This window comes from Pseudomonas sp. JL27(2026) (assembly GCF_056933555.1).
This window is the reverse complement of the sequence record NZ_CM167794.1, coordinates 4,297,501-4,355,171: the sequence shown is the minus strand read 5'-3', so window position 1 is coordinate 4,355,171 and position 57,671 is coordinate 4,297,501. Positions and strand designations below refer to the sequence as shown.

Below are 57,671 nucleotides of genomic sequence, written 5' to 3'. Positions count from 1 at the left end.
GCTTTGGCATGGTGGACAGCGCTGACGGAAGTTCGCCGAGGGCAACATGTCTGAGTTCCAGGCGGGTCAGGCCGCTGAAGTTCTGCAGGAAGCCCATGATGCCTTGTGGGGCGCCGCTGTCCGTCAGCGACAGCGTTGAAATGCGGCTGAAGTCCGCCGTCACGGTTGGCAGTGCGCCCTCGAGTGTCTTGGAAAAACTCAACAGGCACTCGCCGTCCTCACCACCTTCGGCGAGGGCGGCAGTGTTGGCGGTGATTTGCCGACGCCAGCCACGCAGCATCTCGGCCCTGAACGCGATGCGCGTTTCTCTGTTCTCCATCACCTGCGCGGCGCTGAGCCTGTGGCCGGTTTCAGGGTGGAAGTGGGGCACCTGGCTGGCCCAGGCATGCAGGTCATGACTCAGTTGCAGGTACTCGCCTTGCAGGCGGGTAATTTCTGCATGGGCGCCGGAGGGGTGGCTGCGCAGTTGGCGAATGACCTCCAGCACTTCTTGCGGGTCGAGTGCCGGGTAGAGCTGGCGAACCCGTTGATTGAGGTCCGGCCTTCCTGGCAGTAGGCGACGATAGCCATCGCCCCCACCGAGAAGGCGCAGGGTGCGCGGGTCATAGGCCGGTTTGAGTATCGGGTTTTGCTCCAGGACATTGCGCAGTTCACTGCGCTCCAGGGTGTGCTCGCGCAGTGTCTGCCTGAGCTTTGGCCCTTCATGGATATTGAACTTCAATGCATTGCGTTCAGTGCCGGGCAGGGCATGAAGCAGCGCGCTGTAGAGGTCGGTCGCGCCGCTCAGGTCCAGGCCTTTGTCGTCATAGGCCTCGTACCGGGCATCCTCGCGCTGTACCAGCACTTTACGGATGGGGGCGTCTTGTTTGCCGATGCGGGTGCGCGTGCGGCCGCCGAATGAATAGTCCTGGAGGTCGATGCGAACCTCGGACGACCAGCCCGGCAGGCGTTCAAGCGAATGGAACATCAACAGGTCGGTGTCTGGATTCTCCAGCGACAACACGTCAACGCCTTCGTAGGCCCGCGTCACGCGGACCTCTTGCAGGGCCCAGCGAGCAAGCTCCTTGAGACGCTGCGGTACGGCTGCGTCTTGCATCTGTTGCAACTCGGAGCCGCTGGCGTGCTCCAGCAGTTCCGTTGCCACGCTGAGTGGTAGATCCGGGGCGATGTCGATCAGTTTTTGAGCCAGGGCGTTATGGCTGTGCTCAAGCGCACGGTATCGACGCTCGAACAGCAAGGCTCTTTGGCGAACGGCGGTCAGGGCGAGTTTTTGCCTCAGTGTCGCGGCGCGAGCGTTCAGTGACCGGGGCGGCGTACCTGGGGCTTCTTCCAACAGGGTTTTCTGTTCGGTTTCACTCAGGTTGGCCAGCAGGGTTTTGAGCAGGTCGCCGTCGGTCAGCCGGCCTTCCTGGACCTCAATACCGGTGTTTGCAGGGCTCGTGGTTTCCCAGGCGATGTTGCCCTGTGCATCGAGCAGGCTGAGGCCTGTATCTTCGGGCCACAGGAAATGTTCGCTGAGTAACTGGAGCTGGGTCTGTGAGTCGGCCTTTGAATACGTTTCAAGATGCTCACTGCCGAGCTGTTCTATAAAGGTTTGCAGGTCTTTGTCGATGTTGATGCGTTTGAGGGTGTCGGCCAGTAGAGAGGGTAGCGGCTCGTGCTCGACATGCATTTTGCGCAAGGTGTTCTCGTGCAGGCCGCAGGCCCTGAGCGCGCGCTCGCGTTCGGCGGGGGAGAGCCTTTCGCTCAGTGGGCCCAGGCGCCGCAATACGGTGTGGTTGTCCCATTCCAGCGGTCGGTCGAGTTCGGTCTGCCAGGCGCCGCTGCCGTTGTGTTTGAGCGCGGGGCGGTAGGCGTCGGGGCGGGTGGGGTGTTCAATGCGGTAGTCGCCGGTCGGGTCTTGCCTGACGGCGAAGCGCTTGCTGTCGATGGGGGCGATGGTTTTACCGTTGTGCCGATACAGCCCTGACACCTCGGGAACCGATTTCAGTGGCAGGGGCGCGGTATGTTCGTAGGGGGCCAGGTCGGGCGCCCAGTAAAGGGTTTTGCCGTTGGCCGCTTGTACCGGTTTGAACCGGTCGATGAAGGCGATGACCTCTGCGGGCAGTGCCTTGCGAAACTCTGCCGCTGCAATGACGCTGCCCGCAGCGAAGGCGCCTAACTGGACCAGCGATTCAACCACGGTCATGAGGTGCTCGAATGCTTCGGCGGTCAGCCCTTGGGCCCAGTCGATGACCCCTTCGAAGGCATCGTTGACCAATTGATAGGCCATGTAGGCCAGCATCAGTTCCCCTAGAAATGGCACAAAGGGCAGGGCGACGAACGCGGCGACCTGCACAATGGCGGACACCACGCGGGTAAAGGAGTCCCAGAGTGCCCATCGGGCCTTTTGATCCGCCGCTGCGGTGGAAACCGCAATGACCCGGGCGTCGTTGAGAATCTTGTCAAGGTGTGCCTGGTAGAGATGGGGCCAGGGGCCGCGATGGATCGGCGTCATGGAAAACTGCAGTTCGGGTCGCTCTGTCGGCGCGTCACGCCATGATGGCAGCGGGTCACCGTAGGGGCGTTGATGCCAGGTCACCTGGCTCAGGCGATCGGCCAGGTTGCCAAAGAAATGCCCGCGGTCTTCGTGGGCCACAAATCGGCTGAAAAACTGTTGGTAATCCGGGGTGCGCAGTTGGCGACTGAGGGTGTGCATCAGCTCGGCGGTGGAGGTGTACTCCTTGATCGGGTGCTCCGGGTCATTGGGGATGTAAGCCACAATCCGTGCGGTAGTACGTGAGTGTTCCAGGTTCGGCGCAAACACCACGATGCCGGTCAGTTTGGCGGACATGATCGTCAAGTCGTGGCACAGCAAAGGTTCATTGCCGAGTTTGATGCCGTGCGCGCCGTCGGCCAGCCCCCGAATCAATTGAAAGAAGTCGTCCTGAATGTCGCCGTTCATTCGCGCCAGTTGCAGCGCCGCTTTCAACGCAGCTTTCTGGCTGGCCTCGATCCGGGGGCGCAGCACCGCCGCGACCACCGGGTTGGAGATGCCCAGGTTCTCGTCAAGGTAGGTGCGGTACTGGCCGCCGATATCCAGCTCCCGGCACAACCGGGTAAAGGCTTGTACCGTGATCTTCTGCTTGAGTGCGGGCAGGGTGTCGAACTGTCCGGTCGACGTCGGTGCGGTGATGAACGTCGAGTCGGGTTCGTAGGCGTCCTTGGCGGTTTCCTGTTCTTCAAAATTGTGCAGCGCCGCATTCAGCAGTGAAACCGTCCAGGTGCGGGCGGCACCTGACTTGATCGAAAACCAGGGAATGGTCGCGGGGATGTACAGGCGCAAGAACGTCTTATTGACGTCCAGGTCCACGCCGAATCGCGTTTTCAGGGCGTTCTTGAGCAGTGGCTCGGCGAAGGTGTAGGCGTCTTGCAGGTTTTCCAGGGTTCGGTCGACAACGTTCTGGGCCGTCCAGTGCGCAGCATTGAGTTGCCCGAGTTCGGCGTGTTGCGCGGCCGGTGCCGAGCGCAGCCGCTGCGTCAGGAAGGGCTGTGCTTTTCTCAGCGCCAGGCGCCTGTCGAGTGAGGCGTTGCCGAGCCAGTGCGCGATTGTGTGGGCAAGTGGGGGGAAGTGAGTGTCGGTGTGGGCAAAATAGGTTGCGTCAGCCAAGGCTGCACGCGCGGGTTCATCGGGTAATTGCATGGTGCTGATCCGTTAGCGCTAAAAGGACGACAAAGGAAACAGGATGAGCCGATGGTGGAGCGGTACATATTTAGGCGCGCGGGTATTCATCTCGCGCCAAGCCTGCCGCAAATCGGCGCCAGCAGTTTAAACTGCGCCTTTGCGACGCTATTTGTCGCATTGCCGTAAACCCGGAGAAATCAGGGTTTTGCGCTATAAGAAGTTGTCGCTTGGCGGCAAGGCCGGGCTGAAAACTGTCCTTACAATCCTCACCAAGCCCGCCAGTTTCCGGCGGGTGTTCCTCATCAGGAGACTCCGATGTCCGTTGAGCATGCTGCGGTACAACGCGCCGATTTCGACCAGGTTATGGTTCCCAACTATGCACCTGCCGCTTTTATTCCTGTACGTGGCGCCGGTTCCCGCGTTTGGGACCAGTCCGGTCGCGAGTTGATCGACTTCGCAGGCGGTATCGCGGTGAACGTATTGGGCCACGCGCACCCGGCGCTGGTCGGTGCCTTGACCGAGCAAGCGAACAAGCTGTGGCATGTTTCCAACGTGTTCACCAATGAGCCGGCCTTGCGCCTGGCCCATAAGCTGATCGACGCGACCTTCGCCGAGCGCGCATTCTTCTGCAACTCCGGCGCCGAAGCCAACGAGGCCGCCTTCAAGCTGGCCCGTCGCGTGGCTCACGATCGCTTTGGTCCGGAAAAATACGAAATCATCGCCGCACTCAACAGCTTCCACGGTCGCACCCTGTTCACCGTGAACGTCGGTGGCCAGTCGAAGTACTCCGACGGTTTTGGTCCGAAAATCACCGGCATCACCCACGTACCGTTCAACGATCTGGCGGCGCTTAAAGCGGCCATTTCCGACAAGACCTGCGCGGTGGTCCTGGAACCGATCCAGGGCGAGAGCGGCGTCATCCCGGCCGAACTTGAATACCTGCAAGGCGCCCGCGAACTCTGCACCGCGCACAACGCGCTGCTGATTTTCGACGAAGTGCAAACCGGCATGGGCCGCACCGGCGAACTGTTCGCCTACCAGCATTACGGCGTGACCCCGGACATCCTGACCAGCGCCAAGAGCCTGGGCGGCGGTTTCCCGATCGCGGCAATGCTGACCACCGAAGCGCTGGCCAAACACCTGGTCGTCGGCACCCACGGCACCACCTATGGCGGCAACCCGCTGGCGTGCGCCGTGGCTGAAGCGGTGATCGACGTGATCAACACGCCTGAAGTGCTGAGTGGCGTCAAAGCCAAACACGACAAGTTCAAGACCCGTCTGGAGCAGATCGGCAGCAAGTCCGGTCTGTTCACTGAGGTGCGTGGTCTGGGCCTGTTGCTCGGTTGCGTGCTGAGCGATGCCTGGAAAGGCCGCGCCAAGGAAATCTTCAACGCCGCCGAGAAAGAAGGCCTGATGATCCTGCAAGCCGGTCCGGACGTGATTCGTTTCGCGCCAAGCCTGGTGGTTGAAGACGCCGACATCGACCAGGGCCTGGAGCGTCTCGAGCGCGCCGTGGCCAAACTGACTCAAGCCTGATAGTGACTTCGGCGCCTGATCATTCAGGCGTCGAACAAAATTCTTATGCCGGGCCAGATTAAATGTGGGAGCGGGCTTGCTCGCGAAGGCGGGCTGACATTCAGCATCAATGGTGAATGTTATGGCCTCTTCGCGAGCAAGCCCGCTCCCACACTTGACTCTGAGTGGCTTGAAGGCCGGCCCGGCTTTTTTTCCTCTGTGTGTTTTTCGAGAAAGGAGTGACACCATGCTGGTGATGCGCCCCGCGCAAATGGCTGATCTGGGCGAGGTACAGCGTCTGGCTGCGGACAGCCCGATTGGTGTCACTTCCTTGCCGGATGATGTCGAGCGCCTGAGTGACAAGATCGCAGCAAGCGAAGCCTCGTTCGCTGCCGAAGTCAGCTTCAACGGTGAAGAAAGCTATTTCTTTGTCCTTGAAGACACCGCCACCGGAAAACTGGTGGGCTGTTCGGCCATCGTGGCCTCGGCCGGTTATTCCGAGCCGTTCTACAGCTTTCGTAATGAAACCTTCGTGCATGCGTCTCGCGAGCTGAAGATTCATAACAAGATTCACGTGCTTTCCCAGTGCCACGACCTGACCGGCAACAGCTTGCTGACCAGCTTCTACGTGCTGCCGGAGTTGGTGGGTTCGGCCTGGTCGGAACTCAACTCCCGTGGTCGCCTGCTGTTCGTTGCCAGCCACCCGGAGCGCTTCGCCGATTCCGTGGTCACCGAGATCGTCGGTTACAGCGACGAAAATGGCGACTCGCCGTTCTGGGATGCCATCGGTCGCAACTTCTTCGACCTCAACTATGCCGCTGCCGAACGTCTGTGCGGGCTCAAGAGCCGGACCTTCCTCGCTGAACTGATGCCGCATTACCCGATCTACGTGCCGCTGTTGCCGGACGCCGCCCAGGAAGCCATGGGCCAGGTACACCCGCGGGCGCAGATCACGTTCGATATCCTGATGCGCGAAGGCTTTGAAACCGATCACTACATCGACATTTTCGACGGTGGCCCAACCCTGCACGCCCGCGTCTCGGGGATCCGTTCGATTGCCCAGAGCCGTGTGGTGCCGGTGAAGATTGGCGAAGCGGTCAAGGGCACTGGTCGTCAGTACCTGGTGGCCAACGCCCAGTTGCAGGATTACCGCGCGGTGTTGCTTGAGCTGGACTATGCGCCAGGCAAACCGGTGACCCTGGACCTGGAAGCCGCCGAAGCCCTGGGTGTCGGTGAAGGTGCCAGCGTGCGCCTGGTCGCGGTTTAACGTCTGACTTAGTGTCTAGAAAGCAGCGAGTTTCACGGGTGGTCGTTACCGGCTGCCCGTTTGAGGAGATAGCATGATCGTTCGTCCCGTACGCAGCAGCGACTTACCTGCTCTGATCGACCTGGCCCGCAGCACCGGTACCGGCCTGACCACCTTGCCGGCCAACGAAGAGCGACTGGCGCATCGGGTTGGCTGGGCTGAAAAGACCTTTCGCGGCGAAGCAGGACGCGGCGACGCGGATTACCTGTTCGTGCTCGAAGACGACAACGGTCGCGTGGTGGGCATTTCCGCCATCGCCGGTGCCGTCGGCATGCGTGAGCCCTGGTACAACTTTCGCGTCGGCCTGACTGTCAGCGCTTCGCAAGAGCTGAACATCTACCGTGAAATCCCGACGCTGTTCCTGGCCAACGACCTGACCGGCAACTCCGAGCTGTGCTCGTTGTTCCTGCACGGCGATTACCGCACGGGCCTTAACGGCCGGATGTTGGCCAAGGCGCGGATGTTGTTCATCGCCGAGTTCCCACAGTTGTTCGGTAACAAGATCATCGCCGAGATGCGCGGTGTGTCCGACGCGGCCGGGCGCTCGCCGTTCTGGGAAAGCCTGGGTCGGCACTTCTTCAAAATGGAATTCAGCCAGGCCGATTACCTGACGGGCGTGGGCAACAAGGCGTTCATCGCCGAGTTGATGCCCAAGTTCCCGCTGTACACCTGCTTCCTCTCGGAAGACGCGCGCAATGTCATCGGTCAGGTCCACCCGGACACCGAACCGGCGCTGGCGATGCTCAAGAGCGAAGGCTTCAGCTACCAGGGTTACGTTGACATCTTCGACGCAGGCCCGGCCGTTGAATGCGAAACCGGCAAGATCCGTGCGGTGCGCGACAGCCAGGCGCTGGTGCTGGCCATCGGCACGCCGGGTGACGACGCCACACCATTTTTGATTCACAACCGCAAGCGCGAAGACTGCCGGATCACCGCCGCGCCGGCACGCTTTGCTGCCGGTACCCTGGTGGTCGACCCGCTGACCGCCAAACGCCTTCAACTCAACGCCGGCGATCAGGTTCGCGCCGTGCCGTTGTCCGCTGCCCGGGAGTCGAAATAATGAATTCGCTATACATCGCAGGTGAGTGGCTGGCAGGCCAGGGTGACGCGTTCGAATCGCTGAACCCGGTGACCCAGCAGGTGCTGTGGGCAGGGCAGGGCGCCAGCGCCGCTCAGGTCGAGAGCGCCGTGCAAGCTGCGCGTCAGGCATTCCCGGCGTGGGCCAAACGTTCCCTGGAAGAGCGCATCGGCGTGCTGGAAGCGTTTGCCGCCGCCCTGAAAAGCCACGCGGACGAACTGGCTCACTGCATCGGTGAAGAAACCGGTAAACCATTGTGGGAAGCGGCGACTGAAGTGACCAGCATGGTCAACAAGATCGCCATTTCGGTGCAGAGCTACCGCGAGCGTACCGGCGAGAAGAGCGGCCCACTGGGTGACGCCACCGCCGTGCTGCGCCACAAGCCCCACGGTGTGGTGGCGGTGTTTGGTCCTTACAACTTCCCGGGGCATTTGCCAAACGGACACATTGTTCCTGCGTTGCTGGCCGGTAACAGCGTGCTGTTCAAGCCGAGCGAGCTGACCCCGAAAGTCGCCGAGCTGACGGTCAAGTGCTGGATCGAAGCCGGCCTGCCGGTGGGCGTGCTGAACCTGTTGCAGGGGGCGCGTGAAACCGGGATCGCACTGGCGGCCAACCCGGGGATAGACGGTCTGTTCTTCACCGGTTCCAGCCGTACCGGTAACCACTTGCACGCGCAGTTCTCCGGGCGTCCGGACAAGATCCTCGCGCTGGAGATGGGCGGCAACAACCCGCTGGTGGTCGATCAGGTCGCAGACCTCGACGCCGCGGTGTACGCCATCATTCAGTCGGCGTTCATTTCTGCCGGTCAGCGTTGCACCTGTGCCCGTCGCCTGCTGGTCCCGCAAGGCGCCTGGGGCGACACGTTGCTGGCGCGCCTGGTCGCGGTCAGTGCGACTATCGACGTTGGCGCATTCGATCAACAACCAGCGCCGTTCATGGGGTCGGTGGTTTCTCTGGCGGCTGCCAAAGCGTTGATGGATGCCCAGGAACATTTGCTGGCCAACGGCGCTGTGTCGCTGTTGGAAATGACTCAGCCACAGGCCAATGCCGCGTTGCTGACCCCAGGTATTCTGGACGTGAGCGCTGTCGCTGATCGTCCTGACGAAGAGCTGTTCGGCCCGTTGCTGCAAGTGATTCGCTACGCTGATTTCGAGGCGGCCATCGCTGAAGCCAACAACACTCAATATGGTCTGGCGGCGGGTTTACTGTCGGATTCCGAGGCGCGCTATCAACAGTTCTGGCTGGAAAGCCGTGCCGGTATCGTCAACTGGAACAAGCAACTGACGGGGGCTGCGAGCAGCGCGCCATTCGGTGGTGTGGGTGCTTCGGGCAACCATCGCGCCAGCGCCTATTACGCCGCGGATTACTGCGCGTACCCGGTGGCCTCGCTGGAAACCCCAAGCCTGACACTGCCAGCCGCCCTGACCCCCGGCGTGCGGATGTCGTAAGACCGCTTTCGCGAGCAAGCCCGCTCCCACAAGGTTGATGCAAGACTGGAGGGAGGGGTAAGCCAGCCTCTAAAGGTCTGTACAGACCCTGTGGGGGCGGGCTTGCTCGCGAAGGCCGCAACTCGGTCGCATTGAACAGTTACTGATGCCTATAAAAACCAGATTCGTGGAGCCTCGCTGATGAAATCCTATGAAGTCAACTTTGACGGTCTAGTGGGGCCTACCCATAACTACGGCGGTCTGTCCTACGGCAACGTCGCGTCCCAGAGCAACAGCCAGCAGTCCTCAAACCCCAAGGAAGCGGCGCTGCAAGGCCTGGCGAAAATGAAAGCGTTGATGGAAATGGGTTTCCAGCAAGGCGTACTGGCCCCGCAAGAGCGCCCGGATGTGGCCGCCTTGCGTAACCTGGGTTTCAGTGGCACCGACGCACAAGTGATCGAGCAGGCCGCCAAACAGGCGATGCCGTTGCTGGTTGCCAGTTGCTCGGCGTCGAGCATGTGGGTGGCCAACGCCGCCACCGTCAGCCCAAGTGCCGACACGGCCGACGGTCGCGTGCATTTCACCGCCGCCAACCTCAACTGCAAATACCACCGCAGCATCGAGCACCCGACCACCAGCCGCGTACTGGGGGCGATGTTCGCCGACCAGAAGCACTTTGCTCATCACGCCGCGTTGCCGGCAGTGGCGCAGTTCGGTGACGAAGGCGCGGCCAACCACACCCGTTTCTGCCGTGAGTACGGCGAGGCCGGTGTTGAGTTCTTCGTGTTCGGTCGCAGCGCGTTCGACACCCGCTACCCGGCGCCGCAAAAGTACCCGGCGCGTCAAACCCTTGAAGCCTCGCAAGCGGTTGCCCGTCTGCACGGGCTGAGCGATGACGGCGTGGTGTATGCCCAGCAGAACCCTTCGGTGATCGATCAGGGCGTGTTCCACAACGACGTGATTGCGGTCGGTAACGGCGAAGCGCTGTTCTATCATGAGGATGCGTTCGAAGGCACCGAGCAGATGCTGGCAGAACTCACGACCAAACTGGCCAAGTTCGGCGGCAACTTCAAGGCGATCTGCGTGCCGCGCTCCAGGGTTTCGGTCGAGGACGCCGTGCGTTCGTACCTGTTCAACAGCCAATTGCTGTCGCGTGCCGACGGTTCGATGCTGTTGATCGTGCCGCAAGAGTGCCAGAACAACGAACGCGTCTGGCAGTACCTGCAAGAGCTGACCAGCTCGGGCGGCCTGATCCGTGAAGTGAAAGTCTTCGACCTCAAGCAGAGCATGCAGAACGGCGGTGGCCCGGCGTGCCTGCGGTTGCGCGTCGCACTGAATGAAACCGAGCTGGCGGCGGTCAACCCAGGGGTTATCATGACCCCGCCGTTGTATGGCACGCTGACCCAATGGGTCGACAAGCACTACCGTGACCGCATGACCGAAACCGATCTGGCGGACCCACAATTGTTGCTTGAGTGCCGGACGGCACTGGATGAACTGACGCAAATCCTTAAACTGGGCGCGGTTTATCCATTCCAGATCAATTGAAAGAGGGCGCGTCGTTGATGGCGCGCCGCTTTACCTCCAGATGAGAACGTAAAAATGACCGATACCCTGAAGCTGATTCTTGAAGACACCGACGGCACTCAACTGGAAACTTCCTGCACCCGCGTTGCGGTGATGTGGCAGGGCAAAGAGTTGTGGATCCAGCACGATGGCCGCGGTCAGCTGCTGATCGGTGTTGACGTTGAAGAAGGCGATGCTGAATACGCCAACCTGTTGCTGCGCCCATTGGCCACCAACCTGGTCAGCCTGCAACTGGAAATGGAACCGGCTGAAGTCGGCGACGAAGACCACGTGCATGGCCCAGATTGCGCCCACGATCACTAAGGAAGTCGCGCTATGCTCGCCCTCGGCAAACTGCTTGAACTGACCCTCGCCGGTCGTGAACCGGCGGAGAAGACTCAACTGACTGTCGACGGCGTGCGGATGCGCTGGCTGAGTGAAGGTGCGCTGGAAGTCCGGCCACCGGAGGCTCGCGACAATGGCCTGGACCTGCTGCTGTCAGCCGGCATCCACGGCAACGAAACAGCGCCGATCGAGTTGCTCGATCGCCTGTTGCATGACATCGCCCGCGGTGAGTTGAAGCCGCGCGCACGTATTCTGTTCCTGTTCGGTAACCCGGCGGCCATGCGTTGCGGGGAGCGTTTCATCGAGCAGGACGTCAATCGGCTGTTCAATGGTCGTCATGAGTTGAGCAGCGGTCCCGAGGCGTTACGGGCCTGTGAGCTGGAACGCCTGGCGGCGAGCTTCTTCAGCGTGCCGGACCGCGACCGTTTGCATTACGACCTGCACACGGCGATCCGTGGCTCGAAAATAGAGCAGTTTGCGTTGTACCCGTGGAAGGAAGGTCGCCAGCATTCGCGCCAGCAACTGGCTCGCCTGCGCGCTGCTGGCATGGAAGCGGTGCTGTTGCAGAACAAGCCGTCCATCGTTTTCAGTTCTTACACCTACGACAAGCTCGATGCGCAGGCCTTCACCCTGGAACTGGGCAAGGCCCGGCCATTCGGGCAGAACGAAGGTGTCGACGTTTCGCGTCTTGAAACCCGCCTCAAACAGATCATCGAAGGCAGCGAACCGTCATTGACCGATGCGGGCCTGGACGGTTTGCAGCTGTTTAGCGTGGCGCGGGAAATCATCAAGCACAGCGACAGCTTCCACCTGCATCTGCCGGCGGACGTCGAGAACTTCTCGGAGCTGAAAAAGGGTTATCTGCTGGCCGAAGACATCGCCCAGACCCGCTGGGTTGTCGAGGAAGAGGGGGCGCGAATCATCTTCCCGAACCCGAAGGTCAAGAACGGCTTGCGTGCCGGGATTCTGATTGTGCCAAGCGCTGGCGAAAACCTGGTCTGACCCGGACCTGGATCCCGACGCAGAGCTAATGTGGGAGCGGGCTTGCTCGCGAATGCGGTTTAACATTCAACAATGATTTTGGCTGTCAACCAGCTTTCGCGAGCAAGCCCGCTCCCACAGGTATTGCATCATCCCGGGGAGCGGGTGTGAGGTTTAAACCGCTACCGCACGAGGCTCGCTACGGCGAAAAACACGCACCTTGTGCAGCGTATCCGCGCAGGTCTTCGCCGCTTCCTCACCCTTGTGCACGAAATGCTCGAAGAAGAACTTCTGATGTTCTTCGCCGACGTGGAAGTGGTGCGGGGTCAGTACGACCGAGAACACCGGGACTTCGGTTTCCAGCTGAACCTGCATTAAGCCGCTGATTACAGACTGGGCGACAAACTCGTGGCGGTAGATCCCGCCGTCGACCACCAGGCCTGCTGCGACGATGCCGGCATAACGGCCGGACTTGGCCAGCAACTTGGCGTGCAGCGGGATTTCGAAAGCGCCGCCGACTTCAAAAAAATCGATATCCGATTCCTGATAGCCCTGAACGAGCATCTCGGCGACGAAGCCTTTACGGCTCTGGTCGACGATTTCCTTGTGCCAGCAGGCCTGAATGAACGCGACACGTTCGTTTGCGTGGGTTTTGCTTTTGCTGTCGATTGCGGTGGGTTGCATCAGTTCTGACTCCTGTTTGTGTGAAAAACAGGGCATATGAATCGAATGGGATTTAAGGGTACGCACGGGCCACGCGCGCAAGTCTGTGCACGAATGCCCACGGGCGGCCCTTTGGCGCCAATCCCGTTCTCTCTTCATCCGGACTATGACCGTCGGCCCCGGGATCACACCGGGTCTGCTGACCTTGGCGCTATCCACCGCAAAAGCCGTGAATATCGCCAAGCGCTCGCGGGCTATGCGCATTGCGCGCAATTACCGCCGGTGGGGAATTGCACCCCGCCCTGAGAACGTTTTGCCGTCAGATTTTCTGGCGGCGCAGCGTTTTTAACACATATTGTTAGGCGATGCATTGCGCCTTTCTGATGATTGCCATCAGTTTTTTCGTTGGCATTCATCGTCATTTACTGCATCGAGTCTTGATTAATCGGGCCGATGACCGCAGTAATCTCTTTGTGCAGCAATGTCCCCTTTGCCAGCGAGGCTGGCGTCCCCTTCCGAGGCCTGATTCATGAGTGTTATCGATCTTCGCAGCGACACCGTCACCCAACCGACCGCAGGGATGCTTAACGCGATGGCCACGGCGGCTACCGGGGACGATGTCTATGGCGAAGATCCAACAGTCAATCGTCTTGAGGCTGAACTGGCCGGGCGTCTGGGCTTTGCCGCCGCGTTGTTCGTGCCAACGGGCACCATGAGCAACCTGCTGGGCTTGATGGCCCATTGCGAGCGTGGCGACGAATACATCGTCGGGCAGCAGGCCCATACCTACAAATACGAAGGCGGTGGCGCGGCGGTACTGGGTTCGATCCAGCCGCAGCCGCTTGAAGTGCAGGCCGATGGTTCGCTGGACCTGGCGCAGGTTGCGTCGGCCATCAAGCCCGACGACTTTCACTTCGCCCGTACCCGGTTGCTGGCGCTGGAAAACACCATGCAGGGCAAGGTGCTGCCGCTGGAGTACCTGGCACAGGCCCGTTGGTTTACCCGTGAGCACGGCCTGGCGCTGCACCTGGACGGCGCTCGGTTGTACAACGCCGCAGTGAAACTGGGCGTTGATGCCCGGGACATCACTCAGCACTTCGATTCGGTGTCGGTGTGCCTGTCCAAAGGGCTTGGCGCGCCTGTTGGCTCGGTGCTGTGCGGTTCGGTCGAGTTGATCGGCAAGGCCCGGCGTTTGCGCAAAATGGTCGGCGGCGGCATGCGTCAGGCCGGCATCCTCGCGGCGGCGGGGCTGTATGCGCTCGAACACAACGTGCAACGCCTGGCGGATGACCATGCCAACGCGCAATTACTGGCTGAAGGGCTGCGTGCGGCGGGTTATGACGTCGAACCGGTGCAGACCAACATGGTCTACGTGCAAATGGGCGACAACGCCCACGCGATCAAGGCTTTTGCCGGTGAGCGCGGGATCAGGCTCAGCGCGGCCTCGCGCTTGCGCATGGTGACGCACATGGACGTCAGTCGGGCGCAGATCGAACAGGTGATCGCGACTTTCGTCGACTTTTCCCGTAAATGACAATGCTGGCCGTCCAATTGACCGTTTCTATCGTATAAACACGCTGTACCGCGCGCGCGGGGCCGATATAATGCGGCCCTTTGCCGTCGCTTCGTCCGTTGACGATTCGCACAGGCCTTTGGCCGCAGCCTCCGTGGAAGAACCTAATGAAAAGCGCAGAAATCCGTGAAGCCTTCCTTCGCTTCTTCGAAGAGCAAGGCCACACCCGTGTAGCCTCCAGCTCTTTGATTCCGGGCAACGACCCAACCCTGCTGTTCACTAACGCGGGGATGAACCAGTTCAAGGACTGCTTTCTGGGCCAGGAAAAGCGCGCGTATACCCGCGCCGTCAGCAGCCAGAAGTGCGTTCGCGCCGGTGGCAAGCACAACGACCTGGAAAACGTCGGTTATACCGCTCGTCACCACACCTTCTTTGAAATGCTGGGTAACTTCAGCTTCGGCGATTACTTCAAGCGTGATGCGATCACCTTCGCCTGGACTTTCCTGACCTCGGTCCTGAGCCTGCCCAAGGACAAACTCTGGGTCACGGTCTACGCCAGCGATGACGAAGCCTATGACATCTGGACCAAGGAAGTCGGGGTTCCGGCTGAGCGTATGGTCCGTATCGGCGACAACAAAGGCGCGCCATACGCGTCCGACAACTTCTGGACCATGGGCGATACCGGCCCGTGCGGTCCTTGCACCGAGATTTTCTATGATCACGGCGCTGACATCTGGGGTGGCCCACCGGGTTCGCCAGAGGAAGACGGCGACCGCTATATCGAAATCTGGAACAACGTGTTCATGCAGTTCAACCGCACCGCCGATGGCGTGTTGCATCCGTTGCCAGCGCCGTCGGTGGATACCGGCATGGGCCTTGAGCGGATCAGTGCGGTGATGCAGCATGTTCACTCGAACTATGAAATCGACCTGTTCCAGAGCCTGCTGAGCGCTTCGGCCAAGGCCATCGGTTGCACCAACGACAACCAGGCTTCGCTGAAAGTCGTGGCTGACCACATTCGGTCATGCGGTTTCCTGATCGCCGACGGCGTGCTGCCGTCCAACGAAGGTCGCGGCTACGTGCTGCGTCGGATCATTCGTCGCGCTTGCCGTCACGGTAACAAGCTGGGCGCCAAAGGCAGCTTCTTCTATCAGATCGTTGGTGCACTGGTTGCCGAGATGGGTGAAGCCTTCCCTGAGCTGAAGTCCCAGCAGGCGCACATCGAGCGTGTGCTGAAAGCTGAAGAAGAGCAGTTCGCCAAAACCCTGGAACAGGGCTTGAAGATCCTCGAGCAGGATCTGGCCGAGCTCAAAGGCGATGTAGTGCCTGGCGACGTGGTGTTCAAGTTGTACGACACCTACGGCTTCCCGATGGACCTGACCGGCGACATCGCTCGCGAGCGCAGCCTGACCATCGACGAAGCAGGCTTCGAGCGCGAAATGGAAGCCCAGCGCGTCCGTGCCCGTTCGGCCAGTTCCTTCGGTATGGACTACAACAGCCTGGTCAAGGTTGATGTGGCCACCGAGTTCACCGGCTACACCGCTCACAGCGGTTCGGCAAAAATCGTTGCTCTGTATAAAGACGGGCAATCGGTCGACGTATTGAGCGAAGGCGAAGAGGGCGTGGTCGTTCTCGATCAGACGCCGTTCTATGCGGAATCCGGCGGTCAGATCGGTGATTGCGGCTTCCTCAAGGCTGGCGCTGCGCGTTTCGACGTGCGCGACACCACCAAGACCGGCGGTGCGTTCCTGCACCACGGTGTGCTGGACTCGGGCAGCCTGACCGTTGGCTCGCCGGTTCAGGCTCAAGTGGACGCTGACGTACGTCACGCCACTTCGCTGAACCACTCCGCGACTCACTTGCTGCACGCCGCATTGCGTCAGGTGCTGGGCGAGCACGTTCAGCAGAAAGGCTCGCTGGTCGACAGCCAGCGCCTGCGTTTTGACTTCAGCCACTTTGAAGCCATCAAGCCTGAGCAGATCAAGGCGCTGGAAGAAATCGTCAACGCCGAGATTCGCAAGAACTCCGCCGTTGAAACCGAAGAAACCGACATCGAAACCGCCAAGCAAAAAGGCGCCATGGCGCTGTTTGGCGAGAAGTATGGCGACAATGTGCGCGTGCTGAGCATGGGGGGCGATTTCTCCGTCGAACTGTGTGGCGGTATCCACGCCAACCGTACCGGCGACATCGGCCTGCTGAAAATCATCAGCGAAGGCGGTGTGGCGTCTGGCGTGCGTCGTATCGAAGCGGTCACGGGCGCGCAAGCATTGGCGTACCTGAACGCTGCGGAAGAGCAACTCAAGGAAGCGGCCAACCTGGTCAAGGGCAGCCGCGACAACCTGATCGACAAGCTGTCGGCTGTGCTTGAGCGCAACCGTCTGCTGGAAAAGCAACTCGAGCAGTTGCAAGCCAAGGCTGCCAGCGCGGCAGGCGACGATCTGTCGGCTTCTGCGCTGGACGTCAAAGGCGTGAAAGTGCTGGCCGTGCGTCTCGACGGTCAGGATGGCAAGGCGCTGCTGGCGCTGGTCGATCAACTGAAGAACAAACTCGGCCGCGCAGTGATCCTGCTCGGCAGTGTCCATGAGGAAAAGGTCGTACTGGTTGCTGGTGTGACCAAAGACCTGACTGGCCAACTCAAAGCCGGTGATTTGATGAAGCAAGCCGCTGCGGCAGTGGGCGGGAAGGGCGGTGGTCGTCCAGACATGGCGCAGGGCGGTGGTACCGACGCTGGCGCACTGGATGCGGCACTGGCGCTGACCGTTCCATTTGTAGAGCAGGGTTTATAAGGCAGTTTGCCCGGCCCGCAGTCTAGTGGCGGGCCCGGCGGCTGTTTGAGTGATTATTGGGCGCCCTTCATGGGCAGAGGCGGCTTTGAAATGGCTTTGATCGTACAGAAATTTGGAGGCACCTCAGTCGGCACTGTCGAGAGAATCGAGCAGGTCGCCGACAAGGTTAAGAAATTCCGCGATGCCGGCGACGACCTGGTGGTCGTGCTGTCGGCAATGAGCGGCGAGACCAACCGTCTGATCGATCTGGCCAAGCAAATCAGTGGCGACGATCAACCAGTCCCTCGTGAGCTGGACGTGATCGTTTCGACCGGTGAGCAGGTGACGATTGCATTGCTGGCCATGGCGCTGATCAAGCGCGGCGTGCCAGCGGTGTCGTACACCGGTAACCAGGTACGAATTCTGACGGACAGTGCGCACAATAAAGCGCGTATCTTGCAGATTGATGACCAGAAAATTCGCGGTGACCTGAAGGCCGGTCGTGTGGTGGTTGTCGCCGGCTTCCAGGGCGTTGACGAGCACGGCAACATCACGACGCTGGGGCGTGGCGGCTCCGACACCACCGGCGTGGCATTGGCGGCGGCCTTGAAGGCTGACGAGTGCCAGATCTACACGGATGTCGACGGTGTCTACACCACCGACCCGCGTGTGGTGCCCGTGGCTCAGCGCCTGGACAAGATCACCTTTGAAGAGATGCTGGAAATGGCCAGCCTCGGTTCCAAGGTGTTGCAGATCCGCGCGGTCGAGTTCGCCGGCAAGTACAACGTTCCGCTGCGCGTACTGCACAGCTTCAAGGAGGGTCCGGGTACCCTCATTACTATTGATGAAGAGGAATCCATGGAACAGCCGATCATTTCCGGCATCGCTTTCAATCGCGATGAAGCCAAGCTGACCATCCGTGGCGTGCCAGACACCCCGGGCGTGGCCTTCAAGATCCTTGGGCCGATCAGTGCCGCGAACATCGAAGTCGACATGATCGTGCAGAACGTTGCGCACGATAACACCACCGACTTCACCTTCACTGTGCACCGCAACGACTATCAGGCGGCGCAGACCGTGCTGGAGAACACCGCTCGCGAGATCGGTGCGCGGGAAGTCGTTGGCGACACCAAGATTGCCAAGGTATCGATTGTCGGCGTCGGCATGCGTTCTCACGCAGGTGTCGCCAGCCGCATGTTTGAAGCCCTGGCCAAGGAAACCATCAACATCCAGATGATCTCGACGTCGGAAATCAAGGTTTCGGTCGTGATCGAAGAGAAGTACCTGGAACTGGCTGTGCGCGCCCTGCACACAGCTTTCGAACTGGACGCACCGGCCCGACAGGGCGAGTGATGCGTTGCCCAGGGGGCGCGGTCTGACCGCGCCCTTTGTTTTTTTGAATGGCGCGACACAAAACTGTTCTTTTGCTCGCGCTAGTCAATACTTAGGCGTGTAGGGCTGCGATCGTTCTGGTTGTAGGTCGAATGCCTTTTTTTTGCAGACTGTTGTCCCTGAACTGAAATGCGTGAGGAGAAAGGTATGCTGATTCTGACTCGTCGGTGCGCAGAAAGCCTGATTATTGGTGATGGCGAAATCACCGTGACCGTGCTCGGCGTTAAAGGAAATCAAGTGCGTATTGGCGTTAACGCACCCAAAGAGGTAGCGGTTCACCGTGAGGAAATCTACCTGCGTATAAAGAAAGAGAAGGACGAAGAACCAAGCCATTAATTTTTATCGCTTTTTATGTTTGCAAACGGGGAAAAGGTTGGTTAAGATACGCCCCGTGTTGCGGAGAGCTGGCCGAGTGGCCGAAGGCGCTCCCCTGCTAAGGGAGTACACCTCAAAAGGGTGTCGGGGGTTCGAATCCCCCGTTCTCCGCCATTATTTTCGTAGTTCGTTGTAATCTGGCTTTTTCGGTAAGTTGTTGAAATTACTAGAAAAAGTGGTTGGAATAGAGATTAGACGGTCTATAATGCGCGGCAACAAAATGCACTCGTAGCTCAGCTGGATAGAGTACTCGGCTACGAACCGAGCGGTCACAGGTTCGAATCCTGTCGAGTGCACCATTTAAGAGTTGTTTGCAGTCATGCAGGTAACTTGGCTTCAACCAGTTGTGGTCTGGTTTAAAACACAAATGCACTCGTAGCTCAGCTGGATAGAGTACTCGGCTACGAACCGAGCGGTCACAGGTTCGAATCCTGTCGAGTGCACCATTTAAGAGTTGCTTGCAGTCATGCAGGTAACTTGGCTTCAGCCAGTTGTGGTCTGGTCTAAAAACACAAAATGCACTCGTAGCTCAGCTGGATAGAGTACTCGGCTACGAACCGAGCGGTCACAGGTTCGAATCCTGTCGAGTGCACCATACACCAAAAAGCCTGCGTCTAACGCGGGCTTTTTGCTGTCTGGGATTTGCCTTTTACACATCCTTTCTCATCGAACACGATTTCGGCACTGCGACCCTTTTTGGTCTCGTAGCGATAGCGTGTCGTCGTGTCTCGAATATTGATTTTATCCGGTCTGCCCAGGGCGCTTTCCACGTCTTGCTGGCTCATGCCTCTGATGACTCGCTGATTGATGATCGCAACGCGCCTCTGCCTGGCGTCGATCAGGTTTCCGCACTTGTCATCGGGCAGGCCAACAATGGTCGGGGGCTGCGGTTTTGCATTCATGCCGGATGTTTCTTGGTAATTGTCGCTTGGTGAAGCTGTGTCCAGTTTGAAGAGACTGGGGCGCTCGATGTTTTGCAGTGAAAGGCTCTGGCCATGGCTGCAGCTAAGTGTAGTGAAGGTGATGTGGCCGCCGCTGTCCTCGCAGCGATGGATGGTTGTGGCGGTGGTTTGAAGGGGGGTGATCAGTAGCAGGGGCAGGGTTAAGGCAGCCAGTGCGTTCGATGGCATTCAGCGTCCTCCGTGACGGTGTGCTAACAGGTTAGTCGCAGCTTTCTGTGTCGGTGGTGTGTTTTCCTTTCAGGATGCGTCGTCGCAGTTGCGTGGGTTTGGGCTCGGCTCAGCTATGCCTCGCAAGCGCTTGTTCTAGCCATGATTTTTTAACGTTTAAAGCCGCCAAGCGGTGTATGATTGCGCCCGTCAGCCCCGCCGGGGCTTGTGGAATACCTCCATGGACTTACCCAGTAGTTACTCATTACCTTGTTTTGCCAATCATGAATTGACTGATTGATCCTTCCGGCGTGCCCCGCTGCTGGGAGTGGAGTTCGCCTATGACTGAAGTAGAAGTAAAGAAAACGCAAGAAAGCCTGCAAGACCGCCTTGCTCAAGTCGTTGAGCTGCTGCAGCGCCAGCGGGTGGTCGAAGACCTGACTCATCGCCAGGAAGGTCCTCATCATGATCGGGTCGAGCACCTGGTCCACCGACAAAATCTCGTCGAATTGCAGCGCAAGCTCGATGACCTGCACTCCGCTGACGTCGCCTACATCCTTGAAGCCTTGCCGCTTGCCGAGCGACTGACTGTCTGGCAGTTGGTCAAGGCCGAGCGCGATGGTGACATTCTGCTTGAGGTGTCCGACTCGGTTCGAGAAACCCTGATCGCCGACATGGATGATCACGAGCTCCTGGCTGCCGCCAAGGAGATGGACGCTGACGAACTCGCTGACCTGGCCCCTGAGCTGCCGCGAGACGTCGTCCACGAGTTGATGGAGACCCTCGATGGTCAGCAGCGTGAGCGCGTCCGCTCTGCGTTGTCCTATGACGAGGAGCAGGTCGGGGCGCTGATGGACTTCGAGATGGTGACGATCCGTGAGGATGTCAGCCTTGAAGTGGTATTGCGTTACCTTCGCCGTTTGAAAGAGCTGCCTGGGCATACCGACAAACTGTTTGTGGTCGATTATGACGGCGTACTCAAAGGCGTGCTGCCTATCAAGCGTCTGCTGGTCAACGATCCGGATAAGCAGGTTTCGGAAGTCATGGCCAGCGACCCGGTGAGTTTTCATCCGGACGAAGATGCCTATGACGCCGCTCAGGCGTTCGAGCGTTACGACTTGATTTCCGCGCCGGTGGTGGACAAGAACGATAAGCTGATTGGCCGTCTGACCATCGACGAAATGGTCGACTTGATCCGTGAAGAGAGCGAAAACGAAGTGCTCAACATGGCGGGTCTGCGTGAAGAGGAGGATATCTTTGCGTCAGTCTGGAAATCCTTGCGCAACCGTTGGGCATGGCTGGCGGTCAACCTGATCACGGCCTTCGTCGCTTCCCGGGTCATTGGGCTTTTTGAAGGTTCCATCGAGAAGCTGGTGGCGCTGGCGGCGTTGATGCCGATAGTTGCCGGTATTGGTGGTAACTCGGGTAACCAGACGATCACTATGATTGTACGAGCCATGGCATTGGACCAGGTCAGTACGGGCAACACCTCGCGCCTTATGCGTAAGGAGTTGGCGGTAGGCTTGATCAACGGCCTGGTTTGGGGTGGGGTGATCGGCGTCGTTGCTTATCTGTTGTATGGCAGTTGGTCGTTGGGAGTAGTCATGACGGCTGCCATGACGCTTAACTTGCTGCTGGCGGCGTTGATGGGGGTTTTGATTCCCATGACCCTTGCGCGCCTTGGTCGCGACCCGGCAATGGGGGCTAGCGTGATGATTACGGCGATGACTGACAGCGGCGGGTTCTTTATTTTTCTCGGGCTGGCGACGATTTTTCTGCTTTGAGTTGTTTTTGCATGGCCTTCCTAGGTTAGCGGCCCTGGATTTCCAGGTGTTGAGTGATAGTTCGATGGCGCCCTATGGGCGCCATCGGCGTTTATGGGGCTGAATGGCAGGCAAAAAAAAGCCAGCTTGACGCTGGCTTGAGCTTTCGGGATGAAATCAGGAGGCTTCTGCGGCCATTTCAGCATCGTGCGCGATCAGTGAGACGAGCGCGTTTTGCTGGCGGTGGGATAGTTGGCGGAAGCGTTGAAGTAGTTCGCGTTCATGTAGCGACAGCTCGGGGCTGTCCAGGCGCATGCTCAATTCTTCACCCAGCGCGCCTTCCTGAATAAGACTCTGTTCCAGGCGTGCGATGATTTCGGAATTCATGCTGCGGTGATGATTGCGAGCCACCTCGGCAATGCGTTCACGCATTCCGTCTGGCAGACGTACGACGAACTTGTCAGCCGTACGGCTGGAATAAATTGCCTGTTTCAATGGGCGCATATATTTAACCGGTTAGTTCAGGGGAGCGGTTCTCGGAATTGGCCGCAGGATGTCAGTAGGACAAGCATCGCTGCCAAATGTTCAACCTGAATTGATTTGAGGCCCGCATCATGCCTCAAAATTGCCAGATCATTGGCGTCAATTCTGTGACAAATATTGAACTGGATAAAGGCGTTATGCCAGCACCAATTATCAGAAATGCGGACTGGTTTGAAAAGATCACTCAGGCCTCTATTTCTGACCGCGTCCTGTTACCCGACAGGTGGGTGCCGAAACACCTCCTGAGCGTGCATGCTATGCGGATTCGATCTTTGTTCCTTACCTTATACAGGATAGTGGCAAATGGCCGATTTACTAGGTAGCCAATCGACGTGGGGTGATGAGCGGATGCCAGGGCGACTGATTTATCTCATGGGGCCGTCTGGTTCTGGTAAGGACAGCCTTATCGACGCGGCGCGAGCCTCTCTGCTTCAGATGAATTGTAAAGTGGCACGGCGGATCATTACCCGCTCGGAAGAGTCCGCGGGAGAGCAAGCGCTGGGTGTTTCGCCGGATGAGTTCCGCAGGCTCAGGGAGGCGGGGCGTTTTGCCTTGAGTTGGCACGCCAATGGCCTCGACTATGGCATCCCTATCGAGATCGATCAGTGGTTGGGGGCTGGGCGTAACGTGCTAGTCAATGGTTCGCGAGGGTATCTGGCTGAGGCACAAGCACGGTTCCCGAGCCTGTTGCCGGTGCTGTTGACGGTCAAAGCCGAGGTCTTGCGTGATCGGCTTCAGCGCCGCAAGCGCGAAAGCGCCGAGGAGATTGGCTCGAGACTGCAGCGTAACTCACTGTTTTTGGCGCAGGCATCCGGGAGAGGGGCGGAGGGGATTTTAAGCTTGGATAATTCTGAGGCGTTGGGAGCGACGGTTGAGCATTTTCTGGGTTTGCTCAGGCAGGAAGGTCTTGCTGGAAAACTGGAACCGGTTTGATTTTTCGACAGTCCGTATATGGACTCCCCCTCATTGCAAGCCCCGTTGCTTTGGCGCCCGTGCCGACTGCACACGTATATTCGGCCTCTAAATACGGCATCGTTTCGATGCAGGGCCATGATGGGCTATTCGCGCGCCGGCTCCCGATCGCTTTTTCGTGCTTTTCGCACTTGGACATTCGAGGGTTTTGCCGACGCCGGTTCGACCGGTTTGCCATCGTTCAGGTTGCTTCGCAATCGTGGTTAAGAGTTGTTTCTCTCGTAGAACACGTCGGGTAAATAGATCAGGCCGCTGCCTGATTCGGTTGGTAATCAGTGTCGTGACGCAGCATCGCCCAAGCCATGCGTGCAGTTTTGTTGGCCAGCGCAATGGCGGCCACATTGGGATGCGATCGCTCGGCTAAACGAACGGCCCACTGGCTGAGCCGATCCTCTTTGGATTTGGCTGTGCGTAGCGCCGAGCGTGCGCCATGCACCATCAATGTTCGCAGATACGTATCACCGCGCTTGCTGATACCGAGTAGTCGATCCTTACCGCCAGAACTGTGTTGCCTCGGTGTCAGTCCCAGCGAGGCGGCAAACTGTCGGCCATTGGCAAACTGACGGGCATCACCGAGAGCGACGACGAGCGCTGTGGCGATCATTGGACCGACACCACGCAGCTGTTGAAGGCGAACGGCGGACGGCTCGTTTGTCGCGATCGCAGTGATCTCGCCATCGAGCTGGCAAATACGCCCATCCAGCGCACGAAGGTCGTCCCACAAACCATCCAGCAGACGACGAAAGCGTGCCGTCAAACCGTTATCCGCATCCCCTAGCCAGCATGGTATTGCACGACGCAGCATCAGCAATTCCTTCGGTGCAACGAGACCGTACTCGGCGACCAGCCCACGGATCTGATTGGCTTTGGCCGTCCGCTGTTCGATTAAGCCGGCCCGGATGCGATGCGTCGCCTGGATATCCTGTTGTTCGATGGTCTTGATGGCGACGAAGCGCATGCTGGGACGGCTCATCGCTTCGCAGATCGCCTCGGCATCGTTCGCGTCGTTCTTGTTGCTCTTGACGTACGGTTTGACGAACTGCGGCGCGACCAGCTTCACCCGAAATCCGTGGGCTTGTAGCTGCCGAGCCCAGTGATGTGCACCGCCACAACTCTCCATCCCGATCTCACAGCCAGGTTCGATCTTCTCCAACACCGTTTGCAGCCAGCGATCACGCGGTAGGCGCTGCCGCCAGACGGGTAGCTCATGACAATCCACGCCGTGGATCTGAAACACGTTCTTGGCCAGGTCGACCCCAATGCGCATAAGCTTCATGTGTGGACTCCTTCTCACTGTTGACTGTGGTTCGCACTTTCAGTCTGGCACTCAAGATGCCGAAGTGAGGAGGAGTCCATCCCATTGCTTTCGGATCGGTTACACCTCTCTATGCCTACATTGAAAAAGCCCTTCGGATGACATGACAAATTCAGGTGCGCCGTTTAACATGCACGCCGTCTATCTCACCGTAATCTATTGCGGTCACCTGTGTCTCAGTAGCTCAATTGGATAGAGCATCCCCCTCCTAAGGGGAAGGTTGGCAGTTCGAACCTGCCCTGGGACACCATATTTTTCAAGGCCTCCAGCAGCTTCTTATTTCTCCGCTTAACTCTTATGGGTGCAGGGTGGGTGCAGTAGGAATGCTTCAGGCAACAAAAAGCCCCACTTGGGTTCTACCTGGTGGGGCTTTTTTATGCGGAATGTATGATCCGAATACCCGATTGTCAGTCGATCATCGAAGTACTTCGCCGTATCAAACACGGGGGGGCGGAATGGGCGCATCGTAACGTTACGATGTGGTTTCCTGGCCCATCAAATGCTTGGGCTCCGGTGTACCCGCTTCAGGACGCCAGCACCCCGTACTTTGACTTCATGTACACCCGCAAAGAGCCGCCTGAGGAAGCCTTGTCCGCGCTGCTAGGGAAGTACCCACAGTGCACCGTTATCGATTGGTCGCGCGGCCGCTTGGCCTGCATCCAGGCCCCCGGTGTGGATGTTGAGACGCTAGCCGAAATCATCCGAGATATCGCTGAAACCGCTTGGGGTGAGCGCACCGCGGTCGTCGATGCTTCGTATGAGGAAAGGGGTAGAGCGTAACCCAAGAGCGGACGGTCGGCCTTGGCTCCCGAAGCGCATGTGCACAGACCAAGTCTCGGGTAACAATCGGCCAAAAGCAGAGATTGACGTAAAGATAAAGCTCCCCGTTATTCCTGTGCTTAGGACAGAATGAGATCTTCCCCTAGACTCTTCGGCCCTGCACACCATGGACTACTCTCGTTTCACACCGGAGCAGGTGGCATCACGATCTGGTACCGCTCCGGCGGATACCCATGTGAGGCAATGGCTAGCAGGCCTTCCAATCGCTGAGAGACTCGACTTTCTAAAGCGACTGTGGCCACTGAACTACCGGTACTCCCTCAAACTGCTCCAGGCGGCACAGCTGCCGAGGCAGGAAAACGAGTACCTCTTCAGGTACTGGCTCCGAACTGGCCATCACAATACGGCGCAGGAGCTCATCAAGTGGTTGCAACCGACTCTGGGGGAAAGAAAATTCTGGCAGATTGCTTCCCAAGAGAAGCTTTCACCAACTATGTGGGACTTCATGAACTACCACAGCAATGGACGCTTGGACTCGCAACCCGACGAAAAATAAATCTGTATCCTTTTCCAACAGATTCGTATTCGGCGCACCCAACCACCACGTACATCGGTGATGACTGTCCTCTGCGGATCGATTTTGGTCAGTCGCGACAGGCAGAAAACGGCCGATTCTGTTGAAAAAGTCGGTTTTTCAGCTGACCTGAACTCAGGCACGACCATCGCCTAAGAACCGACTCACCACATTGAGTGGTTTCTCGGCCCTTCGTTGACCGTTGCTGCTCAGTTAGTGGGTTAATTTGAGGTTTTTTGCTGAGTGCAGGCGCACCTATCCCGTGGCAGGTGGCCCTTGAGATGTAAATTTAGCCAGCCGTCGCAGGTTCTGTACCGCGGCCGCCAGCGTGAATTCATCGGTCGCGCCACTCATGCCACGTAGTCTCAGGCGATCCAGTTTCAGGATGCGCTTTAGGTGGGCAAACAACATTTCGACCTTCTTACATTCGTGGCGAGAGCGCACGTACGCAGGTGTCGTTGCGATGCGCCGAGCCAAATCGCGCGCGGCTTCATGGACGCTGCGGGCGATCTTGCGGAACGCAGTGTTCGGGCAACATTTGGCTTTCATCGGACAGGCAACGCAGTCGGTCTGCCTGGATCGGAAGATGATGGTGTTGGCTTTGGTGACGTGCGAACGCTTGTTCTTGAAGGCTCGCCATTCGCTACGTAATGCATTGCCAGCCGGGCAGCAGTATTCCTCAGACTCTTCATTCCAGCGGAAATCGTTGCTCGAAAAACTGTCGTTCTTGCGTTCGGTTTTGTCCCACACCGGCACATGTGGCTCGATGTCCTTTTCCTCCACCATCCAGGCCAGCATCGGCGCTGTACCGTAAGCGGTGTCGCCAATCAGGCGTTCCGGCTTGATGTCGAACTGCGCTTCGACCCGATCGATCATCGTCTTGGTGCTCTCGACTTCTGCGGTTCGATGAGCCGGTGTGGGTTCCACATCCATGATCACGCCGTGCTCGGTATCGATCAGATAATTCGTGGAGTAAGCGTAGAACGCTGGGCCACCTGGAGCTGCGGTCCAGCGGGCTCGAGGATCAGTCAGCGATAGGCGCTTCGGTAGCGTTTCGACCAGAGCCTCTTCATCGAGCGCCTCAAGATACTCACGCACGGCGCGGGTGCTCAGGGCCGGATCGCTCCAGTTGACCGGTTCATCACCCGGTACGCCGCGCTGCCGGCTGGCATCCGCCTTGATGATGCTGGCGTCCACGGCAAAGCCTTCACCTTTGACCAAGCCAGCGTCCATGCAACGACGCAGCACTTCATTGAACAGCCAGCGAAACAGATCGCTGTCCCGAAAACGGCCGTGTCGATTTTTGGAAAAGGTCGAGTGATTGGGGACTTCATCTTCAAGGCTCAACCGGCAGAACCAGCGATACGCCAGGTTCAAATGGGTCTCTTCGCACAGCCGTCGCTCTGAGCGAATGCCGTAGCAATAGCCCACGATCAGCATGCGGATCATCAGTTCGGGATCAATCGACGGACGCCCAATCGGGCTGTAAAAATCGGCGAGGTAATGGCGCAAGTCGCTCAGATCGAGACACCGATCAATGCTACGCAGAAGGTGATTGGCGGGGATGTGGTCTTCAAGGTTGAATGAGTAAAACAGCCGTTCCTGCCCACTCGATAACTGTCCCATCATGCTGCGTGCTTCCCTGCTGGCCGATGCGCGGATTTTGCCGCAGGCCAGACAGGGGAGCTACTTTTTCAACAGAATCGGCCATTAGCGGACGGTCAACGAATATCTGATTCAGGGCAAATGCAACCGACCGCACCTGCCCCCCCCCCCCCGATGGGTAAAGCCCTGGCCTGGCGGTGTAACGCATCTATGCCGCCGTCATAAAGCTATAAATCAACGGCATTATTGTATAAAGCTAAATTGAAGCGCTAAATGGTAATGACTTAATGAATCGCTCCATGAATAGCCAATCTGGCGCACCATGATTATCGACTGGCAAATATATCAAGGATTCTTTCATCCTCGCTATTCCCCATTTCCGCCCGTAACTATAGCGGTATCGCTCCTTCTTTATAAGGGCACATAGAAATAGCGCAATATATTTGTTCATGTTGAATTTCGGCGTAAATATATGCACATCTTCAGTCGAGCAAAATGGCTTATCTTGATAAAACGCATTAGCTACGCTATTCCCGTTACGAACTACTGAAATTACTCCCGCTTGGTGCATTGGCGCATGATCAGTTTTACTTGTGACTCCGTTATTAAATTCTGAAGCGCTCACAAAAGGATATTCCCCTACGCCATTCAGCTCTTTTTTTCTCGGTCCACGCCCCCTATCAATTTCGAATATCTGCTCGTATTTGAAAGGTTTGAGAGCACTCAAATCCAGTTCGATGACATCATCAATTAACTTTTTTGAAATATTATCAGCGGCAGCAATATTGGCATGTTTCACCCATTCAGGAACCGACTCCAAAGCAGGGATTTTTATTTCCGACAGCGTTCTATTGGCCTGGCGACCGTAATTATATCTGTATTTGTTTGCGCGCAAGCAGGCGCAGTAGAAAATCTTCTCCTGACTGGACATGTCGACTTTTGCAGTTAGGTAATATAAATCTCGGCCACTATAAAAAGGCTCCGACTGCAAAAAAGACTCCATAACGGAACCTCCGCACGCGACTGTAATCGACCCCGCAGGAAGAGGATTCAAGCCCTCAACTAAGGAGATTTTTGCAGACACTCCGTTGTTCTTTGCCGTTCGTGATACAAAAGGTACACCATCGGGATCAACAGCTTGTTTGTTTAGCTCAAGATTAGATCCGTATCTAACTTCAAACAGATCTGCAACGCTTACGAGCTTCACTCTAGTTCCTCCGAGTCATCCTCAAGCCGAGATTCATCGACCTCTACAATTTCCTCATCTCGCAAGATATTGAACACCAGAAATTTCTTTACAGCCTCCTCGAAGTCCGCCTTCAACACACCGGAGTAATCTGTTTCCATATAAGCTTCGGCGCACCACTCGTCATCAGCAGTGACCTGCTTCTTGACGCACAACCCCGGTATGTCTTCTCTATTCTTATAGGAGTTAAGCCATTTTTCTCTAATCTCTTCCCAGCGGCCAGAGAAGTCTGTACGTCCGTGTTGTTTGGTTTTCTCAAACCCATCATCCTTCCAGTACCCAAACCAGGTTTTTCTGCTTTCAGTCGCATGTGGCTTGTGAGCAGTAAATACCATAATGCATGTGATGGTTCCTACCGGAGTGAAAAGCTCGTCGGGCATCGACATAACAGCTTCAAGGCAATGCTTCGACAATAGGCTATGCTTTGTTTCATGCGGGGTTATCACACAGGACATTGGAACAATGGCGATTCCTGTGCCTCCAACTTTCAAACAATCCAGCATATGCTCGACAAAGGCAAGTTCATGAAGGCCTTTTCCCTTCTGAGCATATGGTGGATTTATCATTCCAACATCAGGCTGACGGGAATTGATCTCCTTGGTTATTGCATCATCGAAACAGCTTCCCTGGTGCAGATTAGCCTTTCCATCGCCGCGAAGAATCATATTGCTTGCTGCAAGCGCATACATATTTGGTTGCTGCTCTACACCAATCAACCCATATTGTTTTACTCTCGCTTTCTCTTCATCGGTTATGCATTTCTTAAACATCTGATGCATTGCGGAAACAAGGAATCCCCCGGTACCACAGCAAGGGTCAAAAACCGTGCTGTCCTTTTGCACGTTTGCAATTCGCGAAAACAGATCTGTAATATGACGAGGAGTTAGGACGATTCCAAGTGCTTTTTTATCGCCGCCCGTGTACCGAAGAAACTCGCCATAAAATTGACCAATGATATCGTAATCATGGTAAACACTTATGAACGGCCAAGCATGTATGTTTATTTTATCAATCAAATTATAAAGCGGACTTTCTCCCGTTAACTTATCCGCTCGACTCAACTCTGGATGAACACGCAGAAATGAGTATGGCTGTATCATGTTTTGTTTTTTTGCGTGAGGTATATCAGATTTTTTGATTTCCTCCTCGATAGCATCGCAAAGTTTCTCAGGAAGTTCATCCGGCGTGTATATAGAAAATACTTTTGAGAAAACAAAATTACTCAAAGCAATTAAAACACCACTTACTAGAAGTGGCTTTTCGCTTTCACTGAGCTTTGCGTAGTCGCGCATGTAATTATGAAGATCTTTCGAAAAAGACATTAAGTCCGAAAGTCTTCCCTTTTCAACCTCAGGATCATAGGTTGCATGTTCGATTAGATTTTCGAACCCTATTATCTTGTCGATCTGGGTGCCGCCTTTATTATTTAAAGGCTTGTAGTCAGGAATTACACCGGCAACACTTCTAGGTTGTAAATATGTTGAAATGCGCAAATTGCTTTTTGTCTGTCCGCTACAGCCTATTGCGATGACGTTGAATTCTTTTGCAAGATAACTAGCATAATGGAGGGCACCATCAGCAGCAAAGTCTTTTGGGCAGTCCAAGTTTTCACTAGCGTGTTTCTTGTTATCGGCCTTGCATTCAAAAATTATTACAAAGTCTTGTATTTTTTTTGATTTTATTATGAATTCCGGAGCACCTACGCCACCCTTTCCTGTTTTACTCGCGCTTCTAAGCAGACTTTGTATCTTTGTATTTTGGCTTTTTTGCTCTTCAATTACTATATCTTCATTATCGAAGTAGCCGAGACTTCTGAGCGTATCTCTAACTAAGTTCTCTGTGATTCTCTCGTTCATATTGGCTCAATAACAAAATAAATATCGATGAAATATTTCAAAATTCTTTAGTCGCTAGATAGAATAATATGCTTTATCTAATATTCCTGGCATATGCAAGATGCAAAAGCGTCTTTTTACTTTAGCTAATCCAACATCTCCAAGGCTACCTAGCAACGGGAACAAAATCGGCAATATTAGCATGCCCCCCTACCTTCGGTCTTGCAATGATGCATCCTTGCCTAAAGGAAGCAGACGCACAAGATGTCTCACGTGAATCGGGATAGCACTACGACAACTCCGTTAAGCTAGGAGCTGGGGCTTAGGTTTCGAAGAAGAGTTTGGGCAAGCGCTCCTCTCGCACCTTGCTCCGCGTACAGCCATCGCGTGGCAGTTTGATGCAGGAGCGCTTTTGAAAGGGGCTGTCATTACGAAATCCACTGCAGTGCTGCTCGCTTGTCCGGTCGTAGTCGATTTTCAATGGTCCGCTTTTGGCCGAGAGCCGTCTGTCGCGGGGGAGGTTTCCGACCCGAAACAATGGGGAGACGTTCATGTACGGATATTGAGCTTACAGAGTTGCCTTTAGTGCTGTTCTACGCCTGTAAACGATCAGGCTGCTCGATGTAGCTATAACCAAGGTTCGGCCAGTATAGGAGAACCCAAAAGCTCTCAGCTCGATCTCGATAGCCAGCTTGTGAAAGGTACTCGCCTGTTTATATCGGGCGCCATGCAGCCATGAACCCGGCTCGATCAAAAGTAAATGATGGCAGGGCCAATTCAAGGGGACGTTCTCGACCACCCAACCGTCAAAAGCACCCACAGGCAGGCTACCGCCATTGATACCGGCCATGGAGATAGCTCTGCCCGCCAGTGGTCCGATACCTTCAGCCTCCAGGTACTGGTTACTTTCTACATCCCCCGTATAGTCTCTTGCGATCTTCTGACCTGTCAGGCAATCGATAACGCTACGTCCTGCGCTTGAGGTCACCAGTAACAGTTCGGAGTCGCGGTCGAAACCAACTTCCAGAAGGCTTCCCACGGCAAAATGAGCAGCGATTTCCCAGGGGGATGGTGGTGGGGAGATGGGAAGCTGGCCGATAGTCTGGCGCAGTGGATCGAGGTATGAAGTATTCATGTTGGTCGAACGAACCTGAAAATTTCGCTGCACGTTAGCACAGGTGATGTGAGCGCCCACTTTCAACCCATGGCAATAATTTCACCGGCCAATGGTCGGTGAACATTGGCGGTTACCTGATCTGAAAAAGACGTGAAATCGCGACCAAGGCTTTCTCACCGTCAGCCTCATAGAGACCAAACAAGAGCGCTTGGTCGCTGAGGCGATGTAGATGGAACAAGAGCGCTTGGTCGCTGAGGCGATGTAGATGGAAATAGTTATAAAAGGCTTGGCCAAGGCGCTGCTTCTCGAACGTTCCTTGGTTCCAAAGGTCAAGAAACTCGTTATAGGCGGCGTTCTCGATTTCCAACTCCGGTCTGCTGTCCATTTGAATCTCAATTGATGGTGAGCGCTGGTAGGATCCAACAAAGCCCAAACTGGCAATACTAGGCGCATTAAATTGAATGTCCGGTTTTTGCCGATTCTGTTGAAAAAGTCGGTCCTTCCAGAACGCCCGTATACTGACCGCTGAAAACGCCTTTTTTGCGCGCTGCTACGCAAAATCTGAGCCCCGAGTCCTCTGCTTGAAGTAAAGATTTCAATCTCAAGCACGTACTTTTCCGCCGTGGAAACCATTGCCGACTTTTTCAACAGAATCTGCCGATTGCGAACCTTCATGACTGGCTGTTATTGGCCGGTTTCTGCCGGTCATGACTACGAAGCGTGGTAGTCAATTCCGATGCAATCGTTGTCTAGTCGCAATGTGAATTGCGGGTTGGGTCGAGTGCAAGCGGGTGGTCAAGTGGAGTGCAATTTCGCATCTGCCGCAAAAAATCCAGCCATGAAAAAAAAACAGCATGAAAAAGCACTTATCCCCCTCCCGCCGACGGGCTATGTGTTTCTTTTTTTTGCAACGCGGAGGGTGATGCAAAAGATAGTTCCGCTCAGGCCAGCAGGGGGAACTGTTGGCATTTTCGAATTTGCACGGAGTGCAAAGGTTTGCAAGAAAGTGAAACGACGTTGCACTGCGTTGTGGGGTGTCGGTTAATTGATCAGGTGCGGGAGACGCCCGGTTTGAAAGGGGGGCAGTTGTGAAAACTATCGATAGCTGGGTTTTTCGTTTTCGGAACCGTTCGCTTCGGATGTTCCCCCAGTCATCACGCAGTTCGATAAAAATGACTGTAACGTCCAGCCTGTGCTGCTTCCTGCTGTTCTGTGGCATTGCACGGTAGTGCCAAAACTTCTCAGGTGTGAACATCAATCAAGCGGGCATGAGCAAAATCAAAAAACGAGGCGGAAATGGCCATTTTTCAGACGTCAGGTGGGAGAAGGGTAAACTTTGGTAAGCGAGTGCTCACGATCCGAGGCCCATCTCCCTGAATCGGTCGCGGTAGGAACGGCACTTGCCTGCCGCCCCCCGCACAGATCCGTACGTGCGGAACTACTGCATACGGCTCCTGCCTCGGGTACGCGACCGGAGCGATCTGCGGCTTATCACACTCAACCCCGAATATCGCAAGAATCCGCAACGTCGTGCCGAAGCCATCAATAACTGCGACATCGCGACTCTCTGTTTGCCCGACCAAGCCGCGCGCGACGCTGTAGCGACCATCGAAAACTCCGGCGTTCGGCTGATTGATGCGAGTTCGGCGCACCGCACCCATCCTGACTGGACCTATGGTTTCGCGGAGATGAATCCTCAGCAGAGCCAACGCATCGCCGCTGCGCGACGGGTCACCAATCCCGGTGCAATCCAACGGGGACGATAGGGTTGCTGCACCCATTAATAGAGGCCGGATTACTGCCCCGGGATTACCCGATGAACATTCATGCCGTGTCGGGTTACTCCGGGAAGGGACGTGTCGGGGTGGAGGAGCATAAGGGAGAAGGCGCAGCACGGTAGTCGTCGTTTCAGGTCTATGGGCTGGAGCTGGCACACAAACATATTCCGGAGATTCAGCAGCAAAGCGGTCTGACGGAGCGGCCGATGTTTGTGCCGTCCTATGGTGCTTTTCGGCAGGGGATCGTACTGACCATCCCCTTGCAAACCCGGTTGTTGGCACCAAGTGTGAGTGCGGTGCAGTTACATGCGTGTCTGATGCGGCACTACGTCGATGCGAGCCATGTACAGGTGATGTCGATGCAGGAGGCTAAAGGGTTGACGTAACTTGATCCTCAAGCACTTAACTGAACTGATGATTTGCGACTGTCAGTGTTTGAGAATGATGAGACGGGGCAGGTTCTGTTGGCTGCGGTGTTTGACAATCTTGGGAAGGGAGCATCTGGAGCAGCAATGCAGAATCTGGATTTTATGCTTGCAGGAACATGACTCCGATTACCCGCGCAAATTAGCGTATTGCCCTCATCCCGAGCTAGGATTAGAGGTCAGGCCGGAGTCGTACATCAAGCCGTGAACCAAATTAACTGTAATATCCACACTGAAACACCAACTTCAACTTTTAGAGAAAATATCTTGTTTGGGCATAAAAAATCGAGCAAACAGCTCGGATTGCGACTTAATGTTTAACTTGGCATAAATATTGCGACGATGAACCTTTATCGTTTCCACCGAGAGGGAAAGCTTTCCGGCTATCTCTTTGTTAGAGAAGCCACTAAGCAACAATCTGAGTACATCACTTTCGCGCGCTGTTATTTGCGTGCCAAGTTGAGTAATCGTTTCTGGCCATAGAGGAGGCTCAGTAAGATCTTTCTCTACATCAACTTCAAAGCACATGCGCTGATGCATTAATGCAATCACCCACGGCTTGATAATATCAAGCATTGTTATTTGCTCTTGATTAAAACGGACTTTGCTACCAACGGAAATGCATAACGCTCTATCAGAGTCGAGCTGAACATTGTACTGAGCCTCATCGACAGAGATGTATTGTGCAAAATATTGATGATAATACTCAGTTTCAATAAAGTATTCCGGCGCAATATCCAGCAAATGAAAGAAACCGCTCTGAGGGTTTTCTCGATTAGCTATATAAAATGGATCCAGCAGGTAAAGCCCCTTCACATAGCGATGAGTGAGTGCATCTACCTCTTCTACATCTGCGACATCAGGAAGACTAACAACTTGCACTTGTTGATTACTAAAAATCAATACAACCCAATTATCGATTTTCACGTATTCATTTAATATACGAACAAGTGAAGTCCAGAATTCTGGACGGTTCAACTGCATGATCAGCTTCCCAATCGATCGGTGCCAAGCCAGGCTATGAAGGTCGAACGGCATTTTCTACCCCTTTAGGGTTAGGGATTCGTAGGTCAGAGGTAAGTATTCGTAGGTATTTACTATTCGGTAACGCCCGGTATATTCGCTAACAGGACTTACGATGGCCATGAGGGCACATCGTCTTGACAAGGATGTTGCATGAGAAAGTCACGTTTGCGAATCATTTTTTCGGCCTCGCTTCTCTGTGCAGGGATGAGCACATCAGTGGTAGCTGTAGAGCCTGGGGTGTATCTGTATAACTGGTTCGGGCTTCTCGCACCGGAGACCCCAAAGGAGTTTGAGCAGGCAACCGGTACCACAGTGCATATGGATGCTTTCGACAGCGCCGAAATCATGCAGAGCAAGGTAATGGCTGGGCGCACGGGGTATGACGTGGTTGTGGCCACCTCCAATGTGTTGCCAAGCCTGATCCAGGCGGGAGTACTTCAGCCGTTGGATCGTAATCAACTGAGTAATTTGTCACATATCGATACTGATATCTTGTCCCAGGTCGCGGTCAATGATCCTGGTAATCGCTACGCTGTGCCCTATTTATGGGGCACTACCGGCATTGGCTATGACGTTGACAAAGTCAAAGGGGCATTGGGTGATAATGCTCCGGTGAATAGCTGGGACTTGATCTTCAAAGAAGAAAACATCAGCAAACTCCAGTCGTGTGGTGTGGCAATGCTTGACTCTCCAAGTGAGATCATTTCGATTGCTTTGAATTACCTTGGGCTCCCCAGCAACAGCAGGAACCCGGATGATTACCAGAAAGCTCAAGCCCTACTGTTAAAAATCCGTCCCTACATCCTCTATTTCGACTCTTCACGAATTGACGCTGACCTGGCTAACGGTAATATTTGTGCAGTAGTGGGATGGGCTAATGGTGCCCTTGCTGCGCAGTCCATAAACGAGAAAACCAACACCGGACGCAAGATTACCTACAGCCTTCCTCGCGAAGGAGCGCTGGTCTGGTCGGAAAATCTGGTTCTTCTAAAAGACGCTCCCCACCCAAAGGAAGGTATGGCGTTTATTAATTATATGTTGCGACCAGAAATTATTGCCAAGACATCAAACCACACTCTCTATCCTAACGCCAATAAAGATGCCTCTGAGTTTGTCGAACAGAAGTTGCGAGACAACCCCTGGATTTATCCAGACAAAAAGACTATTGCCACACTTATCCCACTTGAGCCACTGCCATTGAAGCTGGAGCGAATCCGCACACGGATTTGGACCAAAGTAAAGAGTGGTGTGTAATCTGATTTGATTTGTCGCCTGTTGCTCTATGCATATCTATATTTTATACGCGGACGTGCTGTGAGCAGCAGATTGAGGCTATTTATGTCCGGAAAGTAAGAAGCAAACGCCGATATATAGGGGGGGCGCTAAACCAGTGGGTTAGTGCCTGGTGTAGGCTCTTGCCTTAAGCTGGACTTAAACGGTTTCCTAATATTGCCATCTGCGACAACGCCGATTCAACACCTTATGCAAGAAGAGAAAAGTGGATGTTCAGCCCAGCCCATCACACGCCTTTCAGTTTGACCATCGACGGTTTTGCGCACGATTTTCAAGTACTCGCATTCACCGGAGATGAGGCGATCAGCAGGCCTTACCTCTTCAACGTGGAGCTTGTTAGCGAGCGGTCTGACCTGGATCTCGAAAGCCTCTTCGACGTTGAGGCTTTTCTGACCTTCGACACGAAGGGCAACGGCATCCATGGACGGGTCTATCACATAGCCCAAAGCGGCAATGATCAGCGCTTGATGCGCTATAACCTGGCCCTCGTACCGCACCTATCCTACTTGCGCCACCGCATCAACCAGAGGATCTATCAACAGTTCTCAGTGCCGAAAATAGTCGCCTTGATACTGGAAGAACACGGGATTGTGGGTGACGCTTATCGGCTTCATCTGGGGTCGACCTACCCCGAGCGTGACTACTGTACCCAGTACGATGAAACGGATTTGCACTTTATTCAGCGCTTGTGCGAAGAAGAAGGTATCCACTTCCACTTCCAACACAGCGCTCAAGGCCACGTACTGGTCTTTGGCGATGACCAGGCGGCTTTTCCCAGGATTGGGCAACCTACTGCTTATGGACAAGAGAGCGATAGAGTGGCCAACGAGCCACTGATCAAGCTCTTCAACCTACGTTTGGGGAGAAACGAGCAACAGCCACACATGGAAAACGATGACAAGCTGAAGCTTTTCACAAGTCATGAGCACGGCAAGCAGATAAGTCTGCGTGCTATGGAGCGCCGCCACGCGGCTTATCGGAAAGCTGAAGGGCAAGGTGACCAGACCCGGTTCGTCAGTGGCCATGTTCTGGAGATCTCTGGCCACCCGCGCCAGGAATGGAACGACCTATGGTTACTGACTCACGTCATTCACGAAGGCAAGCAACCACAGGTATTGAGCGAGAACGTCGCCCGTGGCAACACAGACAACGAAGATGACTTTCATGAGGGTTACCGCAACCGCTTTATCGTTCTTCCGTGGGACGTGTCCTACCGTCCGCCTTTGGCTCACAAGAAGCCTCAGGTACCAAGCAACCACGCAGCTGTGGTCATCGCTCTGGAAGAGGAGGAGATCCAGGGTGATAGGCGCCTCGGAAGGGTCAAGGTCAAGTTCCCCTGGGACCGCGAAGGTAGATTTGACGACAAGAGTTGTTGTTGGCTGAGGGGGACCTCCAATTGGAGTTGTGAAATTACGCCCCCCCGAATGGGTATGAAAGTCATGGTTACATTTCTCGAAAGCGACCCCGATCAACCGCTGATCAGCGGTTGCCTGTGCTGCCGCTAACCGCAACCCCTATAAGAGCAGCAACAGTCAGGTTGAAATTTACCCATGCAATAACTTAGTCAAGGGCTCAAGCCAGCAGGTCGGTGATCCACCGGGCCTGCCGGGCGACGTCCTGCACCTTCGCCAAGGCACGGTCTGCCGCGCCTTGGCGAAGTTGGTCAGGGTCCGCTGCTTCTCGCGCAACAGGCGCTGCCACTTGATCAGGAATGCCGAGCTGCGTGCCCGAATCTGCAGCGGACCGGAATACAGCTCCTCGGCCGTGTATATCACCGGCCCGATGCGCTCGGCGACGATGATTTCGTAGTCGAAGCGGTTTTCCCGCAGCACTTCTCCGCAGAGGATGCAGTAACCATTTTCCATCAGCCATTTGCGCAGTGGCTGCTCGCCGCCGTTGGGTTGAAGGATCAGGCGCTCCTGGCCGCTCAGATATGCCTTGCCGCTGTCGAAAATGTCGCGGATCGTCTCGCCGCCCATGCCGCAGATGCTGATCGCCGTGATTCCATCCCCAAGCTCGATTTCCGCCAGGCCATTGGCCAGGCGCACGGTGATCCACTGGGCCAGGCCGCTCTCGCGCACGGTGCGTTCGGCCGAGCTAAACGGCGTCAATGCCACCTCTCGGGCCACCAAGGCCACAATGTCTGATGGTGTAACTGCTGCCCCTTTTCAGCACCGATGTCCGGCACCTTTGACAGGATCGTCCAGGTGCTTCGTCGCTATCGGCCAGAAGTGGACGTTCAAATGAATCGAGGAAATTGGTCTGGGCATTGGCGAGAATTACGCGCTCCTGGGGCAATCCTGGGGCGGTATGCTCGCGAGTGAACACGCGGTACGGCAACCTGCGGGGCTACGGGCCTTGATCGTCGCCAATGCCCCTTCGGATATGCGCGTCTGGGTTCAGGAGGCCAACCGGTTACGTAAATTGCTGCCTGCGGGTGTGCATAAAACACTGCTTGAGCACGAGCAGGTAGGGGCCTTTCAAGCGGCCGCCTATCAGGAAGCGACGAGGGGCTTTTACGATAACCATGTGTGTCGTATCAGTCCCTGGCCAGAGGAAGTTGCGCGTACTTTTGCCCAGGTCGATGCCGACCCCACCGTTTACCATGCTATGAGCGGGCCCACGGAGTTTCATGTGATAGGCAGCCTGGAAAACTGGACCATTGTCGACCGCTTGCAGCACATCAACGTGCCGACGCTGGTGATCTCAGGTCGCTACGATGAAGCAACACCGACGGTGGTCAAACCCTATGTAGAGCAAATCCCGAATGCTCGTTGGACATTGTTCGAGTACTCCAGCCATATGCCTCATGTCGAGGAGCGGGTCGGCTGCATAGGGACGGTTGTGAGGTTTTTGGATGAGTGCTTGTAGTGGGTGATGGGTAGTGCCTATTTTTTGGCTGGTATGGGTTTTGGGGGCTCCGTTGGCACCTGGTAGGCAATTGTGTTTGCCGGCTCTGTTTCTTTAACAAGGAGAGCCTCCATGGCTACGTTAGCGTGTATGCCCCTCACTGGCACCCAACAAGGGGCACCTACCAGGAAGGTCACGAAGACCAAGTCATGGTTTAGAGCTTCTGCTACGAGGTGATCATCCCGCATGACCCACAGCCTGGCCAATTCACCGGCCAGCGCGTTCGCAAACCAGTCAAAATTACCAAGGAGTTTTCCTCGCCACAGTTGTCGACGGCCCTGACGTTCGGAGAGCGACTGACCGAAATCTTTCTCCAGTGGTAGCACTCCTCAGCTGTATTTATTCCCAGATCCAAGGTGGTTTTTGCTGGCCTAGCGGCAGTATCGCTTCATTGGGAAGCTCAATTTGTAGTGGGACTGGCCCACTTTTAGGTTGCCATTGAGGGAGGGCTCAACTGATCACTGCTCCCTTTGGGCCACTTGCGATCAAACTTGCACCACAGGCGGTTTTCATACCGTCCAGTGCGACAGCAATTCCGCCCACTGTGTAAGTACTGCTACCTTCAGCTATTGGGAAGACGCCTTTGCACAGTGGGCAACTGACTTTGTGTCCGACGCCAGCAATGGGTTTGCCGTTGAGGTCGGTTTGAGGGAAGGCTTCTAGTACGACTCCACCGTGAGTGGTGGAGTCGCCCAAGCGGATGATGTCTTTCACTAAGCCATTCCTTTGCCAGTAGTTGCCTAAGCAATATCCACTACGAAATGCGGACTTTCTGAAATCATCCGCATTGTCGAATGTCCCCGACTCAGGCAGCGAACTTGTGCCTAGTCCAATTCGGGTGGACGTATTTTATTGTCAAATAACGCTAATTTTTGAGAGGTCAATACGAGGTTGTTATCAGAGATTCTTGTATTTTTATAATAGTCTCGATTGATTGCTCAAGAATTATTACTTCAACGAAACTCTAGAACTCTCCCCCAATCAACGATGCCTTCTGCAAAGGCCCTATCCGATCGCAATGAATAGATCTCATCGCTACATATTGGATCTTTCATTATTTCCTCCTCTTCCTCATCACTCAAGATGACAGCCTTGCCTCCCTTTTTTTCAAGCAGGTACTTTTGACCAGCGATATAATTGTAGGCATCAATGATGGAGCTTTCTGCCGCACCCAAGCTATCCGAAGTTCCTTCAGTGAAGAATACAAGAAGATCTGAAAGCGCGTAAAAATACAAGTTTCTAACCACCTCATCATCGTTAGCGTCTTGTTCATCAACTACGGCAGAGCTTATTACTCGGTTTATTGCTCTTGTGCTTAATTTTGAATTGTCTGTAGCAAGAGAATCCCATAATTTACTTATGAATGAAATTGCTTCTTTTGGTACGCCAATATTCATCGTATTGAGCATGTTTCCAAATCTATCAAACGCCCTTAGCAGTACAAATAAAGACACTTTTTCTAGCTTGTTCATTGTGGATCCTTATTCACTTTTTGCGTTTGAGAGGCGATACAGGGTTTGCGCCATGGCGGAGAATAGATCCCTCACAGGAGCAGCATATAGGGCGACTTGCAGCAATATCAATCACCTTCATATTATTTTCCTCCGCATACCTATTGATGATGTTTACCTCGGCATGGCCTTCCGGTCCTGAGACGTTTGGTACACTAATAGGCGCAACACCCAGGATATTTGCTCTCCCTTTCTGTGCTCCTGACATTCGCCCCCGACTAGACGCAGCCACTGTCTGAGTCTTTCCATCGGGACTGGCAAGAACAGCTACAGCAATTGTTTCGCTATTGAACGATCTGGGTGAACCACCAGGTTTCAGGGATTCGCCATGTATGCTGTGCGCCATTTTTTCTAATGGGTTCATATTAGAGTCATATCGGCATCGCGGACTGAGGCCTAGCGGGTCTGTCCAGCCGACAGGGTTGTTGCTGTACTGATAAATATTCACTCCACCCGCATAACCAATCGGGTCTTTACTGACAAACCGGCCAACACTTGGATCATAGTAACGGTAGCGGTTGTAATGCAGCCCCGTCTCATGGTCGTGGTACTGGCCCTGGAACCGGATCGGGTTCGTCAGTCCTTGCTGTTGTGCCCATTCCGAGCGCTGCTCACGTACTTCACCCCACGCTTTGTACTGCGCGCTCCAGGCGGTGTGGCCGTGTGGGTCGGTCAGTTCCTGCGGCGTGCCAAGGTGATCGCACTGATACCAGGCCAGCGCCTCAAAGGGCAGTACCGTCGGCTTGTGATTCCACAATGGATCGTCATCCAGATTGTAGCTGCCGCTGTAATCCGGTTGGCCAGTCAGGTGAATCGGTTGATGCCGCAGCGCCTGCGCCACCGGCACGAAGCTGCCCGGTTCAAAGATGTAGTGCACCGTGCGGCCAGTGCCGCTTTCGTGCTGCGCCGGGCTACTTTCCCACGCCAGTTGGTCACCGTCCCAGCCATACAGAGTGAAGCCGCAACCCAGTTCGCGTTGTTTGCGCGCATGTTCGTTGCGGTTCCATTGGGAGCCGGCCTCGGGGCGTTGTTTGTAATGGACGCTGGAGTTTTTGTGCAGGCGTCGGCCGAGGGCGTCGTAGGCATAGTCGACGGCCAGGCGAGCATCTTCGAAACGCACCAGTCGGTCGAACAGGTCCCATTGCATCCGGCTGTAACTGCCGTTGTGCAAGCGCTGAATCTGGTTGCCGCGCTCGTCGTATTCGTAATGGGTGCCGGTGTATTCGCGCAGCAGGTTATCCAGCAGTTTGCTGCGCGGCTGGTCTTGATCCAGTGGTCGGCGGATTTGCAGGACTTTCTCGTCCAGCAGGTTGCCGGCCGGGTCGAAGGCGAAGGTTTCCACGCCCTGGCGAGTGGTGGCGCTGAGCAGGCGGCCGACCGGGTCGTAGCGATAGGCGAGGGGGCCGCGACGGCTGTCATTGATGTCGGTCAGTTGCCCGGCGGCATCGTAGGTGTAGTTGCGTTTGAGCAGGGTGGACTTGTCGTCACCACGGGCCAGCAACTGTTCTTGCAGGCGTCCGGCCGGGTCCCACTTTTGCGTTTGCAGCAGGCGGTTGCCTTGATGGCGGACGACTTCCCGGTGCAGGTCATCGCGTTCAAAACCGATCAGTTCATGCTCATCCAGGCGCATGCCCAGCAAGTGCCCGCTGCCGTAGGTCAGCCAACTGACGCGATGGCCGTCCGGGCGCACGGTGGCGATACGCTGGTTAAGCACGTCGTACTCGTGCTGCCAGACCGCGACCTGGGGTTTTTCCAGGCCCAGGTAGTGCTGGTGTTCACGCACCAGATTGCCTGCCGGGTCGTGAAACCACTGCAAGCGACTCTGATCGTTGCAGGCCATCACCAGGTTGCCATTGCCATCGTAGGCGAAGGTTTCCCGTTGCGTCTGCTGACCCAGGCTGGCCTGACGCTCGGTCAGGCGGCCCAGTGGGTCAAACTTGACCGCGATGCTGCGCTCGCCATTGACGGTGCTGTGCAAGCGACCGGTGTTCTGATCGTACTGGTAGCGTGTGGTGTGGCCATCGAAACCGGTTTCTTCCAACAGTCGGCCCATCGGGTCGTAGTGGAAGTGCGCGCGCCGCTCGTTTTCGTTTTCCAGGGTCTGCAAGCGGCCGAGGCGGTCCCAGCGGTAGCGCAGGGTTTGTTCGGCGGCATCGACCCGCTCGGCGATCTGGCCGGCGACGGTATAGCTCCAGGTAGTGCAACGATCCAGCGCATCGACATGCACCAACAAACGCCCCTCGGCATCTCGCTCGAAGCGGTCCTCGGTTTTGTCCGGGTGTTTGATCAGCACCAGGTGACCGGCCTTGTACTGGTACTCGGTGCTCTGTCCCGTGGCATCGGTGAAGCAGATCATCTGCCCGCGATCGTCGTACTCCCAGGCGCTGGTCTTGCCCGAACAGTCGGCGTACTTCACCAACTGGCCGGCGTCGTTGTATTCAAGGGCCTTTTCGTTGCCGTTGGCGTCCTTGATTGCCGTTGGTAGACCCGCTGCGTCGTAGGCGTATTCGGTTTTGTTGCCCAACGGGTCGAGGGCTTCCACCAGATTGCCGTGGTCGTCATAAGCGCGTTGCCACTGACCGCCCTCGGCATCGCTGATTTTGATCAGTTGGCTCTGGTCGTCGTAGGCGTAATGCACCACCGTGTGGTCGGCGCGAATGTGCTCCAGGACATTGCCACGGTCATCGTAGCTGAAGCGGTCGGTGCTGCCGTCGGCGTGAACGTGGCGCACCACATTCTTGGCCTGATCACGGAACAGCCACTCAGAGCTACCGTCGGCATGCCGGATGCGATAGGTGTAGCCAAGGAGGTCGTAGTAGTGCCAGGTTTCGTAGCCATGGGCATCGGTGACGTAGGTCAGGCGGATGTTTTCGTCCCACTCCAGGCGGGTGTCGAAGCTGCCATCGTCAGCCCATTCGCGCACGGCTTTGGCGTCGGCGCCCAGGCCTTCCCATTGCAGATTCATCCCGCGGCCGGTGCGGTCGGAGTAGCGGGTGATCAGGTGATGCTGGTACTGATAATTCCAGGCCGCGCCGTTTTCATCCTGAGCCTGAACCAGATCACCGACAGCGTCGTACTGGTAAGCGCAGAGTTGCCGCTGGGGTGCACCGTCACGGATTTCCCACAGGCCGATCAAGCGACCGTGCTCGTCGAGCAGGGTGCCCAGGTGCAGGTGCACCTTGGTCACGTCATCCTGATAGGTGATCAGGTCCGACAGCACCGGCAGGTCGTCATGCCGATGCTCGTGGTGCAACATGATTCCCGCGCCATTGCGCAGCACGATACCGCTCAGCAGGTAGCGCTGGCCGTGACGGACGTAGGTTTCCTTGCGTTCGAAACCACGGCACAGCACCAGTTGCTGTTCGCCGGCGCGCACCAGGGTGAAGTTTTCGATCGGGTCGTAGTGGAACAAACCGACCTTGGGCAATGGATAGTCATGGCTGCGGCCGTCGGCATCCTGAAACACCAGGCCGTCGTCAACGCAGTCGAAGCGGGTGGTGAACTCGCTGATCCAGCGAGCACCCATGATGCCTTGGTCGTAGGCGCTCAAGGCAGAGCAATAGGTGCGGGTCCACGCTACCGGGAACGGTCCTGGCAGGCTGAAGTCGGTGTGTTCCATGGATTCCGAACCCATGGCAAAACTGATGCTTTTACAGGTCCCGGGGCAAACGCCGTTCTTCTGTTCTTTGGGGCGTTTTTTTCCGCGCTTTTGGCGTCGGATCACCTCCAGCGCATTGGCACTCGCCAGCTGCTTGGCCTGGCTGATGGCATCGGGTTTGACACTGGCACCCTGACCGTTTTCGTTGCGCAGCGTCCATTCTTTCACGCTGTCCGCCAGGGTCTGACGCAGGCGCTCAAGGGAGTCCGGGTTTTGTGGGTCGGCCAGCTTGTTCAGCTCGCGGCGTAGCTGCGGTGCCAGGGCCCGTAACTTGGGCGTGTTACGCAGCACTTTCGCTTTGACCTTTGGCGGTAACAGGGCGTCCGCCGCTACGTTGGCCAGGCTCTTGTAAGTGAGCTTGAGGATGCTTGAGGCGGCACCATAGGAATTGTCGATGATTTCACTGGGGTTATGCAGCAACGCATCCGCATGTCGCCCGAAGGAATCGAGGTCGGTCTGGGTATCAATCGTCCCGGTCGCGAGTGCCTCCAGACCCTTGGCGAGGTCGATCACCATCGCTTCGCCGTACTTGCCGATGGCGTCCAGCAGGTCCTTGAGCTGTGCCTTGGCCTTAGCCCCGACAAAGTCATCGAGGGCGCCGACGATGTCGGCGTTCAAGTGCCCGATCAGGATATTGATCAGGGCATCGCCCAGGGCTTTCTTGCCCTCCTGACGCACCAGAAACAGCATCGGTCGCAAGCTCATGCGCGCTGCGGCCATGGTGGGTGGAAGCGGGATAACCCCGATCAGGTTGATCCCCAGGCTGACCCAGACGAATGGGTCTGGCTCTTCGCTGGTGGCCAGCGTGACGATGTCCCCCAGGGCATCCATCAGCGCAATGACGTTGCCCACCGCAGGCAGGGCGCCCGCGACGTTTTTGATCCGCTCCAGGTTGACCCAGTCGTCGCTGATCTCTCGCAGCCAGGCATCGAAGTTTTCGGCGCCCAGGCCCACGTCCTCGATGTAGACCTCGCTCAGGGGGGTAGGCGCTACTTGGGGTTCACGTAGTTTTTTAACAGCTTTGCTAGTGGTCATGAAAGCATCTCAGCGGCCATCAGGCTCGGGGTCTGAAGAGGAATCTTGGGAAGGCTCGTAGGCGGTAGGCTCTGCACGCTGGGTAAACCTGGCAATTGACCGATCTTGCTCGCAGCCCCCAACACCGACGAGGCGCTCGGCAGGGAGGCACTGGCTCGTTGTGGCATGCCAGCGAGTCCGCCTTGCACAAGCCCTTTGACCTGCCGTGCGGTTTGCATCGCGCCTTGTGCGCCTTGCATCAGGTCCTTGCCGTTTTCCAGCATGGCGCTGCTACCGCTGGGCAGGAGGCTCGTCACCATGGCCTGCACCTGTGCCGGAACACTCTCCGCGCCGGGTTGTTGCCGAGGCCACTCGGGCTTGCCGACATAGCTGCCAACACTCCAGGTGTCCGCTGGGTCCTTGCCGAACATGACCCGTGCAGGGCCAGGCGCGGCGCCGGAGACGGTCGCAAAACCTTTGGCGTCGAGCGTACCCTTGAGGCTCTTGCCGAGGGCGTCAATCACTTCGAAATCACCGTCCTTGATGCCCTGCCGTCCGGCGTACTGGTTGAACAGTTCCAGATTGCCCTTGCCGGGTTTCGGCGGTTCGGGGAACACACCCGCGAGGCTTTTCGCCCCGGTGTAGGCGAAGTTCGCCGCGTGGGCGGTGTACGGCCCGGTGGTGGCGTGGGTGATGCCACCGGCGTTGTAGGTGGTGGCGCTGCCGCCGCCCTGGATCACCAGTTCGGTTTTTGCCGTGAGGGTGATGCGGTCGGCGTTGGCGGTGATGTTGAGTTTGGCCAGCAGGTTGATGCTGTCCTTCAGCGCCCGAAGATCGATGTCGCCGGAGGCCGCCACCAAACGCCAACCCAGGTTCTGCACAAACAGGCGCATGCCCTGGCTGGCGCTGGCCAGCAGGCGTTTGCCGATGGCCAGGCTGGTGTGGCCGGTGCTGCTCAACGCCAGGTGTTCGCCGGTGGCGATATGGGTCGAGCGCGGGGTGGTCAACGCGATGCCGGCCGGGCTGGCGAGCACCAGGTGCGGTTCGACGAACTCGGGGAATTCGTTGGTGCTCAGGTCGCCCGGCCCGGTGCCCAGAATGCCCAGGTGCTGGGCATGCATCGCTTTGGCCACGTCGTCCTGATCGCCGGGTTCCTGGGCCTGCACCTCGCGGGCCTGAATCGCGAAACCGTCCTGCTGCTCGCTGGCGGTGGCCAGGCGTTCGGCGGTTTCCGGCAGGTCCTTGTGGTGCTTGCTTTCGTGGTGACGAGGCTCGGTGGTGATCAGCAATCCCGCCGCCGCACGCACCGCGCCATGGCGGTCGGTGCGCAGCTCAAAGCCTTCGCCACGCGGCTGGCCACCGGACGGACGTGGGTGGGTCAGGTAGCCGAGGTTGATCGCGCTGGCACCGTGGTCACTGCGCAGCGCGATGCTGATTTCGCTGGTGGTGTCGTCGATGCGCAACTCGTTGGCGCGGCTGCCCTTGTATTCCTTGCTCTTGACCGTGGCCAGGGTCTTGAAGTCCGGCAACTTGTACGGCGGCAGGTTCACCCCGTGGTACAGGCACCCGGTGATCAGTGGCTGATCCGGGTCACCTTCAAGGAAGCTGATCAGCACTTCCATGCCGATGCGCGGCAGGTTGATCGAGCCGAAATTCTGGCTGGCCCAGTTCGACGCCACGCGCATCCAGCAACTGGTCTTGTCGTCGAACTCGCCCTCGCGGTCCCAGAAGAACTGCACCTTCACCCGGCCATATTGGTCGCAGAAAATCTCTTCGCCAGCAGGGCCGGTGACGATTGCACTCTGGGTGCCGAGCACTTTGGGTTTCGGGTGATCGAGGGGAGGGCGATACGGCACGTCCCACGGGATTGCGCTGAAGCTGTTGCGATAGCCCTGATGGAAATCGTCCTTGAGGTCGGTGACGTCGCTGCTGATCACCTCTTCCAGCACCTGCGGCTGTTTGCCTTCGTGGAGAATTTCGGTCAGCAGCCACAGGTCGTTCCACGCCGGGTTGGCGTGCTCGGTCAGGGCCAGGAAATGCCCGGTGACCAACAACGGCTGATCACTGTTGCCTTCGGCGAGGCGGTAGTCGCTGCGGTGGCGTTCCAGCGCCCGATTGGCCAGGTGTTTACCGCGCTCGCGGTCGACAAAACGCCCTGGGTAGTCGTAGTCCTCAAGGTCCGGTTTGGCGCTGCTCTTGGCGTCGCTTTCCAGCTCGATGCGCGGCTTGGTGAAGTCGTAATCGCGGCGCGTGGTGCGGCTGGTGCGGGTGGCCAAACGCAACCCGAAGCGCTTGATCACCGGGTCATCGGCGACCAGCCCGGTGTCCTGCTGATAGGCCACCGGCGCGAGTTTCGGGAACACCGTCTGATCGTCACCGAACACCAGCAGATGGCCGCTGGCGCTGTGCTGGAAGTGGTAGTGAATACCTTCTTCTTCGCACAGGCGCTGGATGAAATGCAGGTCGGATTCGTCGTACTGCACGCAGTAAATGCGCTCGGGGTACACCGCGCTGAGCTGGAATTTGTAGTCGCTGGCGAGGATGCCGTGCTCTTCCAGCACCTGGGCCATGATCTGTGGCGCGGTCATCTGCTGGAAGATGCGCTGATTCACGCGATGGGCCAGGTAGGCCAGTTGTGGACGCAGGGAAATCCGATAGCGGGTCAGGCGCTTGCCGGCCTCGCCCTGGGCGATGCTGTAGACCAGCCCGTGAATGCCGGTGCCGTTTTGCGAGAGCTGCAAGAAGGCCAGTTTGTGCAGCAGGCTTTCGAGGTTCAGCGAGGAACGTTCGCTGACCAACTCCAGCTCAAATTCGAACGGTGTGTTCAGGGCTTCACGGCCCTTGAAAGCCAGGACCTGAAAGTCCGCGCCCTCAAGGGTCAATGTGAAATGGGGTTGGTTGGCCGGTGAGAACATCCCTTGTTCCTCGTGCAGTGCAGCGGCGTCCATCGACATCCCTGTCGGGTATCAAAGAACGCAAGAATTTTTGAGTGACGCAAACAGCATCGACCAGCAGCGCTGGCCGATGTGGTGTAACGGTCGGCCAGACTTAGCCAGCGACCGGGGAACGCCAGTCATCGGAACCCGAAGTACCGGATACTTCGTGGGTCCAGGTGATTTTGCGGTAGGTGAAATGCACGTCTTCCAGGTGGGTGAAGTGCGAGTTCGATGGGTCCTGGCAGTTGTGCATGTAGTCCTTGATGTCCACGATGATCGCGTCTTCAAGTTTGGTGGTGTAGTAGTGCTCTTGGGTGCCGGCAGCGGAGGTGCGGTACCACTTGATTTCGATAGTGGTCATGCGCTCGCCCGAGGTCAGGGCAGCCAGCAGCAGTGGGGAAGCCTTGTCGAAGACTTTGGTGATAACCACGGGTTTGTGAACGCGCTGGCCGGTTGGTTGGCCGGACTGCGGGTCACGCGGGATGATCACTTCGTGGCTGAAACCCTGAACCATGACCTGGTCTTCGTGACCTTCCTGGTAGGTGTTGCCAACGGAGTCAGCGGTGAAGGCGCCGGCGGTGATCAGGCCTTGTTTTTCGCCGGTGACGGACATATACGCTGGTGTTGCCATGGATGCTCTCCTTGCTTACATAAATGAGATAGCCCGGGGGCGAAATCGCCCGGTGGGTGATCTTTATGTATCAAGGTTTGTGCCATGTATGAAAAATACTATTTAAATCAATTAATTATTAGATTGCCCTGTGAGACCTTGCCCTCTTTTGCGTAGGAACAGTCGCTAAAGTGCGCAAGAAGTTGCGCAGTACTGCGCAAGAAGTTGCGCACTCGGCTACAGCCCAGGTGGGCCGTGGGCTGTAGGGGATTGGTGGGCGGATTTCTGGAAACAAGTGCGCAAGAAGTTGCGCACATAGACAAAAGGCCGCCTCCCGGCTAAATCTCAAATCGGGGGCAAGAAATCGTCGAAACGGGCAACGAGCCCTACGGTCTGCAACACAGCAGCTTGATTGCTCAGACAACAATCAAGTCACGTGAGCGAAAGCACAGATTTCATCGCGTGATGACGTGCCCCCATCATTTGCTCGGCTCTACTGCCAGTGCCTGAACGGCACTGACTGCGTTTCGCGCCCGTATCCATTGCACCTTCCTGAAAAGAAGTCTGAAGGTGTAAACCTTATTCAGGGCGGGACAGCGCTATAAAACAAAGCCCCGTCGGAAGACCGAGCGGGGCTTTTTCGTTCAGACCTTTCAGCCCGTCGAATTGAAGGGCTCAAAAGCTGCTCGCCAAGAGGTGGGGGGAGGCCGTAGGTGTGTCTGATCGTCTTTAGGCTGAGCCTGTAATTTTTGACTCGGTCGCCCCGTATTTTTTCAACAAAAAAGTGTGCCACCCCCTTATTACACGTCTGATTTCGAAAAGCCGAGGGATTCAAGGAATCAAGGGCAAGCCCTTATAAATCGGGCCTTTCAGAGCCTTGAGACAATCCCTGACTTTTTTTCAGGGAATGAGGCAGGTGGCAGTAGTCTTTATTGAACTGAACAGAGTTGTATTCCCTTATCCCTACTTTCGTATCTATTAAGGGATTGATGGAGGCCGCGTGATTCCTGGGCTGTTCCCTTATTCCCTTGATCCCTCCGGAAAAAGATACATTGGAGGATTGATCATATAAATACGTGTTGCTTGGAAAGCGGACTGGAGACCGCTTGTTCACTGGCTGGCCCCGTTCTGTTCCAATTTCTTGGGGTCGATCACGTAAAAGCGTGCATCACCACCGCCTGGCGTGTTGTAGCGCTTCATTGACCGTTTCTGATTGGCCTCGATGTCCACTTTGGCCAGCGCTTCAACCCCTTGGAGAGCACGAACAATCCGATTTCTGCCAAAGCCAATGGCGGCCTCTTCCAACGCTGGGGCATTGAACAGATAGAGTCGTTTTCCATGCTCGATCTCGTAGTAGCCCGCTCGGTTGTGAACGGTCGCGTTTGGATGGGTGTCGTGCACGCTGGAAAAACGGCTATCGCCGTGGCGGGAAATAAAGTGAGCGACACCACGCAGAATCTGGCGGTCTTCCGCGTTACCGTCTCCGGCGGTTGAGAGCCATTCGTTGAACAAGAGACAGCAGGCTTTTGTGGCTGTGCCTTCCGGCCAATTAATCAGCTTGCGACGGATGGCCAGTTCACCGGCCAGCGCCATAATTGCAAAACGATCAGCAACCCGGCCAGCCTGCGAACTATCGGTGCCGAAGGATTCCCGCTCCTTCCTGAATGCACTGTGCAGATCCTCGGGTTGCTGAATCAGCGACTCCACAAATGCTGGGCCAAGGTGACCATAGTGCTGTGACACGGCATCGTTAAGCGTTCGGTGAAACTCTTGTCCTGTCAGACCATGTACATCATCGAAGGCACGGTGAGTACGAGTGCCAGCATTCACATCCACCATGCGCAACTCGGCTCCTGCGTGTGCACTACTGCCCCCGATGGCAGCGTGGTCTGATAACGATCGTTCACCACTGGAGAGCGCGAGTACACGCCAGGTCAATTTGGCGCGGCCTTCACGCTCTCGGGTCATCGTGCCTTTGCCCGTGCCGTTGGCGATGGCATACGCCATTTCCTGGACACGCTTGGGATCAGCTCGCTTGATTTCGTCCAGGATCAGCACGGTGTCATTGCGCGAAGCAGCCTCGATTTCGACACCGCCCTTCGACACATCCCACGATGCTGCGAAGGTGCCGGGGTTCCCCCAGATTGACGCCGCCAAGAGCTGGGCGAGCGATTTACCGCTTGAAGAGTCGCCCACTAGGTGAACACCACCGCCATTAACTCCTACCTTGGCGAGCAGAGGCCCAGCCAAGGCGCAGCAGACCGACAGGATCAATACGGGGTTGCCCAGGCAGCGTGTAGCAATCTCGGTTTGCCAGTTGCAGAGAGTCCCCTTGCAGGTGAATACATTTATCGCCCGGCCAGAGTCCTGGAATCGCACGTTGCTGCTGCCTATGACTCGTGAGGGCAGCACAAATGCCCCTGACTCATGCCATCCAGGTTTAGTAGTGGTAGCGATCACTAGGTCAGGCGAGTGATGGCTCGCCAGATACGGAACGATTTGGCGTCTCTGGTGGTGCTCGATGACCAAGCCTCGGTTCATCAAGACCTTCATGACTTCATCACCTTTGCCTGCGAGTGCTTCCATGGGCATCACCCACTCAATACGCCGCCCCCGGTGACTGAAAGAAAGTAGGCGCCCAATGCTGCCGTCTTCTGAGTTAACCGTTTCAGCTTCAACGTTTAAAGGTGTGCAGATCCAGTGATCCACTGGAATGGCTTTTTCCTCTGACCCGTTTTGTTTCAATCCGTGATACCAGGTGCCCGCCTTGTACGTTTTTCCCTCGACATTGCAGGCGTGTTCGTACACGGCAAAATGCGGCCGTTCCAGTTTTTCAGGTGATGGCACTTTAGGATCGCCGACCAGGCTTAGGGTCAGGCTTTTTTCGTGGGTGTTCATGGCTTGCGGCTCTCTTTGTATTGGCCGGTTAGCCAGAGGTACAGATCGTTGAAGTCGGATAGGCCGAACGGGGCGTCTAGAGGCCAGTTGGGAAACACCACAAGAGCCCCAGTTGCATGGGCGGTTTGGTTGGCGGCGGTTCTTCCAGGATTTCCTTTGGTTTGGCGGTCATCATCACCAGCGATTACCAGTTCCAGTGTGTCGCCATAGCGCTCGCGCATTGCTATGGCCACCGACTTGAGGTTGCCCGCGTTCATGGCGCAGACCACAGGGCTGCCAGTGTTGCGGTGCAAGGTTGCACCGGTGGCCCAGCCTTCGCAGACATACAAGCGACAGCCTTCGGAGATTTTGCCCAGTGGTGAGTAGCAACCTTGTACTCGGCCGCCTGGTAGAAAGCGTTTACTGCCATCTGATGTGATGGTCTGTAGGTTGATCAGGCGGCCCTCATGGCAGAGAGGAACGACCAGCCGACCATGACCCAACTGACGCAACTGATAGGGGGGCACCCCCTTGGCCATCAGGTACGTGTGTAAGCGGTCGGCGGGCTTCGCCGTTTTCCAAAGCTGCGCAGCGTGTCGAGCAGCTTCCAGATGCTTTTCTTCCTGGAGTTGCTGTGCGCGCAGGGCGGATGCTTTGCGTTCCTGATCGACATGTCGACTGCGCTCTTGGAGCAGTTGAACATCGGCAGTCGAGAGGTGGAACAGGCCTAGGCGCAAGCGCTCATCAATCTCCTTGGCTGCGTCCATTTGTCGGCAACCATTGAGGTAGGCCAACAGTGACACCAAGTCACCGCCGTGCGCGCTGTCGTCGGCAAAATCATTCCACCGGCCAGAGTCGAGCGACACGCCGAAGGAGCCGGCTTTTTGATCCCCGCGAGCAAGGTTGGGTGCCACCCATTCGCGGCCTTTGCGTGTGCCTCCAGGTAGCCATTCAGGCAGCAGTGTTTCGGCAGCGCTCAGGGCGTACAGGGCTGTTTGGCGTATCAGATCAATAGGGCTGAGACTGCTCATTGCACACCTCCATGCCCCACAGCGACTAGCACTAAATTCCCGTGTTCGTTCAGGGTGTAAGGTTGGTTGGGCTCCAAGCCGTTTTCGCCGATGTACCCGATCTTGGTGCGGCACCGACGTGCCTGTCCGTCGTAGTACTGGATAATCGCGAGTCTGGAAGACGGCGATTGTTTACATGTAAGGGGCGCAGTGCTGGCATCGTTTATCAGCAGAGGGGTAGAATTCAGTGGTCGCATGGTTTTTTCTAAGAGTTCTGTGCGGTGGGTCGGGTCAGTGGTCGAAACACTGACTCGGCACTTTTTCTTTCAGGCCTGTGCTCATCAGGCCGCAGTGTGATTTGAATCCCTTCTCGTTTTACTTCCTTTGGCGTTGTAGCCATCACCTGGCGCCATCCTTAGCTACGCGCTCAATCCAAGCTTTCAGTTCGGTCATTAGGATCAGACGTCGGCGTCCAAGCTTGAACGCTTTGAGGTCGCCTGAACCGATTACCTCGTAAATTCCCGACCTTGAATGGCTTGTGAGCCGCGCAGCTTCTTCAACGCTGACAGATAGCGAGGGCGCGGTTTCTGCTTGGGTCATTTTCTTTCTCCTTGAGTGTCCACATGGACTGTACGATACTGTGCTGAACGTAAACATAGTATTTGTAAGTAACATCGCATGCAAGCTGTTTTGCTTGTAGACACTTGTGGGGCTCATATGGCAAACCGGTCAAAAAAAGTCGTGATATCGGCACGGATCGACCCGAGACTGAAAGATGCCTTGGACATCGCTGCGAGTATGCAGAACAAGAAAATCGTGAAGCTCTTGGAGGAGCTTGTAGAGGTAGGGCTAGCTGACCTGACACTTCAGAGCCCTTTTCGGGGAGGGCATCTACCTAACGGCCCAGATATGAATTTTTTAACAGTGTTTGACGCTGTATGGGATCAGGATGAGGTTGTTTTTAAGCTAAGAGCAGGCACGATCGGGCCGGATTTTTGTGGGGAAACTCTTTCTCGCCAGGCGAAGGTCGTCATTGATTCTGAGCGCTTCAAAGGCGATTTTGATCTTTTCGGCGATTTGAACGGCCATACGGCCTTATGGGGAGGTACGTACGACAAGCACTACGTGAACCTGGAGCTAGTGAAAAAGGAGTGGCCGATCATCGAAGGCTATATAGCTTTTCTGGATAACAATCAGCCGTTAGTGGTTTCGTACGAGGATTACAAGAAAATGAGAGGCGAAGAGAGCTAGATAAGCTCTACTGCTGCGGCTTTTGTGCCTGGTGCTAGATGGGCGTATCGAAGTGTCATTTTGATGTCTGAGTGCCCTAAAAGATCTCGTACTGTGTTCAGCGGCACGCCGGCCATCACCAAGCGTGACGCGAAGTCATGACGCATATCATGCCAGCGAAAGCCCTCGATCTTGGCCCGCTCTAGCAGTCTGAGCCAGGCGCTTTTAACGTCCTCTAGGCGACCACCTTCCTGGCTCGGGAACACATACCGAGATTTGCCAGCCTGTTTTTTCCAGTGCTCCAGAACGCTCACGGTTTCCTTGTTCATTGGGATGTGCCGTGTGTCGCTCGTCTTGGTTGTATCGCCAGCGGCAGTGATTGTGTTTGTGCTGAAGTTCACAGCAGACCATTTCAAATCGAATAGCTCCCCGCGCCTCATGCCGGTGTTCAGTGATACCAGCACCATTGGTTTCAGGTGATCAGTGAATGGCAGTTGCAGCAAACTTTGCATCTGTTGCTTGCCGCGATCCGCCCGCCACTGATTCGCGCTCTCACGCCCAGCTCGTATTTCGTCTTGCCGAGTATTTAGGGCTTCGCGGAGGCGTTTGGCCTCATCAGTGTCCAGGTAGCGAACCAGGCCCAACGAGTCGACCTTGAGCTGTTTCAGCTTGGCGAGTGGGTGCGTACTGATGTACTCCCACTCAACCGCACGGCTGAACACGCCGCTGATCGAGCCCATTTTTCGATTCACTGTCGATGCCTTATTACCAGCCTGCATCCAAGCCGTACGGATTTGCTCCAGGTCACGGCCAGATATTGCGTCGATTCGCTGGGACATGATCGCGTCAAAGTTGTTGTCTAGCGTGTGCAGAGTCTTTTCGTGGCCCTTGTGGTGCGTCTTAAACCACGGCATATAGGTGTCGTCGATAAAGTCGCGAAGAGAGGGGAGCGTGGCCCCTTTACGGCCTTGTGTTACCGCTAATGGCTCTCCAAGCTTTCGCGCTTCTGCGAGGTACTGCGTGGCTTCTTGCCGGGCCTGATCAAGCGTGAGGATCCCAACGCGGCCAAGCGTCTTTTTGCGGCCTCGGGCCCATGTCACTACGTATGACTTAGCGCCGGCAGCTGTTACACGGACGAAAAGACCTGTGACGGCAGTATCGTGGATCTCGTACTCTCGACCTGTGACCTGCATGGACGACAGCAGTTTGGCGGTTAGCTTTTCTTTCACCTGAATCTCATGGGTGCAATATGGGTGCAAGAATGACTATACGGAACCGTTTTACCAGACACAACTGGACGGAAAGACCCAGTATATACGGGGACCATCCATTGTTTGCTACGCGCCATATAACCCTCCTAAGGGGAAGGTTGGCAGTTCGAACCTGCCCTGGGACACCAATAACTCAGGCATCCAGCGATTTCAGCACTCAATATCAGAGCCTTATGGGGCGTGGTGGGTGCAAATGAAAGTCGATTGCCGTTAAAAACCCACCGAGAATTTTCGAAGTGGGTTTTTTTATGGGCGCAGGGTTATTCCGTCGATACAAAACTGTTCGAGGCAAAAAGCAGGGGGCGGTTACTTGTTGATACCAGCTCTCGCTTTGTCCCTAATCGCCGCGGGTGCTGGCTATAAGCTGGAAGTCGCATCAGTCACCAGCAGAGAAGTGAGAAAATCCCACTTCGCTATGGATGGCTCAAATGTGAGTCGTGATCACAATTGAGCGATGCCTGCTCCAGTCTGCTGTCAGGGCGCCCACTTACTGCTTCAACTGCCAAGCTGTTGAGCTGGCCGCTGCCTTGAACTTGGCGCGATTCTCCGGCGTGGCGGGTGGTTCGGAGTCACCAAAAATCGCCTTGAGCCAATGCCCGTCAGTAGGGTTTGGGAAGATGATGAACTTGCGGCCAAATTGCTCCTTATCTTCAGTCATCAGGCTATTGCGGTGCTTGACGTCAGCGACGTAATACTTGCGCTTGAAGTCGTTGAGGTTGTCACCCAGCATCACTACCACGTCATAATCTTTGGCGATTTCTGTTTGTCGTGGTTCTTTGTTAGAGCTGTCGCGATAAACCGTCAGGTGTTTTTCATCGGCAAAAGGCAGCTTGTTTTTACGCAGATTGGCCAGGGCGTACTCATAGGTCTTTTCGCCTTGATCACGACTGGTGACGTAGAAAACGTCTACGCCCTTCGATTGTGCGTAATTCAAAAACTCCAACGCTCCTGGCGTGGCGACAGGCCCATTCTCAGCAACCCATTTGTCCCAGGCATCGTCGTCGAAGAACTCTTTCCCCGAATTGATCATGTAGCCCCAGTAGCTATTGCTACTCAGAACGGTGTCATCGACGTCACTGATGATGGCTAAAGGTCGATCGCCGTCCTTATGAGTTTGGAGGGCTCGATCCAGCTGCATTCTCGCTATGTTGAAGCCTTGATAATAGAGCGCTTCGAACTCGGCGGCTGTTTGCTTCCAGGCGACGGCGGAGGTCAAAAGATTGGATGGAGGGGCGGCGGCGATCTGTTCAGCAAAGGTTGGTGTCCCCTGAAGCATCAGAAGCGAGAAGAACAAGGGGGTGATTAGGGTTTTAGTTATTTTTATTTTCACATTTGAGCCCTTAAAGCGAGGATTGAGCAGCTTCAACAAACACTGCCAGGGTGTTCTATATCACCCCGCGTTTACGCTCAATGCAGGTGTCGCGTTTTTAGATCAATGAGGCGTAATTCCCGCCTTTTGCTCTGGAGTCCAGAAGGGGTAGATATCGGATACGTTCCTTGGCCGTAGCATTAGGCTTCACTCCACCTGGTACTCAGATTTGTGTGTGGGTGGGGTTGGGGGCTGGCTGCTTTCAATCGAGAGTGAAAAAGTGCATTTGTAGGTGATGGCTGCTATGGCCTCCTCAGAGGTCATAGCAAGGGGCGGTCTAGACCGAAACTCAATCGTGTGCTTATCGAACCAGTTGCCGGATTCCCAGGAAAAGAATCAAGCCGCCGCAGAGTCGATCGATTGCTTTCTTCCTCTGTTTATATGCTGTAGCGACCTTGGGTTGCGAAAGGGCGATTGCGACCACTCCGTACCAAGCCATCGACACTGCAACTACGACTGCCAGCATGGACAGGAACGTACCCTGTGAAACATGGGTGGGTGCTGCCGCTGAAAAAACAGCCGCATAGAAAGCCATGGATTTAGGGTTGCCAATGTTAGTCACAACCCCTTGAACAAATGACTGCCGAAAGTTTCTGGTGACGCCATTGCGACTCGGTGCAAGTGAGCTCTTCCCGGCCTTGATCAGCAACCGGCATCCAAACCAGATTAAATAGGCTGCCCCCACGACCTTCACGGTCAGTGCGGCCCAAGGGAAGGTTGCAAATACAAAGCCAATACCTGCAATTGCGCAGCTAGCCCAGAACAAATTGACCATCACGATACCCGCTACCAGTGCCAGAGCTTCGGAGCGCGTAGCGGCTACTGCTTTGTGGGCCACAGCAACGAAATTTGGCCCTGGGATAACGACCCCGGCCAGGTAGACCAAAAAAACTGTCAGAACGGCGGGGCCGTCGATCATATGCATTCCTTGCGTGTGCTGTGGACGGGGATCGTTATTAAAGTGAGATGCTTTCAAGTCTGGGGCGCTTATGACCTCAACATACATCGCAATGTTAGCTCGATGCAGGGCTTTCGAGCGTAGTGGTTTTTATAAGCCTTCCGCTGAGAGCGAGCATCGTTCTTGGGGGCGGCAACGGTCTCCTGGTTGTCCATTTGGTTGGCAGTACTCGAAGTGCTTGCCTTGGTTTGACTCCTGCTATGTGGCAGTTGCCTATCATGCTTGTGCGGTTGCGGGGTGGGTGTGGGGTTTGGCTGTTCATATATAGGTAGGTGGCTCCGCTTGGATGGCTATTTTGGTGGTTTCGCATTTCTTCGTCTTCTGAGGGGGGGGATTGCTGAGGTGT

Annotated in this window: 38 protein-coding genes, 6 tRNA genes, 4 pseudogenes and 1 riboswitch (1 of these 49 running past the window's edge); of the genes and pseudogenes, 25 read left to right on the top strand and 23 right to left on the bottom strand. The window is 56.1% G+C overall.

The window, feature by feature from the left end; genetic code table 11:
• Nucleotides 1-3,682, bottom strand: the 5' portion of a protein-coding gene (locus AC1Z1G_RS19820) for a dermonecrotic toxin domain-containing protein (RefSeq protein WP_483621971.1). The gene continues 1,376 nt to the left of window position 1, outside the view; the window shows 3,682 of its 5,058 coding nt (coding positions 1-3,682); the start codon lies at nucleotides 3,680-3,682; the stop codon falls past the left edge of the window.
• Between the two features lie 297 nt (nucleotides 3,683-3,979).
• Here AC1Z1G_RS19820 and AC1Z1G_RS19815 point away from each other — a divergent pair, with 297 nt between their 5' ends.
• The 7 genes from AC1Z1G_RS19815 (at nucleotide 3,980) to astE (ending at nucleotide 11,903) form a co-directional block, all read left to right on the top strand.
• Nucleotides 3,980-5,200 (top strand): aspartate aminotransferase family protein, encoded by a 1,221-nt coding sequence (locus AC1Z1G_RS19815; RefSeq protein WP_483621969.1) that lies wholly within the window; start codon nucleotides 3,980-3,982, stop codon nucleotides 5,198-5,200.
• Between the two features lie 226 nt (nucleotides 5,201-5,426).
• On the top strand, nucleotides 5,427-6,446 hold the full coding sequence (aruF, locus tag AC1Z1G_RS19810; RefSeq protein WP_483621967.1) for an arginine/ornithine succinyltransferase subunit alpha: 1,020 nt from the start codon (nucleotides 5,427-5,429) through the stop codon (nucleotides 6,444-6,446).
• Between the two features lie 73 nt (nucleotides 6,447-6,519).
• On the top strand, nucleotides 6,520-7,545 hold the full coding sequence (gene astA, locus AC1Z1G_RS19805; protein ID WP_347901540.1) for an arginine N-succinyltransferase: 1,026 nt from the start codon (nucleotides 6,520-6,522) through the stop codon (nucleotides 7,543-7,545).
• On the top strand, nucleotides 7,542-9,011 hold the full coding sequence (gene astD, locus AC1Z1G_RS19800) for a succinylglutamate-semialdehyde dehydrogenase (protein WP_483627929.1): 1,470 nt from the start codon (nucleotides 7,542-7,544) through the stop codon (nucleotides 9,009-9,011). The genes astA and astD overlap by 4 nt, the downstream gene beginning before the upstream one ends.
• Before the next feature lie 180 nt (nucleotides 9,012-9,191).
• The gene (astB, locus tag AC1Z1G_RS19795) at nucleotides 9,192-10,538 is read left to right on the top strand and encodes an N-succinylarginine dihydrolase (protein ID WP_483621965.1); all 1,347 of its coding nucleotides are present in this window, start codon (nucleotides 9,192-9,194) and stop codon (nucleotides 10,536-10,538) included.
• Nucleotides 10,539-10,592: 54 nt separating this feature from the next.
• On the top strand, nucleotides 10,593-10,880 hold the full coding sequence (locus tag AC1Z1G_RS19790) for a topoisomerase II (protein WP_347901538.1): 288 nt from the start codon (nucleotides 10,593-10,595) through the stop codon (nucleotides 10,878-10,880).
• A 12-nt stretch (nucleotides 10,881-10,892) separates the two neighbouring features.
• Nucleotides 10,893-11,903 carry a succinylglutamate desuccinylase gene (astE, locus tag AC1Z1G_RS19785; RefSeq protein WP_483621963.1) on the top strand — a complete coding sequence of 337 codons (1,011 nt, stop codon included), beginning with the start codon at nucleotides 10,893-10,895 and terminating at the stop codon, nucleotides 11,901-11,903.
• Nucleotides 11,904-12,056: 153 nt separating this feature from the next.
• On the opposite strand, the gene AC1Z1G_RS19780 is transcribed toward astE, so the two are convergent.
• Nucleotides 12,057-12,566: a 6,7-dimethyl-8-ribityllumazine synthase gene (locus tag AC1Z1G_RS19780; protein WP_483621961.1), complete on the bottom strand. Its 510-nt coding sequence runs from the start codon at nucleotides 12,564-12,566 to the stop codon at nucleotides 12,057-12,059.
• A gap of 121 nt (nucleotides 12,567-12,687) precedes the next feature.
• Nucleotides 12,688-12,859: riboswitch (FMN riboswitch) on the bottom strand.
• A 215-nt stretch (nucleotides 12,860-13,074) separates the two neighbouring features.
• Here AC1Z1G_RS19780 and ltaE point away from each other — a divergent pair.
• From ltaE to AC1Z1G_RS19740, 8 genes are all read left to right on the top strand, one after another.
• Nucleotides 13,075-14,079, top strand: a complete 1,005-nt coding sequence (gene ltaE, locus AC1Z1G_RS19775) for a low-specificity L-threonine aldolase (RefSeq protein ID WP_483621959.1) — start codon at nucleotides 13,075-13,077, stop codon at nucleotides 14,077-14,079.
• Nucleotides 14,080-14,225: 146 nt separating this feature from the next.
• Entirely contained in the window at nucleotides 14,226-16,844 is a 2,619-nt protein-coding gene (gene alaS, locus AC1Z1G_RS19770) for an alanine--tRNA ligase (protein WP_483621957.1), read from the top strand.
• A gap of 90 nt (nucleotides 16,845-16,934) precedes the next feature.
• Nucleotides 16,935-18,176, top strand: a complete 1,242-nt coding sequence (locus AC1Z1G_RS19765; protein WP_483621955.1) for an aspartate kinase — start codon at nucleotides 16,935-16,937, stop codon at nucleotides 18,174-18,176.
• A 186-nt stretch (nucleotides 18,177-18,362) separates the two neighbouring features.
• Nucleotides 18,363-18,551 (top strand): carbon storage regulator CsrA, encoded by a 189-nt coding sequence (gene csrA / locus AC1Z1G_RS19760; protein WP_002554426.1) that lies wholly within the window; start codon nucleotides 18,363-18,365, stop codon nucleotides 18,549-18,551.
• Nucleotides 18,552-18,613: 62 nt separating this feature from the next.
• Nucleotides 18,614-18,704 (top strand) — tRNA-Ser (locus tag AC1Z1G_RS19755).
• A 108-nt stretch (nucleotides 18,705-18,812) separates the two neighbouring features.
• Nucleotides 18,813-18,889: transfer RNA gene (locus tag AC1Z1G_RS19750), tRNA-Arg, on the top strand.
• A 70-nt stretch (nucleotides 18,890-18,959) separates the two neighbouring features.
• A tRNA-Arg gene (locus tag AC1Z1G_RS19745) sits at nucleotides 18,960-19,036 on the top strand.
• A gap of 72 nt (nucleotides 19,037-19,108) precedes the next feature.
• A tRNA-Arg gene (locus tag AC1Z1G_RS19740) sits at nucleotides 19,109-19,185 on the top strand.
• A 19-nt stretch (nucleotides 19,186-19,204) separates the two neighbouring features.
• On the opposite strand, the gene AC1Z1G_RS19735 is transcribed toward AC1Z1G_RS19740, so the two are convergent.
• Nucleotides 19,205-19,720, bottom strand: coding sequence for a cell envelope protein SmpA (locus AC1Z1G_RS19735; RefSeq protein ID WP_483621953.1), 516 nt, complete (start codon nucleotides 19,718-19,720; stop codon nucleotides 19,205-19,207).
• Nucleotides 19,721-20,040: 320 nt separating this feature from the next.
• Here AC1Z1G_RS19735 and mgtE point away from each other — a divergent pair, with 320 nt between their 5' ends.
• Complete coding sequence (mgtE, locus tag AC1Z1G_RS19730) at nucleotides 20,041-21,483, top strand: magnesium transporter (RefSeq protein WP_347901531.1); 1,443 nt, start codon at nucleotides 20,041-20,043, stop codon at nucleotides 21,481-21,483.
• 156 nt (nucleotides 21,484-21,639) lie between these two features.
• On the opposite strand, the gene AC1Z1G_RS19725 is transcribed toward mgtE, so the two are convergent.
• Nucleotides 21,640-21,966 (bottom strand): Arc family DNA-binding protein, encoded by a 327-nt coding sequence (locus tag AC1Z1G_RS19725; protein ID WP_347901530.1) that lies wholly within the window; start codon nucleotides 21,964-21,966, stop codon nucleotides 21,640-21,642.
• A 387-nt stretch (nucleotides 21,967-22,353) separates the two neighbouring features.
• On the opposite strand from AC1Z1G_RS19725, the gene phnN reads away from it, so the two are divergent.
• Entirely contained in the window at nucleotides 22,354-22,938 is a 585-nt protein-coding gene (gene phnN / locus AC1Z1G_RS19720) for a phosphonate metabolism protein/1,5-bisphosphokinase (PRPP-forming) PhnN (protein WP_483627927.1), read from the top strand.
• Nucleotides 22,939-23,221: 283 nt separating this feature from the next.
• On the opposite strand, the gene AC1Z1G_RS19715 is transcribed toward phnN, so the two are convergent.
• Nucleotides 23,222-24,253 carry an IS110 family RNA-guided transposase gene (locus AC1Z1G_RS19715; RefSeq protein ID WP_483621951.1) on the bottom strand — a complete coding sequence of 344 codons (1,032 nt, stop codon included), beginning with the start codon at nucleotides 24,251-24,253 and terminating at the stop codon, nucleotides 23,222-23,224.
• A gap of 212 nt (nucleotides 24,254-24,465) precedes the next feature.
• On the opposite strand from AC1Z1G_RS19715, the gene AC1Z1G_RS19710 reads away from it, so the two are divergent.
• Nucleotides 24,466-24,542, top strand: a tRNA-Arg gene (locus tag AC1Z1G_RS19710).
• Nucleotides 24,543-25,901: 1,359 nt separating this feature from the next.
• Here the strand turns inward: AC1Z1G_RS19710 and AC1Z1G_RS19705 are convergent.
• From AC1Z1G_RS19705 to AC1Z1G_RS19685, 5 genes are all read right to left on the bottom strand, one after another.
• On the bottom strand, nucleotides 25,902-27,275 hold the full coding sequence (locus AC1Z1G_RS19705; RefSeq protein ID WP_483621950.1) for a transposase: 1,374 nt from the start codon (nucleotides 27,273-27,275) through the stop codon (nucleotides 25,902-25,904).
• 232 nt (nucleotides 27,276-27,507) lie between these two features.
• Nucleotides 27,508-28,458, bottom strand: coding sequence for a restriction endonuclease subunit S (locus tag AC1Z1G_RS19700; protein ID WP_483621948.1), 951 nt, complete (start codon nucleotides 28,456-28,458; stop codon nucleotides 27,508-27,510).
• Nucleotides 28,455-30,353 (bottom strand): HsdM family class I SAM-dependent methyltransferase, encoded by a 1,899-nt coding sequence (locus AC1Z1G_RS19695; RefSeq protein ID WP_483621946.1) that lies wholly within the window; start codon nucleotides 30,351-30,353, stop codon nucleotides 28,455-28,457. The genes AC1Z1G_RS19700 and AC1Z1G_RS19695 overlap by 4 nt, the downstream gene beginning before the upstream one ends.
• Before the next feature lie 547 nt (nucleotides 30,354-30,900).
• The gene (locus tag AC1Z1G_RS19690; RefSeq protein ID WP_483621944.1) at nucleotides 30,901-31,467 is read right to left on the bottom strand and encodes a hypothetical protein; all 567 of its coding nucleotides are present in this window, start codon (nucleotides 31,465-31,467) and stop codon (nucleotides 30,901-30,903) included.
• 112 nt (nucleotides 31,468-31,579) lie between these two features.
• A complete protein-coding gene (locus AC1Z1G_RS19685; protein ID WP_483621942.1) occupies nucleotides 31,580-31,834 on the bottom strand; it encodes a hypothetical protein in 255 nt (84 codons plus the stop codon).
• 1,015 nt (nucleotides 31,835-32,849) lie between these two features.
• On the opposite strand from AC1Z1G_RS19685, the pseudogene argC reads away from it, so the two are divergent.
• Nucleotides 32,850-33,775, top strand: a pseudogene (gene argC, locus AC1Z1G_RS19680) (N-acetyl-gamma-glutamyl-phosphate reductase).
• 123 nt (nucleotides 33,776-33,898) lie between these two features.
• On the opposite strand, the gene AC1Z1G_RS19675 reads toward argC, so the two are convergent.
• Nucleotides 33,899-34,690, bottom strand: a complete 792-nt coding sequence (locus tag AC1Z1G_RS19675) for a response regulator transcription factor (protein WP_483621940.1) — start codon at nucleotides 34,688-34,690, stop codon at nucleotides 33,899-33,901.
• Between the two features lie 138 nt (nucleotides 34,691-34,828).
• On the opposite strand from AC1Z1G_RS19675, the gene AC1Z1G_RS19670 reads away from it, so the two are divergent.
• Both AC1Z1G_RS19670 and tssI read left to right on the top strand, forming a co-directional pair.
• Nucleotides 34,829-35,932 (top strand): polyamine ABC transporter substrate-binding protein, encoded by a 1,104-nt coding sequence (locus AC1Z1G_RS19670; RefSeq protein ID WP_483621938.1) that lies wholly within the window; start codon nucleotides 34,829-34,831, stop codon nucleotides 35,930-35,932.
• A gap of 248 nt (nucleotides 35,933-36,180) precedes the next feature.
• Nucleotides 36,181-37,476: a type VI secretion system tip protein TssI/VgrG gene (gene tssI, locus AC1Z1G_RS19665; protein ID WP_483621936.1), complete on the top strand. Its 1,296-nt coding sequence runs from the start codon at nucleotides 36,181-36,183 to the stop codon at nucleotides 37,474-37,476.
• A gap of 67 nt (nucleotides 37,477-37,543) precedes the next feature.
• Here the strand turns inward: tssI and AC1Z1G_RS19660 are convergent.
• Nucleotides 37,544-38,112, bottom strand: a pseudogene (locus tag AC1Z1G_RS19660) (tRNA (adenine(22)-N(1))-methyltransferase); the annotation flags it as partial.
• Between the two features lie 121 nt (nucleotides 38,113-38,233).
• Here AC1Z1G_RS19660 and AC1Z1G_RS19655 point away from each other — a divergent pair.
• Together AC1Z1G_RS19655 and tssD are read left to right on the top strand one after the other, a co-directional pair.
• Nucleotides 38,234-38,842, top strand: a pseudogene (locus AC1Z1G_RS19655) (proline iminopeptidase-family hydrolase); the annotation flags it as partial.
• 111 nt (nucleotides 38,843-38,953) lie between these two features.
• Nucleotides 38,954-39,201 (top strand): annotated as a pseudogene (tssD, locus tag AC1Z1G_RS19650) (type VI secretion system tube protein TssD); the annotation flags it as partial.
• Nucleotides 39,202-39,331: 130 nt separating this feature from the next.
• On the opposite strand, the gene AC1Z1G_RS19645 reads toward tssD, so the two are convergent.
• The 8 genes from AC1Z1G_RS19645 to AC1Z1G_RS19610 all read right to left on the bottom strand — a co-directional run bounded on the left by AC1Z1G_RS19645 (nucleotide 39,332) and on the right by AC1Z1G_RS19610 (nucleotide 53,097).
• Nucleotides 39,332-39,595: a PAAR domain-containing protein gene (locus AC1Z1G_RS19645; protein WP_483621934.1), complete on the bottom strand. Its 264-nt coding sequence runs from the start codon at nucleotides 39,593-39,595 to the stop codon at nucleotides 39,332-39,334.
• A 239-nt stretch (nucleotides 39,596-39,834) separates the two neighbouring features.
• Nucleotides 39,835-40,353: a hypothetical protein gene (locus AC1Z1G_RS19640; RefSeq protein ID WP_483621933.1), complete on the bottom strand. Its 519-nt coding sequence runs from the start codon at nucleotides 40,351-40,353 to the stop codon at nucleotides 39,835-39,837.
• A 13-nt stretch (nucleotides 40,354-40,366) separates the two neighbouring features.
• Nucleotides 40,367-45,085, bottom strand: coding sequence for an RHS repeat-associated core domain-containing protein (locus AC1Z1G_RS19635; RefSeq protein ID WP_483621931.1), 4,719 nt, complete (start codon nucleotides 45,083-45,085; stop codon nucleotides 40,367-40,369).
• The gene (locus AC1Z1G_RS19630; protein WP_483627925.1) at nucleotides 45,082-47,979 is read right to left on the bottom strand and encodes a type VI secretion system Vgr family protein; all 2,898 of its coding nucleotides are present in this window, start codon (nucleotides 47,977-47,979) and stop codon (nucleotides 45,082-45,084) included. Before AC1Z1G_RS19630 ends, AC1Z1G_RS19635 begins: the two co-directional genes overlap by 4 nt.
• A gap of 133 nt (nucleotides 47,980-48,112) precedes the next feature.
• The gene (locus tag AC1Z1G_RS19625) at nucleotides 48,113-48,631 is read right to left on the bottom strand and encodes an Hcp family type VI secretion system effector (RefSeq protein ID WP_347903517.1); all 519 of its coding nucleotides are present in this window, start codon (nucleotides 48,629-48,631) and stop codon (nucleotides 48,113-48,115) included.
• A gap of 1,089 nt (nucleotides 48,632-49,720) precedes the next feature.
• On the bottom strand, nucleotides 49,721-51,508 hold the full coding sequence (locus tag AC1Z1G_RS19620; RefSeq protein ID WP_483621930.1) for a DUF927 domain-containing protein: 1,788 nt from the start codon (nucleotides 51,506-51,508) through the stop codon (nucleotides 49,721-49,723).
• Nucleotides 51,505-52,518 (bottom strand): toprim domain-containing protein, encoded by a 1,014-nt coding sequence (locus AC1Z1G_RS19615; protein WP_483621929.1) that lies wholly within the window; start codon nucleotides 52,516-52,518, stop codon nucleotides 51,505-51,507. The genes AC1Z1G_RS19620 and AC1Z1G_RS19615 overlap by 4 nt, the downstream gene beginning before the upstream one ends.
• A 378-nt stretch (nucleotides 52,519-52,896) precedes the next feature.
• Nucleotides 52,897-53,097 (bottom strand): helix-turn-helix domain-containing protein, encoded by a 201-nt coding sequence (locus AC1Z1G_RS19610; RefSeq protein WP_483621928.1) that lies wholly within the window; start codon nucleotides 53,095-53,097, stop codon nucleotides 52,897-52,899.
• A gap of 78 nt (nucleotides 53,098-53,175) precedes the next feature.
• Here AC1Z1G_RS19610 and AC1Z1G_RS19605 point away from each other — a divergent pair, with 78 nt between their 5' ends.
• Nucleotides 53,176-53,748 carry a hypothetical protein gene (locus AC1Z1G_RS19605; protein WP_483621926.1) on the top strand — a complete coding sequence of 191 codons (573 nt, stop codon included), beginning with the start codon at nucleotides 53,176-53,178 and terminating at the stop codon, nucleotides 53,746-53,748.
• On the opposite strand, the gene AC1Z1G_RS19600 is transcribed toward AC1Z1G_RS19605, so the two are convergent.
• Entirely contained in the window at nucleotides 53,745-54,956 is a 1,212-nt protein-coding gene (locus tag AC1Z1G_RS19600; protein ID WP_483621924.1) for a phage integrase, read from the bottom strand. The two genes, AC1Z1G_RS19605 and AC1Z1G_RS19600, sit on opposite strands and share 4 nt — an antisense overlap.
• Before the next feature lie 75 nt (nucleotides 54,957-55,031).
• Between AC1Z1G_RS19600 and AC1Z1G_RS19595 the strand changes: the two genes are divergently transcribed.
• A tRNA-OTHER gene (locus tag AC1Z1G_RS19595) sits at nucleotides 55,032-55,126 on the top strand.
• A gap of 359 nt (nucleotides 55,127-55,485) precedes the next feature.
• Here the strand turns inward: AC1Z1G_RS19595 and AC1Z1G_RS19590 are convergent.
• Complete coding sequence (locus AC1Z1G_RS19590) at nucleotides 55,486-56,274, bottom strand: 5'-nucleotidase, lipoprotein e(P4) family (RefSeq protein ID WP_483627923.1); 789 nt, start codon at nucleotides 56,272-56,274, stop codon at nucleotides 55,486-55,488.
• Between the two features lie 394 nt (nucleotides 56,275-56,668).
• Nucleotides 56,669-57,286 carry a LysE family translocator gene (locus AC1Z1G_RS19585; protein WP_483621922.1) on the bottom strand — a complete coding sequence of 206 codons (618 nt, stop codon included), beginning with the start codon at nucleotides 57,284-57,286 and terminating at the stop codon, nucleotides 56,669-56,671.
• Between the last annotated feature and the right edge of the window lie 385 nt (nucleotides 57,287-57,671).

What these genes read in the sequence shown, in the direction of transcription:
- AC1Z1G_RS19585 (WP_483621922.1), bottom strand. Translation starts at nt 57,286, where the DNA reads ATGATCGACGGCCCCGCCGTTCTGACAGTTTTTTTGGTCTACCTGGCC.
- AC1Z1G_RS19635 (WP_483621931.1), bottom strand. Translation starts at nt 45,085, where the DNA reads ATGACCACTAGCAAAGCTGTTAAAAAACTACGTGAACCCCAAGTAGCG.
- AC1Z1G_RS19815 (WP_483621969.1), top strand. Translation starts at nt 3,980, where the DNA reads ATGTCCGTTGAGCATGCTGCGGTACAACGCGCCGATTTCGACCAGGTT.
- AC1Z1G_RS19705 (WP_483621950.1), bottom strand. Translation starts at nt 27,275, where the DNA reads ATGATGGGACAGTTATCGAGTGGGCAGGAACGGCTGTTTTACTCATTC.
- AC1Z1G_RS19685 (WP_483621942.1), bottom strand. Translation starts at nt 31,834, where the DNA reads ATGGACAGCAGACCGGAGTTGGAAATCGAGAACGCCGCCTATAACGAG.
- AC1Z1G_RS19725 (WP_347901530.1), bottom strand. Translation starts at nt 21,966, where the DNA reads ATGCGCCCATTGAAACAGGCAATTTATTCCAGCCGTACGGCTGACAAG.
- mgtE (WP_347901531.1), top strand. Translation starts at nt 20,041, where the DNA reads ATGACTGAAGTAGAAGTAAAGAAAACGCAAGAAAGCCTGCAAGACCGC.
- AC1Z1G_RS19610 (WP_483621928.1), bottom strand. Translation starts at nt 53,097, where the DNA reads ATGACCCAAGCAGAAACCGCGCCCTCGCTATCTGTCAGCGTTGAAGAA.
- AC1Z1G_RS19625 (WP_347903517.1), bottom strand. Translation starts at nt 48,631, where the DNA reads ATGGCAACACCAGCGTATATGTCCGTCACCGGCGAAAAACAAGGCCTG.
- astB (WP_483621965.1), top strand. Translation starts at nt 9,192, where the DNA reads ATGAAATCCTATGAAGTCAACTTTGACGGTCTAGTGGGGCCTACCCAT.
- AC1Z1G_RS19630 (WP_483627925.1), bottom strand. Translation starts at nt 47,979, where the DNA reads ATGTTCTCACCGGCCAACCAACCCCATTTCACATTGACCCTTGAGGGC.
- AC1Z1G_RS19605 (WP_483621926.1), top strand. Translation starts at nt 53,176, where the DNA reads ATGCAAGCTGTTTTGCTTGTAGACACTTGTGGGGCTCATATGGCAAAC.
- AC1Z1G_RS19690 (WP_483621944.1), bottom strand. Translation starts at nt 31,467, where the DNA reads ATGAATACTTCATACCTCGATCCACTGCGCCAGACTATCGGCCAGCTT.
- AC1Z1G_RS19640 (WP_483621933.1), bottom strand. Translation starts at nt 40,353, where the DNA reads ATGAACAAGCTAGAAAAAGTGTCTTTATTTGTACTGCTAAGGGCGTTT.
- AC1Z1G_RS19695 (WP_483621946.1), bottom strand. Translation starts at nt 30,353, where the DNA reads ATGAACGAGAGAATCACAGAGAACTTAGTTAGAGATACGCTCAGAAGT.
- ltaE (WP_483621959.1), top strand. Translation starts at nt 13,075, where the DNA reads ATGAGTGTTATCGATCTTCGCAGCGACACCGTCACCCAACCGACCGCA.
- AC1Z1G_RS19715 (WP_483621951.1), bottom strand. Translation starts at nt 24,253, where the DNA reads ATGAAGCTTATGCGCATTGGGGTCGACCTGGCCAAGAACGTGTTTCAG.
- csrA (WP_002554426.1), top strand. Translation starts at nt 18,363, where the DNA reads ATGCTGATTCTGACTCGTCGGTGCGCAGAAAGCCTGATTATTGGTGAT.
- AC1Z1G_RS19790 (WP_347901538.1), top strand. Translation starts at nt 10,593, where the DNA reads ATGACCGATACCCTGAAGCTGATTCTTGAAGACACCGACGGCACTCAA.
- AC1Z1G_RS19675 (WP_483621940.1), bottom strand. Translation starts at nt 34,690, where the DNA reads ATGCCGTTCGACCTTCATAGCCTGGCTTGGCACCGATCGATTGGGAAG.
- tssI (WP_483621936.1), top strand. Translation starts at nt 36,181, where the DNA reads ATGTTCAGCCCAGCCCATCACACGCCTTTCAGTTTGACCATCGACGGT.
- AC1Z1G_RS19780 (WP_483621961.1), bottom strand. Translation starts at nt 12,566, where the DNA reads ATGCAACCCACCGCAATCGACAGCAAAAGCAAAACCCACGCAAACGAA.
- AC1Z1G_RS19590 (WP_483627923.1), bottom strand. Translation starts at nt 56,274, where the DNA reads ATGCTTCAGGGGACACCAACCTTTGCTGAACAGATCGCCGCCGCCCCT.
- AC1Z1G_RS19615 (WP_483621929.1), bottom strand. Translation starts at nt 52,518, where the DNA reads ATGAGCAGTCTCAGCCCTATTGATCTGATACGCCAAACAGCCCTGTAC.
- aruF (WP_483621967.1), top strand. Translation starts at nt 5,427, where the DNA reads ATGCTGGTGATGCGCCCCGCGCAAATGGCTGATCTGGGCGAGGTACAG.
- AC1Z1G_RS19670 (WP_483621938.1), top strand. Translation starts at nt 34,829, where the DNA reads ATGAGAAAGTCACGTTTGCGAATCATTTTTTCGGCCTCGCTTCTCTGT.
- astE (WP_483621963.1), top strand. Translation starts at nt 10,893, where the DNA reads ATGCTCGCCCTCGGCAAACTGCTTGAACTGACCCTCGCCGGTCGTGAA.
- phnN (WP_483627927.1), top strand. Translation starts at nt 22,354, where the DNA reads ATGCCAGGGCGACTGATTTATCTCATGGGGCCGTCTGGTTCTGGTAAG.
- AC1Z1G_RS19735 (WP_483621953.1), bottom strand. Translation starts at nt 19,720, where the DNA reads ATGCCATCGAACGCACTGGCTGCCTTAACCCTGCCCCTGCTACTGATC.
- astA (WP_347901540.1), top strand. Translation starts at nt 6,520, where the DNA reads ATGATCGTTCGTCCCGTACGCAGCAGCGACTTACCTGCTCTGATCGAC.
- AC1Z1G_RS19765 (WP_483621955.1), top strand. Translation starts at nt 16,935, where the DNA reads ATGGCTTTGATCGTACAGAAATTTGGAGGCACCTCAGTCGGCACTGTC.
- alaS (WP_483621957.1), top strand. Translation starts at nt 14,226, where the DNA reads ATGAAAAGCGCAGAAATCCGTGAAGCCTTCCTTCGCTTCTTCGAAGAG.
- AC1Z1G_RS19620 (WP_483621930.1), bottom strand. Translation starts at nt 51,508, where the DNA reads ATGAACACCCACGAAAAAAGCCTGACCCTAAGCCTGGTCGGCGATCCT.